Source organism: Microbispora hainanensis (assembly GCF_006874475.1).
In the GTDB taxonomy this organism is placed as follows: Bacteria; Actinomycetota; Actinomycetes; order Streptosporangiales; family Streptosporangiaceae; genus Microbispora; species Microbispora hainanensis.
In genome coordinates this window covers 56639-102297 of the sequence record NZ_VIRM01000034.1, presented here as the reverse complement: position 1 = coordinate 102297, position 45659 = coordinate 56639, and the positions used below count along the sequence as shown (strand labels likewise).

The window sequence follows — 45659 nt, the reverse complement described above, 5'->3', positions numbered from 1 at the left end:
TCCTGACCTGCAAAGACATGGAACCCCAACCATGTGAGGCAGCCCCCGATACGACGTCCCGCCCCGAGACGTGCTCGCAGAGCCTTTCCGGGCCGTCGTCGGGGCTGCGGTCCAGGTGTGCGGTCCAGTGTGCGGTCCACGTGCGCGAGCCGGAAGGGCCACCGACGACGCGGGCTCCGTGAGGGTTGTAGAGGTCGCGGCCGGCATAGGGGCGTTGTGACAGCGGGAAGGGGCGCGCCGGCTACGCGGGCTCCGTGAGCGCTAGAGAGGCCCCGCCCGGCATAGGGGCGTTGTGACGGTCGGAAGGGGCGCGCCGGCTACGCGGGCTCTGTGAAGGCTGAAGGGGGCGCGCCGGGTCACAGGGGACGGTGAAGGCCGGAAGCGTTGTGCCCAAGACCGGAGCCAGCGGAAGTTCCGAGCTTGCGAGGAATTTCGAGGGTGGAGCGGAGCGGGCTTCGCGAGGACCGGAGGTGCCGTCCGGCACGGTGTTCGACCGACCCAAGGTCCGCGAACACCCCGCAGATGCCTTCCGGCCCGGTGACCGAATCGGCCGAGGTTCGTGGATCACCCCTCGCGACGGTCCTCGGCGCGCAGGACCGCAGCTTTGCGGCGTTCGGGTCAGGGGCGGACGGCGAGCACCCGGAAACTGATCCCGCGGGTCGCCCGCGTCACCGACTCGATCGCGAAACCGGCCTGCTGCAGGTAGGGCCGGGGATCGCGGGTGAGGTAGTCGGCCTGGAACCGCACCGACAGCGGCTCCAGCAGCCGCATCCCGGCCCGGATGACCGGGCTGCTCGACGGCCCGTGCTCGGCCAGCACGAACCGCCCGCCCGGCTTGAGCACGCGATACGCCTCGCGGGCGGCGGCCAGCGGATCGGGGATGGTGCACATCGTGAACGTGGACACGACCGTGTCGGCGACGCCGTCGGGCAGGTCCAGGCGCTGCACGTCGCCCTGCCGCAGCTCAACCCGCTCACCGAGGCCGGCCTGAGCCACCCGCCGCCGCGCCAGCTCCAGCATGCGCTCGGACAACTCGATCCCGACGACCGTGGTGCCGGCGTCGTACAGCGGAAGGTTGAGCCCGGTGCCCACCGCGATCTCCACGACGTGACCGCGCGCCTGCCTGACGGCCCACTCGCGGCTGCCCGGCAGCAGGCGGCGCTCCCAGGTCAGCATCTGGTTGTCGTACCGATCCGCCAGCCGGTCGAACACCCGGCGTACGTCGGCATCTGTGAGCGCCCGCATCGACCGACCCTTCCGGAACGGGAGACTCCGCACATGGTGCCACGCCATCGGACGGCGGGCCATAGGCGCGGCGTTGTGTGTGGCCCCGAGCGTGCGGGGCCGTTCGCGCGGGGCCGCGTGTGTGGCGCTGTCTGCGGCCCCTGTGCACGGCCCCTGTGCCCGGCCCCTGTGCACGGCCCCCGTGTGTGCAGCTCTGTGTGTGCAGCCTCGTGCACCATCCCGTGCCGGCCCCCATGCGTGGCCACGCGTGTGCAGCCCTGTGTGTGCGCGACGATGTGTGCGCGACGCTGTCTGCGCCGGCCGGGACTACCTCGAGGAGGTCAACCGGCCGCGGAACTCGGCGTTCGCGCTCTCGATGAGCCGGTTCATGTGCTCGATCTCGGCCGCTTCCGGTTTCCGGCGAAGCCGCACCTGGATCGCGAACTCGCCGTCCTCCACGGCCACGTCGAGGTCCTCAAGGAGGTCTGCCGGCAACCTGGTGATGACGAACTCGCGGAACGCCTCGGCGATCGTGCCCTGGACGTCTCCGCAGCCGCAGGCGCGGCCTTGGACGATGGCGCCGAGGTGGCTGCGCCCGGTGATCGCGTCGGGGTGCGCGACGTCGAGCGTCGACAGCCCGGCCTCCACCACCTGGCGTGCCTCGGCCAGCCGTTCCTCGTGCTGCAGGAACAGGCCGAGCGCGATTCGCGAGCGGCCGAGCATCTCGTGGTCGTGCCCGCGATCGGCCTCGGCCACGGCGTCGCGCAGACGCCGCTCCGCCTCGTCCGTACGGCCCGCGGCCGACAGGGCCAGCCCCCAGTTGCGCAGCACCTGGGCACGCAGCTCGTGACGGCCGATGCGGTCCGCCCGCGCCCACGCGTCCTCGAACGTCCGCAGTGCGCCGGCGGTGTCGCCGGCGTCGTCCTGCGCCATGGCGAGGCCGAGCGCCGCCATGAGCGCGTCCTCCGCCCGGCCCTGCCGGTCGTAGGAGGCGAGCACTTTCTCGATCGCCCGCACCCGGCCCGCTTCGTCGCCGATGTCGTGGCCGGTGTTCGCCAGTTGCGACAGCGCGTTGAGCGTCGCCTGGTGATCGGGTCCGAGCCGTTCCTCCAGGGCGGCGACCAGGGCGGTGAGCACCGCCCTGCCGGTCGCCGGGTCCTGACCGGCCCGGTTCATCACGGTGAGTGCGATCTGCTCGACGATGCCGTCCGGCAGCCGCTCCAGATCCGCGAAGGCGGGTTCGCCGCCGCCGGAGGCCACGATGATCTCCGCCCGTAGCGCGAGCGCTGTGGCGACCCGCTCGTGGCCGTTCCGCCAGAACGTGCCGACCGCCTCTTCCACGACCTGACGCGCCTGGCCGACGTCACCACGCCGGAGCAGGACGTCGGCCAAGGGCTCCAGGGCGTAGGCGTAACCGGGATGCTCACGACCGTAGAAGTCGTGCCGCTCCTGGACATTGCGCCGCAACTCGTCCTCGGCCTCGTCGAGCCGCCCGGCCATCGTCAGCACGGTGCCGAGATTGAGCCGATAGGTGAGGTGGTCCTTGTACGCCTCCCGGTCGCCGGCCGGCGGATAGGAGCAGGCGCTGCGATAGCAGTCCACGGCCCGGTCGAGCTGGCCGGAGCTGAACAGGAGGTTGCCGAGATCGCACTGGGCCGACGCCCATTGCGGGCTCCCGTGGCCGTGCCCGCTCTCGGCCTTCCCCAGCTCCTTCACCAGGAGCTGTTCCGCGTCGATGAGACGGCCCTCTTCCAGAAGGGCGTACGCGATGTCGAGTGGGGACGGCGATCTTGACATGCCCGGGAGTATAGAGACCGGATCCGACAGAAAAGGAACGGCCGGAAAGCGCGGGCTGTCCGGCCGTTCACAGGAGCGTCTCCGGGTCGACGTCGCTACGCGACCGTGAACCGGGTCGCGGTATGCGACGGTAAGACGGGGGTCGCGAGATCAGTAGGCGACGGTGAAACGGGTCCGGAGGTGGCGCGGGTGCTCGGCCTCGTCCAGCAGCGCCACCGCGAGGTCCTCCATTGAGATCCGGGACTCGCCGCCGGCGTCGACCACCAGCTCGTCGGCGCCCAGCCGATAGTGACCGGTCCGCTCACCCGGGACGAGCAGGTCGGCCGGGCTCAGGTAGGCCCAGTCGGCGGTGGTGTCGGCCCGGCAGGCCGCAAGCTGGTCGACGCATGCCGACGCGATCGGCAGCAGGAAGGACGGATAGCCCTCCCGGTCCATGAGGCGACCGCCGCCCTCGATGGTCAGGCTGCCCGCGCCGCCGACGAGCAGCAGGCGCGCGCCGGTCTTGGCGCACGCCGAGAGCAGGGTGGTGGCGACCGTGGCGAGCTGGTGCTCCTCGCCGGGCGCCGGGCAGGTCGCGGTGATCACGACTTCCTGCCCGGTGGTCAGCGCGACGGCGTCGTGCACGTCGGTCGCGTCGCCGACCCGGGCCCGCACCTCGCCGGGCAGCCCGGCGAGCCGCACCGGATTGCGGGACACCCCGGTCACCTCGTGTCCGCGGGACACGGCCTCGGCGACGACGCGCCTGCCCACGTTCCCGGTCGCCCCGAAGACTGTGATGCGCATGCCGCTACTTCCTCTCGATCTCGCGGGTGCCGCGGGCGGTACCCTGTGCGGTGTGCCGGATCATGTGGACCACGTCCTGCAGCAGTGGGCCGACGCCCGCCCTGACCTGGACGTTTCCCCGATGGCGGTCTTCGGACGGCTGTCGCGGCTGACGCAGCTCGTCAACACCGAGCTGCGCCGCACGTTCGCCGAACACGACCTTGACCCCTCGTCGTTCGATGTCCTGGCCACCCTGCGCCGCGGCGGACGGCAGGCCCCGGCGGAGCTGATGCGCTCGGCCATGGTCACCTCGGGGGCGGTGACCCAGCGCCTCGACCGGCTGGAGGCGCGGGGGCTGGTGAGGCGGACGCCCAGCGACGTGGACGGCCGCGGTGTCCACGTGGATCTGACCGACGCCGGCCGCGAACTGATCGACCGGGCGCTGCCCGACCACGTGGACACCGAACGCCGCCTGCTCGCCGGGCTCACCTCCGCCCAGCGGGAGAACCTGGCCGAGATCCTCAGGCAACTGCTGATGTCGCTGGGCGACGAGAGAGCCTCCTAGACCCGCTTGGTGCCGGACACCACCAGCGAGGTCAGGACCACGAGCGCCGCCGCGACCCACAGCACGCCGGTCACGGCGACCACCCCGACGATGAGGCTGGCGAAAAGCGCTCCCAGCGCGATCGCCAGGTTGAACATGCAGGTGTTCAGCCCGGTGGCGGCCTCGACGCCCTGCGGCGCGGCCTTGATGATCCAGGTCTGGACGCTCACCGGCAGGCCGCCGAACGCGAAGCCCCACGCGATCAGCAGGATCGACCCGGTGACCGCGTTGCCGCCGATGAAGGGGAACGCCGCCAGGATGACCGCGAGCGCGACGCTGACCACGACGATGGTGCCGCGGACGTTGCGGCCCGCCCACGCGCCGGCGATGAGGTTGCCGGCCATCCCGGCCACGCCGTACGCCAGCAGCAGCGGGCCGATGAACGCGGCGCCGACGCCGGAGACGTCCTGGAGGATCGGGCTGACGAAGGTGAAGGCGCCGTAGTGCCCGGACACCAGCAGGAAGGTGGCGACGACGCCGACCCGGACGGCGGGCACGCGCAGCTGCTCGGCCAGCGTGCGCAGCCGTACGGGCTCGGTGGCGGGCATCCGCGGCAGCAGCACGCCCAGCGCGATGACCAGCAGCAGCGCGACGGCGGCGACCGCGCCGAACGCGACGCGCCAGCCGGTCAGCTCGCCGACGAGCGTGCCGGCGGGGACGCCGAGGACGTTGGCGGCCATGGCGCCGAAGAAGATCAGCGAGGTGGCCCTGGCGACGTGCGCCTCGGGGACCAGCCGCACGCCGAGGCCCGCGGCGAGCGCCCAGAACCCGCCGATGCTGACGCCCACGAACAGCCGGGCCACCATCAGCACGGCGTACGTGGGGGTCATCGCGGAGACGACGTTGGCCACCAGTGCCAGCAGGATCAGGCCGAGCAGGACCACCCGCCGGTCGAGCCCGCGGATCGCCACGGGGAGCAGCGGCGCGGTGACGGCGGCGACCAGGCCGGACACGGTCACCATCAGGCCGACTTCGCCGTCGGAGACGTTCAGGCCGCCGCCGATGGCCGTGAGCAGGCCCATCGGCAGGTTCTCGACCGTCACCACCAGGAAGGTTCCCAGCGCGACGGCGATCACCGCGAGCCAGTTCTTGACGGGGACGCGATCCGGTTTGCCGGTCCCGGCGGAGACGGACTCGATGACTGTCATCTGGTTCCTCCTGTGCGCGTGGGCCCGGTCCGGGCAGGCGAGAGCGAACGTCGTGCGTCGGTTGCGTCGAACGGTTGCGTCGAACGGTGGTGCCGATCGGCCCCGGCGGCCGTGGATCAGTGGCAGGCAAGTCGCTTAGCACTAAGAGACATTACCTTAGCGCTAAGCGATTGGCCAGACATGCGGCCCGCCGGGTTCGAGACGTGCGGCCCGCCGGGTTCGAGACGTGCGGCCCGCCGGGCGGTGGGACGGGCGCGAGATCCGGCGATGGCGGTGCCCGAAGGTGGGGTAACCGTGCCGGCGAATCGTCCGGGAAATCGGTTGCTTGTGGTGCATTCTCACCACCGCCGTTTCTCGCGTGCGCTCGTCGGGGCATTCCGAAACGGAGGCTAGTTCCGCGTTTCCCGCCGGGTCAACGAGAGTCGTACGCGACTCGGGACACGTCGTTTCTTTATAGGGGTGATAAGGGGTTGCGGGCCGTCTCTGCCGCACCCCGCCCGAGGGGCACCCGAAAAGTCCAGAGGTGTCCCGGATCGTCCTGACGTGCTGTGGGGCCGCTAGGGGTTGTGGGAAAAGCCCGCCACGGCGAATTCTGAATGAGCCTCGCAGGCCGGAGTTATTCGCGCCGCAGCGAATCCAATCTCGTAGGGCCGCACTGTCGCGGGCTGCTCAAAGCCATTGTTCGTGGCCGTTTGCAATTCGTTTCCGACCGAGGCCGCTCAGGCCGGTTCGAAAGGCGGGCAACATGCAGGGACTGATTCAGGTGGCCGGTGTCATCGACCAGGCCGAGGCGGACCTGATCCGCGAGGAGGGCGCGGACTGGCTCGGCTTCGCGTTGCGGCTGCCGGCGAAGAACGAGGACCTGTCCGAGGCGGAGGCCGCGGCGATCGTCAAGGAGATCCAGCCCGAGCACCGGGGCGTCGTGATCACCTACCTGACCGACGCCGAGGAGATCAAGACCTTCTGCGCGGAGCTGGGCGTCACCGCGATCCAGTTGCACGGCGACGTCACGGGTGAGGAACTGCGGAAGCTGCGCCGCATCGCCCCCGAGCTGTTCGTGCTCAAGAGCCTCGTCGTCAAGAACGACAACCTCGACGAGCTGGCCGGGATCGTGGATGAGGCGGCCGAGTGGGTCGACATGTTCATCACCGACACCTTCAACCCGGCGACCGGTGCCAAGGGCGCCACCGGACTCCTGCACGACTGGTCGATCAGCGCGGAGCTGGTCCGGATCTCGCCCAAGCCGCTGATGCTCGCCGGCGGGCTCAACCCGGACAACGTCGCCGCCGCGATCACCGAGGTCCGCCCGGCCGCGGTCGACGCGCACACCGGCCTGGAGGACCCGGTGACCCGCCGCAAGGACCGCCTCAAGGTGCGCACGTTCGTCCGGGAGGCCCGCCGGGCGTTCGCCGCGCTGGAGGCGGGTGAGAAGGCATGACCATCACGGCGACGCAGGCAGCCCACACCGTCAACGGCACGGTGAGCGAGAACGTGCACCTGCTGCCGCAGACCAGGCAGCTGCGGGCGCTGCACACCGTCATCCGCGACCGGCACGCCGACCTGGACCGTTTCGTCACCACCTCGGGCCGGATCATTCGTCAGCTCATCGAGACGGCCCTCGACCTCCTGCCGTACGAGCCGCTGGACGTGCAGACCCCGGTTGGGCGCACCTATCACGGCCTGCGGCCGGCCCGGCCGATCTGCGGGGTGTCCGTCCTGCGGGCCGGGGAGAGCATGGAGCACGAGCTGCGCGTGATGTCGCCGGGCGTGCGGATCGGCAAGATCCTGATCCAGCGCGACAAGGTGACGAAGCTGCCGCGGCTGTACTACTCCGCGCTGCCCGGGGACATCGACCGGCACAGCGTGCTGCTGCTGGACCCGATGCTCGCCACCGGCGGGACCGCGCTGGCCGCGGTCCAGGTGCTGCTCGACCACGGGGTCGCGGAGGACGACATCGTCTTCGTCGCCCTGCTGGCGGCGCCGGAGGGCATCGCCGCCGTCCACGCGCGCCACCCGAACCTGCGGATCGTGACCTCGGCCATCGAGGAACGGCTGAACGAGAACGCCTACATGATCCCCGGCATCGGCGACTTCGGCGACCGCTACTTCGGCACGGACGTCCCACGCTGACCTCCGCCCCTCCCCGAGGGGAGGGGCGTACGTCCCGCCGGCCCGGCGGCAGACCCGACCGGCCTGCGGCGCAGCCCAGCAGCCCAGGCCGGTCACCCCGCGGCGCAGCCCAGACCGGTCACCCAGCGGGGCAGCGCGGGAGACGGGTGACGGCGCAAAGGGCCGCGGTCTCTCAGTAATCCTTGTCCGCCCATCGCAGGGGGAGGAAATGATCACCACTCCAGCCGTTGAAGCGAGACGGGAACCACCGGAGGACGCCTGTCTTCCGGATCTGCTCGACGCTCAGGCCCGGTCGCGCCCGGGCGCCGTCGCGGTCGTCTGCGGAGAGCGGCGGCTGACCTTCCGCGAGCTCGCGGAGGGCGGCGCGGCCCTCGGCGGGCACCTGCGGGAGCTCGGCGTGGAGCTCGACGAATGCGTGGGGCTGTTCGTCGAGCCGTCGATCGACCTGATGGTCGGCGTTTGGGGAATCCTGCGGGCCGGCGGCGCCTACCTGCCGCTGTCCCCCGAATATCCCGAAGAGCGCCTCCGCTACATGATCGAGGACGCCGGTGTGCGGGTCGTCGTCACGCAGGACGAGCTCGTGGACCGGCTGTCCGAGCTCGCGCCCGCGGGGACGCGGATCGTCACCCTCAAGGACGCGGAGACATCGGGACACGACTGTCACCCGGGCCTGCGCCCGGGCAACCTGGCGTACGTCATCTACACGTCCGGCAGCACCGGCAAGCCGAAGGGCGTGATGATCGAGCACCGCAGCATCGTCAGCCAGATGCGGTGGCTGCGGGCCGCGTACGGGATCGACCAGACCAAGGTCATCGTGCAGAAGACGCCGATGAGCTTCGACGCGGCACAGTGGGAGATCCTCGCGCCGATCTGCGGCTCCCTGGTCGTCGTGGGCCCGCCCGGGGTCTACCGGGACGCCGAACGGCTGATCGACGTCATCAGGACGCACGACGTCACCACGTTGCAGTGCGTGCCGACGCTGCTGACGGCGCTGCTCGACACCGAGGAGCTGCAGAGCTGCACCTCGCTCACGCAGGTCTTCACCGGAGGCGAGGTGCTGTCGAAGGGGCTGGCGACGACCTTCCTCGACACCATGCCCGGGTGCGCCCTGATCAACCTGTACGGCCCCACCGAGTGCACGATCAACTCGTCGTCCTACGTCGTGGACCCGGCGACCCTCGACGAGGGCCCGAACGCGATCTCGATCGGCGCGCCGGTCGACCACACCGGCTATCACATCCTCGATCCGGCCGGGGCGCCCGTGGCCGTCGGCGAGATCGGCGAGCTGTTCATCGGAGGCGTCCAGGTCGCCCGCGGCTACCTGCACCGGCCCGAGATGACCGCCGAGCGGTTCGTGGACAACCCGCTCGGCGAGGGCACGCTGTTCAAGACCGGCGACCTCGCGTACTGGAACGCCGACGGCACGGTCCAGTTCGTCGGCCGCGCGGACAACCAGGTCAAGCTACGAGGATTCCGGGTCGAGCTGGACGAGATCAAGCTGGCCATCGAGACCCACGACTGGGTCAAGCACGCCGCGGTCATCGTCAAGAACGACCCGCGCACCGGCTTCCAGAACCTGATCGCCTGCGTCGAGCTGAACCCCAAGGAAGCGGCGCTGATGGACCAGGGCAACCACGGCGCCCACCACCAGTCCAAGGAGAGCCGGCTCCAGGTCAAGGCGCAGCTGTCCAATCCCGGGCTCAGGGACGCCGCGGAGCTCGACGGCAGGCCGGTGGTCGACCTGCCGGGCAAGCAGGCGACCGCGCGGCAACGCGCGCTGGCGTTCGCGCGCAAGACCTACCGGTTCTACGAGGGCGGCGAAGTCGGCCGGGGCGACATCCTGAAACTGCTGGCCAGGAAGGCCGAGGGCACGGGGTCCCGGAGCCTCGACACCGTCGGCCTGGACACCCTCGGCGAGATCCTGCGCTACTTCGGCCAGCACCACAGCGAGGAGCGCCTGCTGCCGAAGTACGCGTACGCCTCGCCGGGCGCGTTGTACGCGACCCAGCTCTACCTGGAGATCGACGGAATCGGCGACCTCCAGCCGGGCTTCTACTACCACCACCCGGTGGACCACCGGCTCGTGCTGGTCGCGCCGGCCGCCGGGGGAGCGCGGCCGCGCGTGAGGCTGCACTTCGTCGGCAAGAAGCGGGCGATCGAGCCGGTCTACAAGAACAACATCCGCGAGGTGCTGGAGATCGAGACCGGCCACATGGTCGGCCTGTTCGAGGAGGTGCTGCCGGAGTATGGCCTGGACATCAGGCCACTGGAGTATGCCCCGGCCACGATCGACCACCTCGACTGCGCCGCCGAGGACTACTACCTCGGCACGTTCGAGCTGGTGCCGTACGGCGGGCCGCGCCGGGACGAGGTCGACCTCTACGTCCAGGCGCATCCCGGGAAGATCGCCGACCTGCGGGCGGGCCAGTACGCCTACGAGAACGGGCGGCTGCGGCTCATCTCCGACGAGCTCATCCTGAAGAAGCAGGTCATCGCGATCAACCAGGCGGTCTACGACCGGTCGAGCCTCGGCATCTCGGTGATCAGCAGGAACAGCGAGGAGTGGCTGCACTACATCGACCTGGGGCGCACGCTGCAGCGGCTGTCGATGAACGACGTGAACCTCGGGTTCATGTCGTCCGGATACAGCTCCAAGTCGGGCTTCGACCTGCCGTCGGCGCGCCGGATCGACGACATCCTCCGCTCCGGCGGCCGGCCCACCGGCCCGTCCTACTTCTTCATCGGCGGCCGGGTGAGCGACGAGCAGCGGCTGAGCGAGGGGATGAAGGAGGACTCGGTCCACATGAGGGGACCGGCGGAGATGATCAGGGACGACCTGATCAACTTCCTGCCGGACTACATGATCCCCAACAAGGTCGTCGTGCTCGACCGGCTGCCGTTCACGGCGAACGGGAAGATCGACGTCAGGGCCCTGGCCGAGTCCGAGGCGACGGACGTGGACAACGCCGACCGGCCGTACGTCGCGCCGCGGACCATGACCGAGCGCCGCATCGCCGAGCTGTGGAAGAAGGCGATGAAGCGGGAGGCCGTCTCGGTGGAGGACGACTTCTTCGCCTCGGGCGGCAACTCGCTCATCGCCGTCGGGCTGATCAACAAGATCAACCGGGAGTTCTGCGGCTCGCTGCCCCTCCAGGTGCTCTTCGAGTGCCCCACCATCGAGAAGCTCGCCCGGCGGCTCGACGGCACCGGGGCGGAGACGTGCTCTCGGCTCGTGCCGCTCCAGCCGGAGGGCTCCGAGCGGCCCGTCTACTGCTGGCCCGGCCTCGGCGGCTACACGATGAACCTGCGCACGCTGGCCGCCAGGATGGGCACCGCCCAGCCCTTCTACGGAATCCAGGCGTATGGGATCAACCCCGAGGAGGTGCCGTACGCGACCATCGGCGAGATGGCGGCCGAGGACGTCAAGGCCATCCGCCGGCTCCAGCCGTCCGGGCCCTACACGCTGTGGGGCTACTCCTTCGGCGCGCGCGTCGCGTTCGAGGCCGCCTACCAGCTCGAACAGGCCGGTGAGCGGGTGGAGCACCTGTTCCTGATCGCGCCGGGCTCGCCGAAGGTCCACACGGCGGGCACGGCCGAGCACGAGCGCGAGGCCGGCTTCGGCAACAAGGCGTACGTGACGATCCTCTTCTCGGTCTTCGCCGGCACGATCACCGGGCCGCTGCTGGAACGCTGCCTGGCCGAGGCCGTGGACGAGGAGAGCTTCGCCGCCTTCATCCACCGCAACTTCCCCGACCTGGACATCGACCTCGTACGCCGGATCATGCGGGTGGTGGGCGAGACCTTCGAGTTCAGCTACACCTTCCGCGAGCTGGCCCGGCGGCGGATCGACGCGCCGATCACCATCTTCAAGGCCAGGGGCGACGACTACTCGTTCCTGGAGAACAGCAGCGGTTATTCGGCGACGCCCCCGGTCGTCGTCGACCTGGAAGCCGACCACTACGGCCTGCTCAAGGAACCGGACATCGACGAGCTGGCCGGAGCCATCAGGGATCGTCTCGGGACCCACAGTAAGGAGATCGTCATGCCGCACGTCAGCATCAAGCACTTCCCCGTCCCCCTCACCGAGCAGCAGCACTCCGACCTGGTCGCCGCGGTGACCAAGGCGATGACGAGCGCCTTCGGCTGCGAGGAGGGCTCGGTGTCGATCATCCTGGAGCCGGTCGCGAAGGAGCTGTGGGACGAGAAGGTCTACATTCCCGAGATCCTCAACCAGAAGCACAAGCTGAACAAGCTGCCGAACTACGGCCCGGCCGCGAACTGAGAGGCGACGATGACCCGGGAGCATGGGCGCGTCCCGCTGGTGTTCAGCGAGGAGGTCGCGGACGCACTCGCAGAAAGACGCCCGGTGGTGGCGCTGGAGTCGAACGTCATCACCCACGGCCTGGCCTATCCGGACAACGCCGCGACCGCGCGCAAGGTCGAGGACGCCGTCCGCGCGGGCGGCGCGATCCCGGCCACGATCTGCGTCGAAGGCGGGCGGATCAAGGTCGGTATGACGGACGAGGACGTCGAGCGGTTCGCCTCGACGCCGGGCATCCCCAAGGTCAGCAGCCGGGACCTGCCGGTGATCCTGGCCCAGGGCGGGCTCGGCGCGCTGACCGTGGCCAGCTCGGTGGTGGCGGCCGAACTGGCCGGCATCCCGTTCTTCTCGTCGGCCGGCATCGGCGGCGTGCACCGGGGCGCGGAGAAGACGATGGACATCTCCTCCGACCTCGTCCAGTTCACCCGGTCGAAGGTGGCCGTCGTCTGCGCCGGTGCCAAGAGCATCCTCGACCTGAACCTGACGATGGAGTTCCTGGAAACCCACTGCGTGCCGGTGGTGTCGTACCGGTCGGACGACTTCCCCGCGTTCTACTGCGTCTCCAGCGGCATCCGCAGCCCCCAGCGGCTGGACGACGAACGGGTGATCGCGCGGGCGGTGGAGAACCACTGGGCGCTGGGCAACCACAGCTCGTTCCTGATCACCACGCCGGTGCGGGAGGAGGACGCGATCGACGCCTCCGAGGTGGACGCCGCCATCGCCGGCGCGATGGCCGCGGCCGAGCGGGACGGCGTGCGCGGCAACGCGATCACCAAATATCTGATGCGCGCCGTGGACGCCGCCACCGAGGGCCGGTCGTCGAAGGCGAACATGGCCGTGCTCGTCAGCACGGCCGAGGTCGGCGGCCGTCTGGCCGCGGCGCACGCGCGGTATCTCGCAGAGACCAGCTGATCGGAGACCGCCTGATCGGAGACCGCCTGATCGGAGACCGCCTGATCCGAGCGCGGAACCGCCCCGGAGCCCGTCCGCTCCGGGGCGGTTCCGCGTGCCGAAGGACAAGTTGCACGGAAAATCAAGGGATAGCGCCGGGACCGTTCTACGCGGTACAAACGCGCCACACATTTTTCAGGCCTTGAATCAAGAAGGCCTCGTGAGAGAGCGCTCTCTCGGCTGCGGTACGCAGCGGAAAGGACGAACCGTATGACGACCCAGACTCATGACTCTGGGACTCCCGGCGCCGATAGTCCCACCAGGCGGCGTTCCGGCCGCCGCTTCATCGGCCGGGCGTTCACGTTCGGTCTCGTGCTGACGACCGCCGTCGTGACGGCGGGAGCGACGGCCGCCACCGCCGCCGCACCGGCCCACGGCCCCGGCGGCCCCGGCAATCACGGAGGAGTGCCCGACCTCGGGCCCGGCGTCACCGTCTTCGACCCGAGCATGCCGGTCGACCAGATCCAGGCGACCCTCGACGCGGCGCACGCGGCGCAGGTCGACAACGAGATGGGCACCGAGCGGCACGCCTACCTCTTCAAGCCCGGCACGTACGGCACCGCCGAGCATCCGCTGCAGATCAAGGTCGGCTACTACACCGAGATCGCCGGTCTCGGCGCCTCGCCCACCGACGTCGTCATCAACGGCAAGGTCGAGGTCTACAACCGCTGCCTGGAGAACAACGGCACCGGCAACTGCCTCGCGCTCGTCAACTTCTGGCGCACGCTGTCGAACCTGTCGATCGACATCAACGCCGCGGGCCAGGACGGCTGCCGTCAGTCGGCGAACTTCTGGGCCGTCTCCCAGGCGGTCTCCATGCGCCGCCTCAACGTCACCGGCGGCTCCCTGTCGCTGATGGACTACTGCACCGCGGGCCCGCAGTACGCCAGCGGCGGCTTCATCGCCGACTCCCGCCTGCCGTCCGTCACGAACGGTTCCCAGCAGCAGTGGCTGACCCGCAACACCGAGGTCGCCGGGTGGTCCAACGCGGTGTGGAACCAGGTCTTCTCGGGCGTCGTCGGCGCGCCGGACGAGTCCGGCTTCCCCGACCCGCCCTACACCACGGTCGAGAACACCCCGGTCAGCCGCGAGAAGCCCTACCTGTTCACCGACGCGCAGGGCAGGCTCAACGTCCGCGTGCCCGCCGCCAGGAAGAACACGCGCGGCATCTCGTGGGCGGACGGCATGACCCCGGGCCGCACGGTGCCGCTGTCGGACTTCTACGTCGCGAAGCCGTCCGACTCGGTGCAGGCCATCAACAGCCAGCTCGCGCGCGGCAAGAACCTGCTGCTCACGCCCGGCGTGTACGACATCGCGAAGAGCATCGAGGTCAAGCGCCCCGACACCGTGGTCCTCGGCCTCGGGCACGCCACCCTCACCGCCTCGCGCGGCGCGACCGCGCTCGACGTGGCCGACGTTCCCGGCGTGATCGTCGCGGGTGTCACCGTCGACGCGGGTCTGCAGAAGTCCCCCGTCCTGCTGCGGGTGGGCAAGGAGCACGGCGGGCCGGGTGGAAGTGGGCCGGGTGGAAGTGGGCCGGGTGGAAGTGGGCATGGTGGCGGCCACCGGACCTCGCCGGACAACCCGACGACCCTGTCCGACGTGTACTTCCGGGTCGGCGGGCCGCACGCCGGCAAGACCGAGACCGCTCTCGAGGTCAACAGCGACAACGTGCTCATCGACCACACCTGGGTGTGGCGCGGGGACCACGGCGTGGAGGGCTTCACCGACACGCAGCGCTGGAACACCAACATCGGCCGCTACGGCGTCGTCGTCAACGGCGACCACGTGACGGCCACCGGCCTGTTCGTCGAGCACTTCCAGCGCTACAACACCGTCTGGAACGGCGAGGACGGCACGACGATCCTCTACCAGAACGAGCTGCCGTACGACCCGCCGACGCAGGCCGACTGGATGAACGGCTCCGTGGAGGGCTACGCCGGCTACAAGGTCGGCGACCGCGTGAAGAGGCACAACCTCTACGGCGCGGGCGTCTACGTCTTCAACCAGAACAACCCGCAGATCCACACCGAGAACGGCTTCGAAGTGCCGCAGACCCCGGGCGTGAAGCTGCACCACATCATGACGGTCAACCTCAGCGCCGGGACGATCGACCACGTCGTCAACGGCGTCGGCGACGCGGCCGACACGACCAAGGTCGGCGCGCCGGTGTTCATCACGGACTACCCGGCCCCGTAGTCACCCGCGTGGGCCGGGGTCCGGGGTCACGTCCCCGGACTCCGGCCCACCGTCGCCGGAACCGCTCAGACGGCCTCGCCCGACTCGCAGCGCCGTTTGAGGCTCTCGGCCTCCGTGCGTACGAACCTTCGGGTGCGGCCGCCGGCCAGCAGGCTCACCAGCGGCGCCAGCGGTCCTGACTGGTCGATCCCGAGCCGGACCGACACCCCGTTCTCGCGGGGGGTGAGCACGTGCGTCCCGGCCGTGGTCACGCCCCCGCCGGTCGCCTGCCAGGTGAAGGAGGCGCCGTCGGTGAACTCGGTCACCTGCCAGACCATCGGGGGAAGCCCCGGCTGCTTGATCCTGAACCGGCCGGCGATGCCGAGCGGGCCGTCGCCGAGGGGCTCGATCGTGGTCATGGTGGGGGTGAACTCGGGCCACCTCGCGACGTCCGTCATGACCCGCCAGACCTGCTCCGCCTCGGCGTCGATGTCGACGCCGGTCTCGAACCGCATGCCCCCGCCACTTCCTCTCGTCCCGATGCCGATCGGCCCGGCGGCTCTGCGAAAGCCGCGGACACCCTCATGATGCCGCAGGGGTCCCCTGCGGCTGATCAACGGGGGAGGTTCCGGCCGCCCGGCCCCGGCGCAGGACGGCGATCGCCGCCACGATGGCGGGCACCAGGATGGCCGCCGCCGCGACGTTGACCGCGCGGAAGCCGCCCGCGGCGAGGATCGGCCCGGCCAGCGCGGCCGCTGCGGCGCCCGCGTAGTTCATCCCGGCGTCCGTGGCGCCCTGCAGCGGCACCCGTACGTCGTCCGCGGCGGTGCCGGCGAGCAGCGCGGACGCGGAGATCAACGACACCGACCAGCCCAGCCCGAGCACGATCAGCGCGAGCGCGGTGAGGGTGCTGCCCTCCCCGGCGGAGGCGGCCACGAAGCCGAGCGCGACGGCCGCCATGAGCAGCAGGATGCCGCCGCACGCCGTGCGGACCGCGCCGATCCGGTCGGCCAGCCAGCCGAAGACCGGGCTCAGGGCGTACATGCCGAGCACGTGCAGGCTGATCACCACGCCCACGAGCTGCAGTGACATGCCGTGGTGCTGCATGTGCAGCGGTGTCATCACCATGACCATGACCATCATCGCGTGCGCCACGGCGATGAGCACGACCGCGAACCGCGCCGCCGGGTCGGCCGCCGCCCAGCGCAGCGCCGCCACCGCACCCACCCGCCGGGCGCTCGCGACCCCCTGACCGTCGGCTTGCGCGGAGGCCGGCGCGGCCGGGGCAGAGGCTGACGACACGGACGGCGCGGCGGGCCGGCGGAGGAACACGGCCACCACCGCGCCCGCCAGGGCGAAGGACACGACCGAGAACACGTACGGACCGGCGAGGCCGGGCAGCCCGAGCCACCGGCCGAACCGGTCGGCCACCTCGCTGAGGTTGGGGCCGGCCACGGACCCGATCGTCGTCGCCCAGATGACGATCGACATCGTCCTGGCCCGGGCGCCGGGCGCCGCGCCGTCCGCGGCGGCGTACCGGGACTGCAGGTTCACCGCCTGCCCGACGCCGAACAGCGCCAGCCCGGCCAGCAGCAGGACGAGTTGTGCGACGACGGCGGCCATGACGATCAGCACGCCGCCGAGCACGGCGATGGCATATCCAAGGGCGAGCGAACGGCGCCGTCCGTGCCGGGCCGCGACGCCGGCCAGCGGCACCGCGGCGACCGCCGCGCCGAGCACACCCGCGGCCTGGCCGAGCCCCGCGACGGACGTGCCGCCGAGCCGCTCAAGGAGCAGCCCGCCGACCGCGATGCCGGAGGCGACCGCGACCCCGCCGAGGAGGTTGCCGGTGACGAGGGCGCCGATGCCCCTGCTGCGTTCCCCACTTGGCACGGACCCCACCGCCGAGACCACCTTCCCCAGAAGCCGGTCCGGGGTTATCCGGAAAACGGCACTCGATCATATGTCCGGCATGCCGTGATGCGTCTCCCTATTTATGCCGGGGCATGCGCCCTTGATACAAGGGATGTACGGGCGTGCGGAGGGGGATCCGATGCCTGGAGATCGGTGGCAGTTCTGGGTGGACCGCGGCGGGACGTTCACCGACGTCGTCGCCCGTCGTCCGGACGGGCGGCTGGTGACGCGCAAGCTCCTGTCGGAGAACCCGGCGCGCTACGACGACGCGGCCGTGGCGGGCATCCGCGCCCTGCTGGACGTCCCGGAGGGGGAGCCGATCCCGGTCGAGCGGATCGAGTCGGTGCGGATGGGCACCACGGTCGCCACCAACGCCCTGCTGGAACGCCGCGGCGAGCGTACGGCGCTGGTCGTCACCAAGGGGTTCGGCGACGCGCTGCGCATCGGCTACCAGAACCGCCCGCACATCTTCGAGCGGCGGATCGTGCTGCCGGAGATGCTGTACGAGCGTGTGGCCGAGGTGGACGAGCGGATCACCGCCGACGGCGAGGTGCTCCGGCCGCCCGACCTCGAAGCGCTCGCGCCGGAGCTGCGGCGGCTGCGCGAGGAGGGCGTGCGGGCGGTCGCGGTGGTCTGCCTGCACAGCCACCTCCACCCGGCGCACGAACGCGCGATCGGGAGCCTGGCCAGGCGCACGGGCTTCGCCCAGGTGTCCTGCTCCAGCGAGGTCAGCCCGCTGATGAAGCTGGTGCCCCGCGGCGACACCACCGTGGCCGACGCCTACCTGTCTCCCGTCCTGCGCCGGTATGTCGAGTCGGTGGCCCGGCAACTGCCCGGCGTACGGCTGATGTTCATGCAGTCGAACGGCGGGCTGGCCGAGGCCGGGCACTTCCGCGGCAAGGACGCCATCCTGTCCGGCCCGGCCGGGGGCGTCGTGGGCATGGCGGGCATGTCCCGGCTGGCCGGGTTCGACAAGGTGATCGGCTTCGACATGGGCGGCACCTCGACCGACGTGTCCCACTACGCGGGCGCGTACGAGCGGGTCGTCCAGACCCAGGTGGCCGGCGTACGGCTGTCCGCGCCGATGATCGCCGTCCACACGGTGGCGGCGGGCGGCGGGTCGGTCCTGCGGTTCGACGGCGGGCGCTACCGGGTCGGCCCGGACTCCGCGGGGGCCGACCCCGGCCCGGCCTGCTACCGCAACGGCGGCCCGCTGTGCCTCACCGACGCCAACGTCATGCTCGGCCGCATTCAGCCCGGCCACTTCCCCGAGGTCTTCGGCCCGGACGGCGACCTGCCGCTGGACGTGGACGAGGTGCGGCGGCGGTTCGCCGAGATGGCCGCCGGCATCCGCGCCCGGACCGGCGACGCGCGTGATCCCGAGCAGGTCGCCGAGGGCTACCTGCGGGTCGCGGTCGCGAACATCGCCAACGCGATCAAGCAGATATCCGTGCGGAAGGGCCGTGACGTCACCGAATATGCCCTCACGACGTTCGGCGGCGCCGGAGGGCAGCACGCCTGCGCGGTGGCCGACGCGCTCGGCGTCCGCACGGTGCTGGTGCCGCCGATGGCGGGCGTGCTGTCCGCCCTGGGCATCGGGCTGGCAGACACGACCGTGCTGCGGGAGCAGTCGGTCGAGGCCCGGCTGGACCCCGCCACGACGCGTCGCCTGACCGGTCTCGCCGACACCCTGGAGGCGGCGGCCCGGCGAGAACTGTCGGATGAAGGGGTGCCGGACGCGCGCATCCGGGTGAGCCGGCGGGTGCGGCTGCGCTACGACGGCACCGACACGCCTTTGCAGGTGGACCTGGCAGAGACGGACGCGATGGTGGCCGCGTTCGAGGCCGCCCACCTGCGGACCTACTCCTTCCTCATGGACCGGCCGCTGGTCGCGGAGGCGGTCTCCGTCGAGGCGGTGGGCCTGACCGAGCGGCCCGGCCTCTCGGACCTCGCACCCGGATCCGGCGCCGGGGGGCCCAGAGCGGCGGCCGAGGGGATGCATACGGTGCGGATGTACACAGTGCGGATGTACACCGGCGGCACGTGGCGCGACGTGCCGCTCTACCGGCGGGAACGGCTTCGCCCCGGCGACACGCTGACCGGCCCGGCCATCGTGGCCGAGGCCGACGCGACCACCGTCGTCGACGACGGCTGGCGGGCCGGCGTGACGCCGTACGGGCATCTGCTCGTGGAACGGGAGCGGGCCCGCCCACGTGCCACGGGCGTGGGCACCGAGGCCGACCCCGTGATGCTGGAGGTCTTCAACAACCTCTTCATGTCCGTCGCCGAGCAGATGGGCGCCCGGCTGGAGGCCACCGCGCAGTCGGTGAACATCCGGGAGCGGCTCGACTTCTCCTGCGCGCTGTTCGACGCGGGCGGCGATCTCGTCGCCAACGCGCCGCACATCCCGGTGCACCTGGGGTCGATGGGCGCGAGCGTGAAGGAGGTGATCCGCCGCCGGGGGGACGGGATCCGGCCCGGCGACGTGTACGCGATCAACGATCCCTACCACGGCGGCACCCACCTGCCGGACATCACGGTCGTCACCCCCGTCTTCGACGACGCGGGCCGGGAGATCCTGTTCTTCGTGGCCTCCCGCGGTCACCACGCGGAGATCGGCGGGCTGACGCCCGGCTCGATGCCCGCCACGAGCAGGAGCGTGCACGAGGAGGGCGTGCTGTTCGACTGCCGGCTGCTGGCCGACCGCGGCGGCCTGCGCGAGGAGGAGACGCGGCGGCTGCTCACCGAGGGGCCCTGCCCGTCCAGGGACCCCGCGACCAACCTGGCCGACCTGCGCGCGCAGATCGCCGCGAACGCCAAGGGCGTCGAGGAGGTCGGCGCGATGATCGGCCACTTCGGCCTCGACGTCGTGCGGGCCTACATGCGGCACGTGCAGGACAACGCCGAAAGCGCGGTCCGCGCGGTCGTCGACGCCCTCAGCGAGGGGAGCTACCGCTACGAGACGGACTCCGGCGCCGTGATCGCGGTGCGCGTCTCGGTGGACCGCGCCCGCCGCGCCGCGACGATCGACTTCACCGGCACCTCGCCCCAGCTCGACTCCAACCTCAACGCGCCGTCCGCCGTGGTCACCGCCGCAGTGCTGTACGTCTTCCGCACCCTGGTGGCCGACGAGATCCCGCTCAACGACGGGTGCCTGCGGCCCCTGCGGATCGTCGTGCCCGAGGGGTCGATGCTGGCCCCCGCGTACCCCGCCGCCGTCGTCGCGGGCAACGTCGAGACCTCGCAGGCGATCACCGGCGCGATCTACGCGGCGCTGGGCGTCCAGGCCGAGGGGTCGGGGACGATGAACAACGTCAGCTTCGGCGACGAACGGCGCCAGTACTACGAGACCGTCGCCTCGGGGTCCGGGGCGGGAGACGGGTTCGACGGGGCGTCGGTGGTGCAGACCCACATGACGAACTCCCGGCTGACCGACCCCGAGGTGCTGGAATGGCGCTTCCCCGTGCTGCTGGAGGAGTTCGCCGTACGGCGCGGCAGCGGCGGCGCCGGACGGTGGCGCGGCGGGGACGGGGCCGTGCGCCGCATCCGGTTCCGCGAGCCGATGACGGTCAGCGTGCTGTCCGGCCACCGCCGCGTGCCGCCGTACGGCATGGCCGGCGGCGCGCCCGGAGCCCTGGGCGTCAACCGGGTGCGGCGCGCGAACGGAGACGTGGTCCGCCTGGCGGGATGCGATTCGGCGCGGGTGGAGCCGGGTGACGTGCTGGAGATCGAGACCCCCGGCGGCGGAGGATACGGCCCCCCGGACGGCGGCCCCTCCTGACGGGGCTCTCGGCGGGCGGGCTCGGCGGGCGGGCTCGGTGGGCGGGCTCGGCGGGCGGGCTTGGCGGGCTCCGCCCTCCTCGGCCTTCGCGGCGAGGAGGGCGGGCTTCCAGCGGTTTCGCCGTTACCACACCGGGCGGCTTGTTTTTGGCGATGAGCCGCGGGGTTTCGCACCTGACACGGCAGGCGCTTGTTCAGGAGTCTCTCACTCTGGCCTCTAGACCGGGTGCAAGACGACTTCATGATCGCGCCAAGAAAGCGCCGGTCACAGCGTCGAGCAGACCGTGCCGTTCAGGCGGAAGACCGTGGGGGAGGGGTAGGCCCCGTCGTTGGCGCCGACGAACCCGAGGGTGACGGACCCGCCCGCCGGGATCGTCCGCGCCTGCTCGCCGGGAACGACCCGCACGTCCTGTCCCTCGGACGTCCACGTGCCGCCCTGCCCACTGCTGACGCGCTCCCCGGCGACCGGGAACCGGAACGTCAGCGCCCAGTCGGTGAGGTCCGCGGTGCCCCGGTTGGTGACGGTCACCTCGGCGGTGAAGCCCCGCCCCCAGCCCTGCGTCACCCGGTAGCGGACCGCGCAGGTGCCGTCCGGCGGTGTGGGGGCGGTGAAGGTCACCGGCGCGGACGGCCGCGACAGCCGCCCCGACCGCTCCCTGGCCAGCACGTTGACCGTGTAGGAGGCGCCGGGCTCCAGGCCGCGCAGCGTCAGCGAGGTGCCCCGGGTCGTGCCCAGCAGGACGGTGTCGGTGCCCGTCTGCCGGTACACCTCGTACCGGTCCGCCCTGGGCCCGGCTGACGGCCAGCTCACGGTGACAGCACCGGGGACGCCGCCCGCGTCGCGGCGTGCCGTCGGGGTGCCCGGGGCCGGCGCGGGCTTCGGGCCCTTCGCCGCCCGCACGGTCATCGTCGTGACCGAGTAGGGCGGGAGCGCCCGCGTGTACGGGTCGCCCTGCTCGGCCCTGGCGAGCCCGGTGGCCCCCCTCGTGAAGGTGTACGTCACCGGGCTCCGGCCGGAGGGGGTGAACCCGGTGTAGCGGAGCCGTACGGGATAGGAGGTGGACGGATCCTTGTTGATCATCACGACGGCCAGGTCGCCGTCGGCCTGCCGTACGGCGTGCACGGCCACCTTCGGCTGACTGGAGCCGGCCCTGACCAGGTCGTCCCCCGGCCCGGCGGCCGTGTGGAGGATCTCGATGCCGTGATAGGCGGGGAACGGCGTGTTGAGCGGCGGCTCGCACGCGCCGTCGGCGCACTGGCCGAGCGACAGGAAGCCGATGTCCTGATAGTCGGTCTCGCCGTCGATCATGGAGACCTTTTCCAGTGCGTTGTGGGTGTCGAACCAGTCCACGGTGAAGACGCCGTTCTCCAGCGCGGTCAGGTAGGTGTCGGCGGCGAACAGCCCGGCCGCGTGGGTGTTGCGCCCGATGTTGGAGGCGACCTCGGTCAGCGCGAGCGGCACGTCGCGCCCGGCCAGGGCGGCGACGTCGGCCCGCACCTGGGCCAGCATCTCGGCGAGCCCCGGCGGAGAGGCCAGCAGCCCGACGACGTCACCCGTGGTGTCCGGGATGCTCGTGCCGGGATACCAGTGCACGGTGAAGAAGTCGATCTCGGGCGCCACCACCGGGATGACCGTGTGGTTCCAACCGGCCGCGTCACCGGCGGCGACGACGCCGTCCGGCCAGCTCCCGGGGATCGTGAGCACCGCCCCGATCTCGATCGTGGGGTCGACGGCCTTCATCGCGCGGACGAACTCCAGCGTGTTGCGGGCGTACGCCGCGGGGCTCTTGTCCGGGTGGTCGTCAGCCTCCCAGGTGGCACCGTAATAGCCGTTGCCGTAGAGCTCGTTGCCGATCTCCCAGAGCTTCACGCCGTACTTCTTGGTCACGTTGGCGTACCGGACCCAGCCGGCGGCCTCCTCGGGCGTGCCGGTGCCATAGTTGGCGATCACGATGGCCTGCGCGCCGGCCTTCCTGACCGTGCCCATGAACGTGTCGAACTCCGTGCCCGGCGCCACGTATCCGCCCGGCGCCGTGTGCGTCCCCCAGTGGTAGAGGTCGGCGTACGACCCGCCGGGATAGCGCACTGCGGCGATGCGCGCCCGCTTGTACAGCCGCGCCACCTCCGGGTCGTTCATGTGCGGGTCCCAGACGGCGGCGTTGGCGCCGTACGCCGCCTCGTGGAGGGTGCCGAGCCCGGCGTGCGCGTTGACCGTGATCTCGACGGCGTCGCCTCGCGGGGGCGCCGGACTCCGGGCGGGGTCCGCCGCCCCGAGCAGGGAGGCGGCCAGGGCGGCGGCGAGCGGGAGGGCCAGGGCTCTTCGCATCGATCACTCCGGGGTCGAAGGGGGACCGGTTCGTGGAGCAGGCCCCGACGATCACCCGTGGTGATCTCCCGGTCAAGCGCCCGGGACGTCGCCCCTGATCAGTGCGCGTGGGTCTTTCATCGGCGGTCTCCTGTCGTGCCCTCGGGCAGCGTGTCGGCGAGGTACGCGGCGAGGTCGGGCCGGTCGGGGGCGAGCACATGCCGCACCCACGCGTCGCGTTCGTGCAGGATCGGCGACAGCTCCCAGACACAGCCGATGAGCGGGCGTTCCAGCCGGACGAAGTGCGTGGAGTCCCGGTCGGGGCAGCCCAGCACCGGCTGACCGGCCACCGCGATGCCGCAGTGCAGGGCGTTGTCCCAGGTCCAGGTGTAGGTGTTGAGGTAGGCCCCGTCGTCCCCGCCCCTGTGGAGCACGACGAAGGCGGCCGGGGGCGTGCCGTCCGGCTCCGGGAGCAACTCGGGCAGGACGGCGTACGCCGCCTTCTCGACCTCGGGGGCGATGCCGGCCGGGTCGGCGGTGACGTGGTAGCGCTTGACGTGATAGCCGCTCACCTCGATCGGGGGCGGCACGACGAGCAGTTTCTCCATGAAGGCCATGCCGGGAACGGTAGGTCCGCTTCACTGACACCCTTCGTCAGTGGAGTCGTGCGATGGTGAGGGCGTGCGCGCGTCCCGGCTGCTGTCGATCCTCCTGCTGTTGCAGTCGCGCGGCCGGATGACGGCCCGGCAGCTCGCCGACGAGCTGGAGGTCAGCGTCCGCACGATCTACCGCGACGTCGAGTCGCTGCACGCCGCGGGCATCCCCTTGTACGGCGAGGCCGGGCACGAGGGCGGCTATCGGCTGATGGACGGCTTCCGCACCAGGCTCACCGGCCTGACCGAGCGGGAGGCCGCTGCGCTGTTCCTGTCCGGGTTGCCGGGGCCGGCCGCCGACCTCGGCCTCGGCGCGCTGCTGGCGGCGGCGGAGCTGAAGATCGAGGCCGCGCTCCCGGCCGGTCTGCGGGAGGAGGCGCGTCGGGTGCGGGAGCACTTCCTCCTCGACGCGCCCGGCTGGTATTACGACGGCGACCGGTCGCCATACCTGCGGGAGGTCGCCGAGGCCGTCTGGAACACCCGGGTCGTCCACGTCCGCTACCGCCGGTGGGCCGAGCCCTGCGAGGTCGAGCGAAGGCTGGAGCCGTACGGGCTGGTCCTGAAGGCGGGGAAGTGGTATCTCGTGGCGCGGTGCGACGGCGCGCTGCGCACCTACCGGGTCGGCCAGATCCTCGCGCTCACGGTGACCGACGAGACGTTCGAGCGCCCAACCGGCTTCGACCTGGAGCGTCACTGGCGCGAGCATCTGGCCGGCTTCCGCTCCCGGCTGCTGCGCGGGCACGCGGTGATCCGGCTGTCGCCACGGGGGCGGGAGCGGCTCGGGGAGATCATGAGCTCGGCCGTCGCCGGGGCGGTGGACGAGACGGCAAGCCCACCGGACGAGCGGGGCTGGGTCACCGCCACCGTGCCCGTCGAGTCGGTGACGCACGCGCGGACGGAGTTCCTGAAGCTCGGGGCCGAGGTGGAGGTCCTGGAGCCGGCCGAGCTGCGGCGCGAGATGGCGGCGACCGCCCACGCGCTTGCGGCCCTCTATCCGCCGGCTCCGCCGCCTGCAGTGCCGCCGCCTGCAGTGCCGGCCGTGTTCGCCGCCACCGTAGCGGGCGTCAATGAAAAATCGGCTCGCAATTCCGGCGAATCCGATAAAAGGTGATACCAACTCGGCGAGAGCCCTGACAGCGTGCGGTCCGAGTTCTATCCTTGACGGCGTCACTGACTAGATTCTCGCGGATTGCGGGAGAAGAAGTGCCCAAGACCACGCGTACGCCGCGAAGGGAGAAAGCGCGAAGCGAGGGCGCGCGAGTGGACGGGCTTCGTGATCCGGATGTCGAGACCTTCGTCGGCGCGATGGGGACGCGCATTCGCGCGGACGCCGAGACGGTCGGAGTCGGCCTCCGGACCCTGGAGATCCAGGTAAGACTGCACCTGCCCCGGTTGAGCAGGCCGGCCATCGCCGGCTGGTCTCCGGACAAGGTGTACGAGGAGATACGGCTGCAGGCCGTCGTCCGGGCGGCGCAGGTGCGCCAGTCGGCGGAGGACGCCGCCCACCAGGCCCACGCCTCCGTCCTCCTCAACGTGCGCAAGGCGCACCGCGACCTGAGCCTGTCGTTCGGCGACGGCTATCACACCCGCCTGCGCTTCGCCGAGGTCAGACCGAGCGCCGGCCACCTGGTCCAGTCGAGACTGCACTACCTCCACAGCGAGAGGGCAGACACCGCCGCGCAGTTCGGGCTCTTCCTGCCGGGCGCGACGATGCCGATCACGTACGTCGCCTTCTCGCGATGCGACCGCCAGTATGTCCTGGACGCGCTCACGGGGCACGGGCTGGACGTTGATCCGGACCGGATAATGGTCCTGACAAGAATGCACGGGCTGGCGGGAATTCCGGCGAACCTCATGAGCCTGACTATCGCCCACGCGGTCCGGGAGATCAGGGCACGAAACGCCGGGGATTATGTCATCACGGCATACAACCCGATGCTCGGTTTCTGCGGCACCTCATTCATCGCGTCGGGATTCCGGCCGATCGCCCTGTCGCCCGTGGCGTATCGCTACGACGACAAAGGCCTTTTCCAGACCCGCCGCATGTCCGGGGAGTCGCTGCCGCAGCTCCTGGACACCCCGGACAACGTGCTCATGGCCCTCGGCGTCACCCCGGCGGCGAAGCGGAACGTCGCGGGGGTCGGGGGCCTGATCAGGGTGTCGAGCCGCACCCACTCCGGCGGCGACCATGTGAGACCCCTCAAGGCGGACTTCGCCTCGCTCGAGTGGAAGGACCGCCTGCTCGGCTACCGCCGGATGCTGGAGTCCTGCTGGTCGGACCGCACGGTCCACCCGCGCTATCAGGAGTCGCCGGCCGCCGCGGGCGACCCCCGAGGCCAGTGCGGGGTCACCTCCGTCTGGCTCGCCCGCAGGCTCCGCGCCGACCTGCTGCTCGAACCCGTCTACTGCTACGGGCGGCTGCGCATCGGCCGCGACGACGCCGAAGACGTGAGCCACCACTGCTGGGTCGAGATCGGCCCGGCCCACGACCCCCGGCGGTTCGTCGTCGACCTGACCGCCGACCAGTCGGACGGCGTACGCGAGCCGATCATCCTGGGCGAGCACCGGGCGCTGACCGATCGGGGGCTGCGGTATGAGACCGCGGCGCGCCTGCGCCTCGACGAGCTGCCGAGAGACCGGGTGTGGCGGCGTTTCCTCGCGCTCGCCGACCGCCTGCGCGACCTGGACGAGCTCCGGAGGCGGCCATGACCCGGGACACGACCGCGCCCATAACCGGGCCCATGACCGGCCACATGACCGCGTCCATGAGCGGGCCCATGAGCGGGCCCATGAGCGGGGTCCGGCCCTCGGTGCTGCTGCTGTCGTCCGACAGCAGGCGGCGATACGCGGAGGACGTCCTGAGGGCGCTGGCCCTGCCCCGACGGGCGATCATCCAGTTCCGCTACGAGACCGACTACGTGGCGGGCGCCCTGCAACAGGCGATCGCGAACGGCTCAGCCGTCGGCCGGCGGTGCCTCGTGGCGTTCCTGGCCGACCGGGAGTCGCCCGAGACCGAGCCGTTCGTCGTGCCCGTGCGCTTCGCCACGGTGGTGGCGACCGCGTGCGTGGCCGACATGGCTACCTTCCGGCTCCGGGTGGACGACTACGCGAACCTGGAGGACTTCCCGCTGACCGAGGCGGACATCAGGGCCAAGGGCGGCTGGTTCGTGGACAGGCTCGCGGAGGCCAACGGCGGGCGCTGGTATCCCGCTACCACCCGCTTCCCCGACCTCCACCTGCACGAAACGCCGGGCGACGACCCCGGCGCGTGGCTCGGGGTGGCCCGGCGGCTGGCCCGGCATCCCACGTACAGGTCCTCCTACTTCGTCCGCACCGAGGAACCGCTGCTGGGCAGGGGCAGGACGGGCACCCTCGACGCCGAGGGGCGGCTGCACCTGAGCGACGGCGACTCGGTGCGGATGCGGGTCAGCTTCTACTCCGACGGCTACACGCCGGCTCCGAAACGGCTGGTCTGCGCGACCGACGGCACCTTCCTGAAGATCGCGTCCGACGACTCGTACGACGTGGCGTCGCGATACGACACGGTGGAGTTCTGGCTGCGGCCCGAGATGCTGGGCTTCGACGCGCTCGCGCGGGTCGGGATCACGCTGGCCGCCGACACCAGGGCGGGCCCAGAGCAGGGAGGCGGCTCACTGACGACGAGCGCGGGATTTCCTGTGGTCGTGCGCCGCTCGCGGTCGCGTCTCCTCACGCGGGTGTCGGCCGGCGCGGCCGGGGCCGTTCTCGTCGCCCTGCCCGCCGTGCTCGGGCCGGGCGTCGAGCTGCCGCTGAGGGTGCTGTGCGCCGTCTGCGGGGCGGTCCTGCTCGCCGTCGCGAACATCGTCATCTCCCACGCCAGGTGACACCCCGCCGGAGAACAGGTGCGGGCGCCGTGCGAACTCCCGGCACAGCTCGTCGAACAACGGCAGCAGTGCCGGGCAGCTCATGCGGATCTTCCGCCTGGCCGTGATCTCCGTGCGCTTGTACGCCGCCCAGGTGGGCCGCAGCGGGTGGTGGTCGGCCAGCAGCACGTTGACGTGGGGGAGCAGCTTGTCGAGGGCGTAGACGAACCTGCTCTCCGCATCGTGCTGCGCCTTGTAGCGGTACAGGTCCTCCACGAGCCAGGGGAACGTCCCGCCGAAGTCGCGGGCGATGATCTCCCTCGCCTCCTCCTCGCGTACGGCCTTCTTCTCGCGTTCCGCCGGGTCGGCGTAGACCGAGACGTCCCCAGCGTGGACCTCGGGCAGGTCGTGGACCAGCGCATACCTGGCGATCCGGCCCGGATCCAGGGCGGGGTCGATCAGCGGGGCGAGGCAGACCGCGGCCAGGCCCAGGGTGAAGGAGTGCTCCGCGTCGTTCTCCCGCCGGGTGACGTCCTGCGGCACCACCGAAGACCGTTCGATCGCGCACGGCGGAAATGCCAGATCGCGCATGAGAGCCATCAGCGTGTTCGCGCCGACCGGGGAGCCGGTGTTTTTCGCGTTGTCCCTCGCCATCGGGCCGCCCTCGCATTGTTCGCCCGCACGCGGCCACGGCGTTTCGCGCACGGCCTGATTTCCCAGCGTAGCCGACCATTCATCGGCGCCGTGGGAAGTGTTTCCCGGGGAATGGCCGCGGGAGCCGAATGCGTGTTCGGTAATCGGCATTTCCGCATTTCAGGCCGCGTAGTCCCGGACCGTTGGCGAGGGCGTGACCGGTCGTCCGCGCGTGGAATTCGGACCGGGAACGCCGGGCCGTACGCGCCGGCGGATGCGGTCCGGCCGGGGGCCGCTCGGCGCCGGCCTGTTCCCGCCGGCCGCCCCGAGTCGGGGTGTGATAGCGGAATTCGCCCCTGACCAGCGTATTCGCCGAGTGGGCATGATCATATGTCGAGATAAATCCACATTTCTTGTAAAGGGCGGCGCCGAAGTGATCTAAGGTGGGGCGCGCGAGCCGCCGGTGCCCCGTGTGCCCGGTGTTTCACCGCCGACCGTGCCGCTCCTGGGGGAAAGGTGCCAGAGCCGAGATCGCTGACCGACGGGCTCCGATGGTCGAGGCGGGCCGTGCTGCTGGCCGGGGGGCTTCTGGTCGCCGGCTGCGGCTCACCGCCTCGGCCCACGATCGAGAGTGAGGACTACGAGGCCTCCGGATCGAACGGCAAACGCCTGCGAGAGATCCTCGACCGCCGGGCCACCGCCCTGATGAAACGGGACGAGAAGGGCTACCTGGCCGACCTCGACCCCTCCAACACGACGCTGATCCGGCGCGAGAAGGCGCTGTTCGGCAACCTGCGCCAGTTCGAGCTCGAAGAGGTCCGCTTCATCGACGAGCGGGCCGTCAAGAGGACGGAGAAGAACGGTGATCTCCGGTTCGCGCCGCTGATCAGGATCACCAAGCTCACCGCCGACGCAGGGCCGGGTGACATCGCGCCGGCCGAGACGTTCTCGTACCGGCTGCGGGAGAAGGGCGGCTCGTTCGTCGTCGCGGACATCGCCGGGGCGACCCGGAACAACCGGGAGAAGCTCGGTCTCGACGGCCCGCTCGCCAACGCGCCCTGGAACACCGACGCGCTGCACGTCCAGAAGGTGGGCGGCAAGGTGTGGCTCGTCGGCGACAAGAGCGTGAACGACCTCGACCGCTACGCCGCGGTCACCGAGCGGGAGCTGGCCCTGGTCGAGCGGCTGTGGGGCAGACGCCTCAGCTACCCCGGCCACGTGCTGTTCTTCACCCGCGACCCGGCCAACTTCCGGCAGTGGTTCGACCTCGGCACAGGGGGCGACTTCAACCCCGACAACCTCGGCTACCAGATCAGGACGCTGGGCGTGAAGAAGGACGGGCATACGTTCGCGGGCGAGTTCGCCGCCTCCCGCATCGTGGTCAACCTGCGCAGCCACCAGTCGCACGACGCGCCGCCGAACCTGACGATCCGCCACGAACTGGCCCACGCGGTCTCGGCGCGCCTCACCATGACGATGAGCTTCAACGACTTCGGGCCGCCCCTGTGGGCGGTCGAGGGCTTCGCCCGCTGGACCGAGACCATCGGGAGCCCGGCACAGGCCGCCCTCATCCGCGACGTCGTCGCGAACGGCGTGCGGGCCGGCACGTTCCGCGGCACCGTGCCCGACTCGCGGACGTTCTACGGCAGAAACATCGACTTCAACTACTGCCTCGGCTCGACGGTCTTCAGCCTCGCCGAACGGCTCAAGGGCCGCGACGCCGCCGTGGAGCTGTACGCCTCGATCATCCAGCACCCGGACTCGCTCGACATGCCCTTCGTCGAGCTGCCGGTCTTCGAGGGGATCAGCAAGCGGGTCCTCGGGATGTCGGCGGGCGCCTTCCGCAGCCGATGGGTGAGCTTCGTGCGGAACGGTGGGTGAGATGACCCTGCCGCCCGCTTCCCCGCCTCCCGGCCCGTACCCCGGCCCTCCGCACCCCGGTCCTGCCCGCCCCGGCTCCTCACATCCCGGCCCCCCGCACTCCGGCACAGCGGAGGCGCCACGCAAGCCCAGGCGCCTCCTGGCGGTGGTGGCCGGTCTGGTCGCGTTCGTCCTGGCCGGAACCGGCACGTTCGTCCTGGCGCGCAATCACCGTCTCACCCAGGTCACCGAGTCGTGCGGCGGCGACACATGCATCCCCGGCCTCAAGGCGATGACGGTCGTGGAGACGATGCGGGGCCAGGGCTACGCGTGCACGACCGACAGCGACGACTGGCACTGCGAGCTCGACATCGGCGCGACGTACTTCGACGTGTGGTTCCGGGTGTACGACGACCTCATCCACCAGATGTCGATGCGTGTCAGACGGGCCGACGAGGCGACGATGGCCGGCACGGGTCTGGCCTATCTGTCCTGGTTCGCGATCATGCCCTACCGCGACGACCCGGCCACATCGAAGGACATCAGAGACTGGCTGAGCCAGCAGATCGCGAAGCGCAAGGACACCAGGGCGAAGATCCTCGACTACGAATACGTGCTGCAGAACCCCGAGTCGAACGCCACCGAGCTCACCATCGAGGCGACGTCGTGACAGCTCAACCGCCCGGGCCGTACTCTCCGGACGGCAGATACCAGTGGGACGGCGCCGCCTGGCAACCTGTCCGGAATCCGCCGCCCGCCGCCGCCCCACAGCCCGGCCCGCCGCACTCGTACGGGCAGTCGCAGCCTGGCCGGCCCCAGCCGTACGGCATGCCGCAGGAAGGGACCCCTGCCGGGCCGCCCCCGGGCCCGTACGGGCAGGCTCCGGGCACGGGGGGCCGGGGGATCGGCCTGGTGATCGGCCTCGTGACCGCCGGGCTGCTGCTGGGCGGCGGCGTCGGCGCGGCCGCCGGCCTCGGCAGCGCCTCGCCGAAGGGCAGCGCCAGGCCGCCCGCGTTCTCCGCCGACTTCCCCGGCGGCGACCGCCGCTACCTGCCCGGCGTGACCGTCGCCATGATTTCCGACGACTGGCTGAAGAAGTCCAACAAGTGGAAGTGCGCGAAGAAGCCCGACAAGGACGAGACCTCCAGCGGCGCCGCACACCGGGTGGAGTGCGAGCCGCCGGACGACCGCGGCGACATGTCCGTGTACATCGAGTATGACAAGGAGGACAGCGTCCGGCAGGTGGCCGCGACGTGCTGGCTCGGCCTGCACACGGTCGCCTGCACCAGCCTCTTCTCCACCATGGCCGACACGCTGCTGATCCCGCGCAAGTCCCTGCGCAAGCAGGCGGCCGGCTGGGCGAAGAAGAACGCCGACAGTGAGCGTTCGACGACCATCGGCGGCGTCCGCCTGGAATTCGACCTGAGCCCCCACGGCATGACGGCCACTCCCGGAATCTGACCCCACCCGTCGGCAATCTCCGCGCGCGTCGGCCACCGCCACCGGCCGGGGCCGGCGCGGAGGGCGGGGGCCCGCTCGAACCCCGCCGTTCCACGGCTCACATGTTGATCATGTGCCCGGCCAGGCCGTGGATCGCCTCCTTCACCGCCTCGCCCAGCGTCGGGTGGGCGTGGACGTTGCGCGCCACCTCGTGCACGGTGAGGTCCCACAGCTGGGCCAGGGTCAGCTCGGGCAGCAGCTCGGTCACCTCGGGCCCGATGAGGTGGGCGCCGAGGATCTCGCCGTACTTCGCGTCGCTGAGGACCTTGACGAAGCCGGTCGGGTCGCCCAGGCCGTGCGCCTTGCCGTTGGCCGTGAACGGGAACTTGACCACCTTCACGTCGAAGCCCTGCTCGCGCGCCTGGGCCTCGGTGTAGCCGAAGCTCGCGATCTGCGGCTGGCAGTAGGTCGCCCTGGGGATCATCACGTAGTCGAGCTCCATCGTCTCGGCCCCCGCGATGGTCTCGGCGGCGATGATGCCCATCGACTCGGCGGCGTGCGCCAGCATGAGCTTCGCGGTGACGTCCCCGATGGCGAAGATGTTCGGCACGTTCGTGCGGCAGCGGCCGTCCACGGCGATCGCGCCCCGCTCGGTCAGCCGTACGCCGGTGTTCTCCAGGCCGTATCCCTCGACGCGCGGCTGGAAGCCGATGGCCTGCAGCACCTTGTCGGCCTCCAGCACGGACGTCTCGCCGTTCTTCGAGACCGTGACCCGCACCTTGTCGCCGCTGTCGTCGATCGACTCGACCCGGGTGGAGGTCAGCACGTCGATGCCGAGCCGCCGGTAGCGCCGCGCCAGCTCCGCCGACACCTCCTGGTCCTCCAGGGGCACCATCCGGTCGAGGAACTCGACGATCGTGACCTTCACGCCGTAGTTGTGCAGCACGTACGCGAACTCGACGCCGATCGCGCCGGCGCCCGCGATGATCACGCTCTCCGGCAGCGTCTCACTGAGGATCTGCTCCTCGTACGTCACCACGCGCTCGGACAGGGACGTCCCCGGCAGCAGGCGGGTCGTCGCCCCGGCGGCGATGATGCAGTGGCCGAACGTCACCGTGCGCACGGAGCCGTCCGCGCCGCGCACCTCCATGGAGTTCGGCCCGGTGAAGGTGCCCCGGCCGTCATACTCCGTGATGCCGTTCTTCTTCATCAGATAGTGGACGCCCTTGACGCGCCCGTCCGCGACCTGGCGGCTGCGGCGGAAGGCCGCGCCGTAGTCGAGCGTGATCGGGCCGTCCGTCTGGATGCCGAACGTCTTGGTCTCGTTCATAAGGATGTGGGCGAGTTCGGCGTTACGCAGCAGCGCCTTGGAGGGGATGCATCCGACGTTGAGGCAGACCCCACCCCAGTAGCGCTCCTCGACGACCGCTGTGCTGAGCCCGAGCTGGGCCGAACGGACCGCGGCGGTGTAGCCGCCGGGCCCGGCGCCGAGGACGACGACATCGTAATGATCGGTCATGCACCGGACCCTACGCCGCCGCGTCCCCCCGCAGGAGAAGGGGGTGCCCACCAGGTGCCGAGCCGGAGGATGGACCGCACCGCGGCGGGTAGGGGCCCTACGCCGAAGGGGGAGGAGTGACGGACCATGACCGAGTTCGAGCGGTCCCGCAGGATGCCCGCAGGGGCCGACCAGGTGTTCCGCCAGGCGTGCGACGTCGGCAAACTCGATCTCTGGATGCCCCGTGAGCTGCACGTACACGCCGAGGACCCGCCCGCGGTCACCGTCCACGAGGACGAGACGGGACAGGACGAACGCGCCCTGCTGCGGGCCGAGCAGGACCAGCTGCGGATGGAGTGGGGCACCCGCGACGTGGACCGGTACGCCGGATGGCTGCAGGTCGCCGGCATCGGCGACGACAGCAGCGACGTGACGGTCCACCTGTCCTTCTTCGACGAGCGGCACACGCCCCCGGCCGAGGCGGTGGAGCAGGCCCTGGACGACAGTCTCGAACGGCTGGCCGAGCAGGTGCGCTAGGCGGCCTGATTGGGCGGCCCGCGCGGCCTGCTCGGGCTACTTCGCGTTCCCGCCGTGGTCCGGGCCGTCCGCCTCCGCGGAACGACCCGGGTGACCCGGCCCGGTGGACGGCAAGGGCGGCGTGGACGGCAGAGGCGGGGTGGGCGGCAGGGGCGCAGTGGGCAGGGGCGGGGGGAACGCGGAGGCCCGGGCGCCGGCCAGGCCGAGAACCTGGCGCATCCACGCCTCCAGGCTCGTCGGGTCCGGCGGGATCAAAGAGTCCTGCCCGTTCTGCCCGCCCTGCCCGCCCTGACCGTTCTGCCTGCCCTGCCCGTTCTGCCCGCCCTGCTCGCCGCGCCCCCGCCCGGGAGCCGCCGTGGTCACGCCGTCATCCCAGGAGAGCGGGGGCCAGCAGCCGCAGGTGCTCTATCTGCGTGCCGACCGAATCGGCCAGGGGCTGTACGCACACGTGGTCGGCCCCCGCGTCGTGGTGGGCGCGCACCCGCTCGGCGATCGTCTCCGGTTCGCCCCAGACCACGATCGCGTCGATGAGCCGGTCGCTGCCCCCGCCCGCGAAGTCGTCGTCGGAGAAGCCCAGCTCGCGCAGGTTCTTCGTGTAGTTGGGCAGGGAGAGGTAGAAGGCGGCGTATTCGCGGGCGATCTCCCGGGCGCGCCCGGCGTCGGTCTCGACCACCACGGCCTGCTCCGGAGCGAGGACCGGGTCCTGGCCGAGGATCTCGCGCGCCTTCGCGGTGTGCTCGGGCGGCACGAAGTACGTGTGCGCCCCCTGGGCGTGCTGCGCCGCCAGTTCGAGCATCCGGCGGCGCAGCGCCGCCAGCACCCGGGGCGGCCTCTCCGCCAGCGGCAACACGCCGAACGACGCCTGGTCCATCCCGTCGAGGTAGTCCCGCATGAGCCGCAGCGGCGCGGAGTATTCGTGGCCGCGAGGGGCGACCAGCGGCTTGTGGCTCACACCGAGGCCGAGCACGAACCGGTATCCCCACGCCTCGGCCAAGGTCGCGGCGCCGTTGGCCGCGGCCACCGCGTCCCGGCCGTAGATGTTCGCGATGCCCGTCGCCACGTGCAGCCGCTCGGTGGCCGACAGCAGGAGCGCCGAGTTCGTGAACGCCTCCCGCCCGTCCGGGGCCTCGCCCACCCAGAGCGCCGGGTATCCGAGCCGCTCGATCTCCGCCGCGGCCGTTCTGGCCTCGTCCGCGGTCGCCGTTCTCGACAGTGAGAACAGCCACACTCCCGTACGGCCGAGGCGGCGCCTCAGCTCCGACGGTTCCACGGTGGGCGGTTGCGTACGCTCGGCCATCCGGACGCTCCTTGTCTGTCACACGAGATCGGGCGAAGGGGGGCGGTTCGCCGGGGACGCCGCCCCCGCCGGGCCGGACGGCCGCGCCGGCGGGCGTCGCAGCCTCAGCATGTCATCGCACGGGCCGGTGGCCTCGGCACCCCCCCGCTATCGGTTCACGTGTCGGCGCGCACTGCCCTGCCCGTACGGATTACTCCGATTTTCCCCGGATCCAGATGTTCATCCCCATCGGTGGCGGAATCGCCCTGAGGGCGGTGAGAGCCCCGTGAGCGGGAACCCACGAAACGGCAAAGGCCTGTCCTGGATCTTCGCGTCCGGGCGGCGGGGCCGCCGTCGCCGCGTGTCTCCTGGGAGCCGACTCGCTCACTCTTCAGGAGGCCGAACATGAGGAAACTGCTGTATGCCGGCGCGGTCGCGATCAGCCTGCTGGCCGCCGGATGCGGCGGTGCCGGCGACGACGCCAGCCGCGTCGCCAACGACCAGCTCAACGAGTCGCAGACGCCCGAGCCCTCCGAGAACCAATCGGAGACGACGCCGTCCGCCACCGATCACTCGGCGTCGCCGACCTCTCCCGTCCAGGCGTCCCCCACGGGGCCCGCGCGTATCGACGCGGCGTCCACCTCGCTCGGCACCGTGCTGGTCGGCGTGGAGGGCCGCACGGTGTATCTGTTCACGAAGGACAAGGGCGGCACCTCGGCCTGCACCCAGGCGTGCGCGGCCGCGTGGCCGCCCGTGCTCACCGTCGGCCCGCCCCAGGCCGGCACGGGCGTGCACGCGAACCTGCTCGGGACTCTCCATCGGGAGGACGGCAGCACGCAGGTGACCTACAACAAGCACCCGCTCTACTACTACTCCAAGGACCAGAAGGCCGGCGACGTGCTCGGCAACGGCGTGAAGGACTTCGGCGGCGAGTGGTACGCCGTCACCCCCGAGGGCAAGAAGGTCAAGCGCTAGTTCACGGGCATGGCCATGCTGTGCGGCAGCCGGGCGAGCAGGGCCGACACCCGCTCGCGCTCGTCCGGCGACGGCAGCGGCTCCGGTCCCCGTACGCCGCCCGGGCAAGCCGGGGGCCGGCCCGCGCGGGGCCCACTGGTCTGCCACCACGCCGTCTTCCCGGCGTTTCCCCGATCCGCCTTCCCCTGCAGGAGGGCGGATTTCCCATGCCTCTCGCAGGTCCGGCGGCCGGCCCTCCCGGCGGTCCCCGGGATCACCTGGCTACCACCGCTCCGAGCCCATTAGTCTTAGGGGCACTCCGCCCTGTGTCCGCGGCCGCTTCCTCGTTCGAAAGTTGGCTCGCGATGGCATCGGACGCGTCGTCCGTTCTCGAGAACGTCCTCACCGGCACACCGCCAGGCCCGTCGCGGTCCCGCACATGGATCGTCCCGGCGAGCCGATGGTCGTCGTTCTTCAGGTCCTGGCGGAGATCAGGACTGATCGATCCCTCTCGGGGCAGTTGTGATGGCCGAATCGGCGCCTCTTCCCCAGGCCACGGCGGTGCGAGGTGAGGTTCACGAGAGGATGCGGAATGACCCATATCGATCCTGAGGCTCTTGTCACCAGCCTGCGACGTCTGCAGAAGGACAGGACGGCGACCGGGATCGTGCACCACCTTGAGCGCATCGTCCAGGTGGTCGACCGGCTTTTCGGATACTCCGGCGCGGGCCTGATGTTCGCCGAGGAGGACCGCACGCTTCGCTACCTCTTCGCCACGGACGAGCGTGGCCGCAGCCTGGAACGTGCCCAGGCCGTGACGGGCCAGGGCCCGTGCGTGGCGGCGTACGCGGGCGACACCGCGGTGACGACGGCCGACGTGCGGTCAGACCGGCGGTGGCCGGACCTGCGTGACCTGCTGCACCCCGAGGTGCGCGGGGTGGCGGGAGTGCCGATCCGGCTCGGCGGCGTGCCCGTGGGCACCCTCAACGTCTACCAGGACGCGCCGCACGAGTGGCAGGAGAGCGACACCCAGGCACTCCACGCGTACGCGCACGTGATCGAGCAGGTCCTCGTGGCGTCGATAGAGGCGGACGAGAAGGCGGTGCTGGCCGACCAGCTCCAATACGCCCTGGACTACCGCGTCGTGATCGAGCGGGCCGTCGGCTATCTCATGGGCAAACACGACCTGACGGCCTCGCAGGCGTTCACCGGGCTGCGCAAGCAGGCCAGGGACAGCAGACGGAAGGTGTCCGAGCTCGCGGCGGAGCTGCTGGGCGAGCAGGGCCAGAGGAATGTTGCGAATCCAGACCACGCCGTCTGAGGCCGGCGTCCGCGTCGCCGTGCACGGCGACCTCGACCTGTCCGGGGTGCCGGAGCTCCGCGCCCGCCTCCGGCAGGTGCTGGGGACCCGCGAACCCGGGCACGTCGAGGTCGACCTGGCCGGGGTCGGCTTCCTCGACTGCGCGGGCGCGCGGAGCCTCCTGTGGGCCGACGCGCGCGTGCGGGAGCAGGGCGGCCGGGTGACCTTCGTCCGTCCCGCCCCGCCGGTGCTGCGGTTACTGCGGCTGCTGGGCTTCGACTCCGCGCTGACCATCCGTACGGCGTCGCACGTGCCGCTGTCGCAGCCCGCGGCCGAGGCCCGTCCCCGGCCCGGCTGACGGGCCCGACTTACTGGGCGTACGGCGCCGGGCCCTGCGGGCCGAGGTGCGCGGCGACCGGGCGATAGTCTTGCCGTGATGTATCGACTCGTGTTCACGCAGGTCCTGAGCCGCCTCGACGCGGAGGCCGTCCACCATCTCACGATCAGGCTGCTCCGCCTGCTCGGGAAGTTTCCGCCACTCGTGCGGCTGCTGCACCGCCTGCTCGCGCCGAGGGCGGAGTCGCTGCGCGTCCAGGCGTTCGGCGTCCACTTCGCCTCGCCGTTCGGGCTCGCCGCCGGTTTCGACAAGGACGCCGGGTGCGCCGAGCCGCTGTCGGCGCTCGGATTCGGGTACGTCGAGGTGGGCACGATCACCGCGCACGCCCAGCCGGGCAACCCCCGGCCGCGGCTGTTCCGCCTGATCGAGAGCCGGGCGATCATCAACCGGATGGGCTTCAACAACGCCGGGGCGGCGGCCGCCGCCAAGCGGCTGCGCAGGGTGCGCCACATCCCGGCCGTGGTCGGCGTCAACATCGGCAAGACGAAGGTCGTGCCCGAGTCCGAGGCCGTGCGCGACTACGTGGACAGCGCCCGCAGGCTCGCGCCGCTCGCCGACTATCTCGTGGTCAACGTGAGCTCGCCCAACACCCCGGGCCTGCGCGACCTGCAGGCCGTCGACCGCCTGCGCCCGCTGCTGTCGGCGGTGAAGGAGACGGCCGGGCGCACCCCGCTGCTCGTGAAGATCGCGCCGGACCTGGCGGACGAGGACGTGGACGCCGTGGCCGAGCTCGCCACCGAGCTGGGGCTGGCGGGCGTCATCGCGACCAACACCACGATCAGCCGCGAGGGCGTCGCGAGCACCGAGGCGGGCGGCCTGTCCGGACAGCCGCTCAAGGCCCGCTCACTGGAGGTGCTGCGCCGCCTGCGCCAGAAGGCCGGCGACCGGCTCACCCTCGTCTCGGTCGGCGGCGTGGAGGACGTCGACGACGTCTGGGAGCGGCTGCTGGCCGGCGCCACCCTCGTGCAGGGATACACCGGCCTGATCTACGAAGGTCCCCTGTGGCCGTCGCGGATCAACCGTCAGCTCGCCCGCCGGCTGCGGCGGCACGGCTACGGCTCGGTCCGCGAGATCGTCGGCCGCACCGCATAAGTCCCCTTTCCCCGGAAACGGAGAGCGCCATGAGCGTCAAGACCTACACCGTCCAGGGCATGACCTGCGGCCACTGCGTGAGCTCGGTCAAGGAGGAGGTCGGCGAGATCCCCGGTGTCACCGGCGTCGAGGTCGACCTCGACAGCGGCCGGCTCGACGTCTCCGGCGACGTCGCCGACGACGCGGTGCGCAAGGCCGTCGAGGAAGCCGGTTACACCCTCGTGTGAGCGCTCTGCCGCGCCCATGCCGCTGATCGATAAGGTGACCGGCATGGGCGTTCTGGTCGACTACTTCACCGCCGACTCCGAGCGATCCGCCCGGCGTGCCCTGTCCGCCGGACCGGGGGCGGCCGGCCTGCCGTACGTGGACTGCAAGGGATGGCTCGACGAGCTCGACACGCTGGTCGCCGAGCTCAGCGGGCGCGACCTCAGCGAGTTCGGCGACACCCAGATGATCGCGGGGGACGACGAGGGGCCGGCCCTGGAGCGCATGGCGTCCGACACCGTCGAGGCGCTCGCCGCCGTGGACGACGCGCGGCTGCGCGAGTACGCCGAGGAGGAACTGCTCGACGAGTTCGAGGTCGAGCGCGTCACGGAGCTGCGCGACCTGGCCAGCACCGCCGTACGGCTCAACCAGGAGATGTACGCGTGGATGAGCCTGTGAGCGCCTCGAACAGCTCCTGACGGAGGGCGGGCGGCAGTCTGCGGCCCATGTCCAGAGAGCTCACCACCGCGTGGTCGTCGTTGTGCTCCACGGCGTTGCCGGCGAGGAACTCCAGGCTGAAGCGGGCCTTCTCCCGGTGTTTCGGGTCCGGCCACGCCTCCACGAGCGGCAGCACCGCCCGCACCCGCGCGCTCACGCGGTCGAGGAGCGCGTAGCCGGGCGGGCCGGGCCAGCGCTGCGCGTGCAGGTCGATGTGCCTGAAGGCGACGTCCTCCAGCTCGGCGGCGGTGAAGTCGTTGCCGGTGAACACGTTGCGCTCCCTGCCCAGCGCGGCCTGCTCCTTGGGAGGACGGCCCCAGAAGTTGACGTCGCGGAGCCGCCCGGAGAAGACGCAGCCGACGAACTCGGCCTCCGTCGTGAACGTCTGCTGCCTCAGCCGGGACCGGTCGAACACGCACCTCTCGAACCGCACGTTGCCGAACGAGGTGAGCGGCGCGAAGCGCGTACGCCGGAACACGCAGTCGCGGAAGACCGACTGCGGCCAGCTGATGCGGTTCCACATCCCTCCGGCGGCGGTGGCGCCCATCGACAGATGCTCGAAGGCCGCGCCGGAGAAGTCGCATCCCTCGAACTCGCCCGCATGAGAGCTGAAGTCGGCGAACACCGTTCCGGAGAAGTCCACGTTGACCAGCCGTGCCCGATCGAAGATCACGCTCCGCACTCCGGGCGGCAGCTCGAACCGCTGGTCGCGCAGCTCGCCGCGGGCGACCCAGTCTCGCCGCCACTCCTCCCGGCTCGGCCGCAGGCTGAACCGCTCGGACCTGCTCACGCGGCCCGCCCGCCCAGGCCATGGCCCGGGGAGAGGCGAATCACGATCATGCGCTCCGAAAGTACGAGATCATGCATGAGCGGAGTCTCGCAGCCCGCCCCGACAAAGCTAAGCGAGCGACCCCTCATGAGCGCCATCTACGACCAGGCCGACGGCGAGCGGATCGCCGTGGCCGACAGCGGTGATTCCGTGAGCATCATCAACCGCTCCGGGAGGATCGTCGTCGCGAAGAAGGACGTGCGCAGGCTCGCCGAGCGGGTCCTCGCCGCGGCGGGCCGGATGGCCGTCGTCCTGTTCCCGCCGGCCCTGCGGAAGGACACGCTGTCGGTCTCCGGCCCGTCCGGGCGGTGGAAGGTCCGCGTCTCACCGAAGAACGGCGCTCGCGTCCTCGTCGAGGTCGATCCGCAGGGTCTTGGGCCGGCCGAGGCCTACGAGCTCGCCGCCGCCGTCGCGGTGGCCGGGCGCCACATCGGCGACGCGGAACAGGCAGACCTGCGCCTGACCGCGAGGATCCGCGACGTGATCGACACCTACCAGGGCCTCGACCCGGAGAAGCTCGCGGCCGCCATCGTCGCCGAGGTCCTCGACGGAGCCTGAGCGGGAAGCGCCCGGCGCGTCTCATCACGACGCGCCCGCCATGTCCCCCGCACGCCTGGTGACCCCGCGCCCCCGCGTCCCACACGCCTGACGGGGAGCGTCCGCACCGCCACGCCACCGCGTCGCGGCACGCCCGATGATGCCGCGCGTCTTCACCGGCGCTTGCGGTCCGCTCGGCCGCCCGGTGCCGCGGGAAAAAGCCGGTTGTCCCGCGCGACGGAGCCTGTGGAGGATGCCGGTCATGCGAGACGGGCACGTGCGCGGGCTGGAGCTGTCGCGGCGGTTCTATTTGGAGGCGGTGGCACCGCTGCTGGCGCGGCACTTCGGCGGCCTCACGCACACGGCGGCGCTCCTCGGTGCGGGCTCGGAGGTGCTCGGGTACGACACCGAGCGATCCACCGACCACGACTGGGGCCCCCGGCTGCAGCTGTTCCTGAGCCCCGAGGACGCCGCCGCGTACGGCGAGGCCGTGGACGCCATGCTCGCCGGGAGCCTGCCGCCGCGGTTTCTCGGCTATCCCACGAACTTCGGCGCGACGGGGGCCGGCCGGACCCGGCACATGGAGACGACGGACGGCCCGATCCGGCACGGAGTGGTGGTGGCCGATCCGACCGCATGGCTCACCGGGCATCTCGGATTCGATCCGATCGCGGGCGTCGGCCTGTCCGACTGGCTGGCGACGCCCACACAGACGCTCGCGGAGATCACGGCGGGGGAGGTCTTCCATGACGGCCTGGGTCTGCTCCAGCCGGTCCGGCGGCGCCTCGCCTGGTATCCCGGCGACGTCTGGCGCTACGTCCTCGCCTGCCAGTGGCGGCGGATATGCCAGGAGGAGGCGTTCGTGGGCCGTGCCGGCGAGGTCGGTGACGAGCTGGGCTCGGCCGTCACCTGTGCCCGTCTGGTGCGCGACCTCATCCGGCTCGCCCTGCTCATGCACCGCCGCTACCCTCCGTACGGCAAGTGGCTGGGCAGCGCCTTCGCCGCCCTGCCGTGCGGCCCGGATCTGGCGCCCGTGCTCAGGGCGGCCGTGTCGGCCACCGGCTGGCAGGAACGCGAGCGCCACCTCGCCACCGCCTACGAGGCCCTCGCGGCCCTGCACAACGACCTCGGCCTCACCCCGCCTGTCGATCCGCGCACCCGGCCCTATCACAGCCGCCCCTTCCGGGTGCTGCACGCCGAGCGCTTCACCGAGGCGCTGCTGCAGACCATCGCCGATCCGGAGGTGCGGCGCCTGCCCCTCACGGGTGCCGTGGACCAGTACGCCGACAGCACCGACATGCTGGGCGACCGCTCCCGGGTGCGCCGCGTCGCCGGCGCGGCGCGGCCCTAGAGACCGGGCCCGGGCCTTCGAAGACCGGCCGGGGCCTCAGAGGCTGGGCCGGGTGGAGTCGGCCGACAGGCTGAGCTCGTGCAGGTGGCGCATCACGTCGTGCACGACGACGGCGCCGGGGCGATGGCGCCGCCATCCGGTGCCGCCCCGCTGCCAGGGCCGGGGCCCGGACAGCGGGCGATACTCCACGCCGAACGCGTCGAGCCGGGCCAGATGGGCCTCCAGGCGGGGGAAGAAGTCCTCGGGCCCGGCCGGGCCGCCGGTCCACGCGACCTCGGCCGCCGCGCAGCCCCGGGGCCAGGCGCGGTAGTCGAGCGTCCGGCCGTCCGGGATGCGCTCGCTCCAGAGCTGGAACTGGGTGCCGATCACCCGGGTGCCCTCCTCCTCCGGCCACTCGGACGGCGCGGGCGCGAAGGCCGCCACATCGGCCACGGTGATCGCGTCTCCCAGCCCGACCGGCTCCTCGGGCGAGGCCGCCTCGGCGTAGTCGAAGTACATGGGGAAGACCGGCGTCGCCACCACGTCATGTCCGGCCGCCGCGGCCCGGCGGGCGACGTGCTCGCCGCGCCAGGGCATCACGACCGTGTCGGGCCGCAGCCTGCCGCTGACGAACGCCTCGTCCCACACCACCGTACGGCTGCCGCGCTCGGCCAGCGCGTCGGCGAGCCGCCGCAGGAACCACGCGTGCAGGTCACCGGCGCTCTCCAGGCCCAGCGACGCCTGGTAGGCCGAGATCTCGGCCGACGCCGCCCAGTCGTCGAGCACGCACTCGTCGCCGCCGATGTGGAAGTAGGGCACGTCGCCCAGGGCGTCGGTGATCTCGGCGAACACGGTGGTCAGGAAGTCGACGGTCGCCGGAAGCGGGGACAGGATCGCCGGCGAGATGCCCCACCGGTCCAGCACCTCGTAGCGCTCCTGCGGGCGGGACGCCAGCGCGGGATAGGCGGCCAGCACGGCGGAGGCGTGCCCCGGCACATCGATCTCCGGCACGACGGTCACCGCCCGAGCCCGGGCGTACGCCGCGATCTCCGCGAGGTCGGCGACCGTGTAGTGCCCGCCGTGGGGGACGCCGTCGAAGGCGAGCGCCTCCCCCTTGTGGCTGGTGATCGTCCGCGGGCGGTGCGAGCCCACCTCGTGCAGCAGCGGGAACGCCCTGCTCTCCACCCGCCAGCCCTGGTCGTCGGCCAGATGGAGATGCAGCCGGTTGAGCTTGTGCAGCGCCATCAGGTCGATCATCCGCAGCACCTCCCGCTTGGGCAGGAAGTTGCGGGCCACGTCGAGGTGCGCGCCGCGCCAGGAGAACCGCGGGGCGTCCTCCACCCGGCCGCAGGGGACCGTCCAGGACGTCCCGGGCACGACGGCCGACCGGAACGCCTCGGCCGGAAGGAGCTGGCGCAGCGTCTGCGCGGCGTAGAAGGCGCCCGCCCGGTCTCCCGCCGCGATGCGCACACCGTCGCCCGTGATCGTCAGCACGTACGCCTCAGGACCGAGCCGGGGGTCCTCCTCCACCCGCACGGCCGCCGTCGCGGCGTCGCCGGGCCGGAGGTCGAGCACGGGGAGCGCGAGCCGTACGGCGTCGGTGAGCGGGGCCGGGCCCGACACGGCGGAGCCGGGCGCGATTCCGGCCGACTCGGGGCCCGTCTCGACAAGCCTCGGCAGGGGGAGGAGATGCTTCATTCCGCCGATGATGCCAAACCCCGCCGACAGTCCCGCCACCCGGTCCACAGCCGCTCAGAGCCCGGCCCGGAGCCGGCCCAGAGCGCGGCCCAGGACCCGTCCAGCACCCGCTCAGAGCCGCCGAGGCGCGTCAGCGGGCGGACGTGAGGTAGTTCTCCAGGCCCTTCGCCAGCGCACGCGCCATCTTCGCGCGGAACGCGGGGTTCTTGAACTTGGCGGCGTCCGTGGCGTTGCGCATGTTGCCGCACTCGATGAAGATCTTCGGCACCGTCGACAGGTTGAGGCCGCCGAGGTCGCTGCGGTAGTTCAGCGCCTGCCTGCCGATGTAGTTCGAGTACGGCAGGCCCGTGCCGCGGTGGAAGGCGTCCCGCACGTCCGCGCCGAGCCGTGCCGAGTCCTTCACGACCGGATCGACGGGGCCGCCGATCTTCTTCGGCATGATGACGTGGAACCCGCGGAGGTTCGCCCCCGCGCCGTCGCCGTGGATGGAGATGGCCGCGTCCGCCTTGGCCTTGTTGCCGATGGCGGCCCGCTGGTTGATGCAGGGGCCCCACGGGGTGCTGCTCGTACGAGTGAGCTTGACCGTGGCCCCCTGGGCCCGCAGCAGCTTGGCCAGCCTGGTGGACACGTCCAGGGTGAAGGCCGCCTCGGTGTAGCCGTCGTTCGTCGACGTGCCGGTCGTGTCGCAGGCCTTCTTCTGGTTGGCGATGTCGACCAGCTGGTTGATCTCCCTGGTGTGGCGGAAGTTGCCGCCGTTGTGGCCCGGGTCGATCACCACGACCTTGCCGGCCAGGGGCCGTGCCTCCGCCTCGGAGGCGGCCGCCGTACGCGTGGTCGGAGCGGCCGTCTCGGCGGAGGCCGTGTCCGCCGCCTGGTCCTGGGTCGCGGCCGGCCGGCCGAGCTGGGACGAGGCGCCGGAGGCCGGGGCCCCGCTGCCGGAAACCCCGCTGCCGGAAACCCCACTGCCGGAAACGTCGGCGCCGGAGACCCCAGCGCCGCCGCAGGCGGCGGCTCCGACCCCGCACAGGGCCAGGGCTGCGGCGGCGAGTGGTCGTCTGATCACGGTCGAAGTCCCTTCCCGGAGGTATGGTCACCCCAACCTAACCGGAACGGAGTCGTGATCAGACCGTTATGCCGGAAACCTGGCCACCCACGCCGGCTCGGGGATCTCCTGCCGATGCAGGAGAGCGGCCAGCTCACGGGCGTCCTCGGCGTCGAGGCCCAGCACCACGCGCGGCCGTCCCCAGGGGTGGTCGATCGAGTGGGCGACATAGCTCGCCACCGACTCGGCCACGTCCTCGCTGCCGAGCCCCCGGCTCTCCCTCCAGTGCGCCCAGGCCCGCTCCAGTTCGCCGGCGGCCCGTTGAGCGCAGGAGACCAACTCAGGATCACGCATGAATCCCCCCGATTTTCCGGTCGCCGGCCTGCGGGCAGCCCTTCCGCGACCCGCCGGGGGCCGGCGCCACGGCTGAAGTCAACACCGGCCGCGAGGGGACACGTCGGTGATTGACCTAGCCTTGGCCACCGCTTGGAGCGGGCCCGGTGCTGCGCCGTACGACGAGCTGCGGGGTCACCTGCCGCAGCCGGGCGGTCTTGCCGGGCTCGGTGATGCGGTCGCTCAGCAGCGCCGCCGCCGAGCGGCCCATAGCCCGCCGGGGCTGGTCGACGCTGGTCAGCGAGATGTGGGTGACGGCCGCGAGGTGGGTGTTGTCGTAGCCGACGACGGACACGTCCTCGGGCACCCGTAACCCCAGCTCGCTCGCCGCGCTCAGCACGCCCATGGCCACGATGTCGTTCGCCGCGAAGATCGCGGTCGGCCGGGGGTCGCGCTTCAGCAGCGCCAGCGCCGCGCGCCGGCCGCCCTCCTCGCTGAAGTCACCGTGCTCGACCATGATGTACGGCGCCAGCGCGTGCCGGCGCATGGCCACCAGGTAGCCCTCGCAGCGGCAACGGGCGGCCGACGACGG

38 protein-coding genes (1 of these 38 cut by a window edge) are annotated in these 45659 nt (G+C 71.4%); 21 read left to right on the top strand and 17 right to left on the bottom strand.

Annotated elements, in window-relative coordinates:
* Positions 1 to 618 precede the first annotated feature (618 nt).
* The 3 genes from FLX08_RS25465 to FLX08_RS25455 form a co-directional block, all read right to left on the bottom strand.
* Positions 619 to 1245, bottom strand: coding sequence for a class I SAM-dependent methyltransferase (locus tag FLX08_RS25465; RefSeq protein WP_142622097.1), 627 nt, complete (start codon positions 1243 to 1245; stop codon positions 619 to 621).
* 306 nt (positions 1246 to 1551) lie between these two features.
* On the bottom strand, positions 1552 to 3021 hold the full coding sequence (locus FLX08_RS25460; protein ID WP_142622095.1) for a tetratricopeptide repeat protein: 1470 nt from the start codon (positions 3019 to 3021) through the stop codon (positions 1552 to 1554).
* 150 nt (positions 3022 to 3171) lie between these two features.
* On the bottom strand, positions 3172 to 3804 hold the full coding sequence (locus tag FLX08_RS25455; protein WP_142622093.1) for an NAD(P)-dependent oxidoreductase: 633 nt from the start codon (positions 3802 to 3804) through the stop codon (positions 3172 to 3174).
* Between the two features lie 52 nt (positions 3805 to 3856).
* Between FLX08_RS25455 and FLX08_RS25450 the strand changes: the two genes are divergently transcribed.
* Positions 3857 to 4348 (top strand): MarR family winged helix-turn-helix transcriptional regulator, encoded by a 492-nt coding sequence (locus FLX08_RS25450; RefSeq protein ID WP_142622091.1) that lies wholly within the window; start codon positions 3857 to 3859, stop codon positions 4346 to 4348.
* Here the strand turns inward: FLX08_RS25450 and FLX08_RS25445 are convergent.
* Positions 4345 to 5535, bottom strand: a complete 1191-nt coding sequence (locus tag FLX08_RS25445) for an MFS transporter (protein ID WP_142622089.1) — start codon at positions 5533 to 5535, stop codon at positions 4345 to 4347. The two genes, FLX08_RS25450 and FLX08_RS25445, sit on opposite strands and share 4 nt — an antisense overlap.
* Positions 5536 to 6280: 745 nt before the next feature.
* On the opposite strand from FLX08_RS25445, the gene FLX08_RS25440 reads away from it, so the two are divergent.
* From FLX08_RS25440 to FLX08_RS25420, 5 genes are all read left to right on the top strand, one after another.
* Complete coding sequence (locus tag FLX08_RS25440; RefSeq protein ID WP_142622087.1) at positions 6281 to 6973, top strand: phosphoribosylanthranilate isomerase; 693 nt, start codon at positions 6281 to 6283, stop codon at positions 6971 to 6973.
* Positions 6970 to 7665: a uracil phosphoribosyltransferase gene (gene upp, locus FLX08_RS25435; RefSeq protein ID WP_208761651.1), complete on the top strand. Its 696-nt coding sequence runs from the start codon at positions 6970 to 6972 to the stop codon at positions 7663 to 7665. The genes FLX08_RS25440 and upp overlap by 4 nt, the downstream gene beginning before the upstream one ends.
* Positions 7666 to 7873: 208 nt before the next feature.
* A complete protein-coding gene (locus FLX08_RS25430) occupies positions 7874 to 11947 on the top strand; it encodes an amino acid adenylation domain-containing protein (protein WP_142622085.1) in 4074 nt (1357 codons plus the stop codon).
* Positions 11948 to 11956: 9 nt separating this feature from the next.
* A complete protein-coding gene (locus tag FLX08_RS25425) occupies positions 11957 to 12898 on the top strand; it encodes a pseudouridine-5'-phosphate glycosidase (protein WP_142622083.1) in 942 nt (313 codons plus the stop codon).
* A 249-nt stretch (positions 12899 to 13147) separates the two neighbouring features.
* On the top strand, positions 13148 to 15136 hold the full coding sequence (locus FLX08_RS25420; RefSeq protein WP_244312878.1) for a glycoside hydrolase family 55 protein: 1989 nt from the start codon (positions 13148 to 13150) through the stop codon (positions 15134 to 15136).
* Between the two features lie 65 nt (positions 15137 to 15201).
* On the opposite strand, the gene FLX08_RS25415 is transcribed toward FLX08_RS25420, so the two are convergent.
* Positions 15202 to 15630 carry an SRPBCC family protein gene (locus FLX08_RS25415; protein ID WP_142622081.1) on the bottom strand — a complete coding sequence of 143 codons (429 nt, stop codon included), beginning with the start codon at positions 15628 to 15630 and terminating at the stop codon, positions 15202 to 15204.
* A 67-nt stretch (positions 15631 to 15697) separates the two neighbouring features.
* The gene (locus FLX08_RS25410; protein ID WP_142622106.1) at positions 15698 to 17008 is read right to left on the bottom strand and encodes an MFS transporter; all 1311 of its coding nucleotides are present in this window, start codon (positions 17006 to 17008) and stop codon (positions 15698 to 15700) included.
* Between the two features lie 160 nt (positions 17009 to 17168).
* Between FLX08_RS25410 and FLX08_RS25405 the strand changes: the two genes are divergently transcribed.
* The gene (locus tag FLX08_RS25405; RefSeq protein ID WP_142622079.1) at positions 17169 to 20810 is read left to right on the top strand and encodes a hydantoinase B/oxoprolinase family protein; all 3642 of its coding nucleotides are present in this window, start codon (positions 17169 to 17171) and stop codon (positions 20808 to 20810) included.
* Positions 20811 to 21074: 264 nt separating this feature from the next.
* Here FLX08_RS25405 and FLX08_RS25400 read toward each other — a convergent pair whose 3' ends face one another.
* Both FLX08_RS25400 and FLX08_RS25395 read right to left on the bottom strand, forming a co-directional pair.
* On the bottom strand, positions 21075 to 23135 hold the full coding sequence (locus FLX08_RS25400; RefSeq protein ID WP_142622077.1) for a cellulose binding domain-containing protein: 2061 nt from the start codon (positions 23133 to 23135) through the stop codon (positions 21075 to 21077).
* 116 nt (positions 23136 to 23251) lie between these two features.
* Positions 23252 to 23731: a hypothetical protein gene (locus tag FLX08_RS25395; RefSeq protein ID WP_142622075.1), complete on the bottom strand. Its 480-nt coding sequence runs from the start codon at positions 23729 to 23731 to the stop codon at positions 23252 to 23254.
* 64 nt (positions 23732 to 23795) lie between these two features.
* Between FLX08_RS25395 and FLX08_RS25390 the strand changes: the two genes are divergently transcribed.
* Positions 23796 to 24878, top strand: a complete 1083-nt coding sequence (locus FLX08_RS25390; RefSeq protein ID WP_142622073.1) for a helix-turn-helix transcriptional regulator — start codon at positions 23796 to 23798, stop codon at positions 24876 to 24878.
* Positions 24879 to 25027: 149 nt separating this feature from the next.
* Positions 25028 to 26476: a hypothetical protein gene (locus FLX08_RS25385; RefSeq protein WP_142622071.1), complete on the top strand. Its 1449-nt coding sequence runs from the start codon at positions 25028 to 25030 to the stop codon at positions 26474 to 26476.
* Positions 26477 to 27417: 941 nt separating this feature from the next.
* Here FLX08_RS25385 and FLX08_RS25380 read toward each other — a convergent pair.
* Positions 27418 to 28263, bottom strand: a complete 846-nt coding sequence (locus FLX08_RS25380) for an HD domain-containing protein (RefSeq protein ID WP_167530563.1) — start codon at positions 28261 to 28263, stop codon at positions 27418 to 27420.
* A gap of 495 nt (positions 28264 to 28758) precedes the next feature.
* Here FLX08_RS25380 and FLX08_RS25375 point away from each other — a divergent pair, with 495 nt between their 5' ends.
* From FLX08_RS25375 to FLX08_RS25365, 3 genes are all read left to right on the top strand, one after another.
* On the top strand, positions 28759 to 30123 hold the full coding sequence (locus FLX08_RS25375) for a hypothetical protein (protein ID WP_142622067.1): 1365 nt from the start codon (positions 28759 to 28761) through the stop codon (positions 30121 to 30123).
* A 148-nt stretch (positions 30124 to 30271) separates the two neighbouring features.
* Entirely contained in the window at positions 30272 to 30772 is a 501-nt protein-coding gene (locus FLX08_RS25370; protein WP_142622065.1) for a hypothetical protein, read from the top strand.
* Entirely contained in the window at positions 30769 to 31563 is a 795-nt protein-coding gene (locus FLX08_RS25365; RefSeq protein WP_142622063.1) for a hypothetical protein, read from the top strand. Before FLX08_RS25370 ends, FLX08_RS25365 begins: the two co-directional genes overlap by 4 nt.
* A gap of 97 nt (positions 31564 to 31660) precedes the next feature.
* Here the strand turns inward: FLX08_RS25365 and lpdA are convergent, their stop codons facing one another.
* Positions 31661 to 33061, bottom strand: a complete 1401-nt coding sequence (gene lpdA / locus FLX08_RS25360) for a dihydrolipoyl dehydrogenase (protein ID WP_142622061.1) — start codon at positions 33059 to 33061, stop codon at positions 31661 to 31663.
* 126 nt (positions 33062 to 33187) lie between these two features.
* Here lpdA and FLX08_RS25355 point away from each other — a divergent pair, with 126 nt between their 5' ends.
* Positions 33188 to 33577, top strand: a complete 390-nt coding sequence (locus FLX08_RS25355) for an SRPBCC family protein (protein WP_142622059.1) — start codon at positions 33188 to 33190, stop codon at positions 33575 to 33577.
* A 36-nt stretch (positions 33578 to 33613) separates the two neighbouring features.
* On the opposite strand, the gene FLX08_RS25350 is transcribed toward FLX08_RS25355, so the two are convergent.
* Positions 33614 to 33940 carry a hypothetical protein gene (locus tag FLX08_RS25350; protein ID WP_142622057.1) on the bottom strand — a complete coding sequence of 109 codons (327 nt, stop codon included), beginning with the start codon at positions 33938 to 33940 and terminating at the stop codon, positions 33614 to 33616.
* 4 nt (positions 33941 to 33944) lie between these two features.
* A complete protein-coding gene (locus FLX08_RS25345) occupies positions 33945 to 34874 on the bottom strand; it encodes a TIGR03620 family F420-dependent LLM class oxidoreductase (RefSeq protein WP_142622055.1) in 930 nt (309 codons plus the stop codon).
* 384 nt (positions 34875 to 35258) lie between these two features.
* Between FLX08_RS25345 and FLX08_RS41500 the strand changes: the two genes are divergently transcribed.
* The 6 genes from FLX08_RS41500 to FLX08_RS25315 all read left to right on the top strand — a co-directional run bounded on the left by FLX08_RS41500 (position 35259) and on the right by FLX08_RS25315 (position 39259).
* The gene (locus FLX08_RS41500; RefSeq protein WP_208761650.1) at positions 35259 to 35828 is read left to right on the top strand and encodes a COG4315 family predicted lipoprotein; all 570 of its coding nucleotides are present in this window, start codon (positions 35259 to 35261) and stop codon (positions 35826 to 35828) included.
* 571 nt (positions 35829 to 36399) lie between these two features.
* Positions 36400 to 37128: a GAF and ANTAR domain-containing protein gene (locus FLX08_RS25335; RefSeq protein WP_142622053.1), complete on the top strand. Its 729-nt coding sequence runs from the start codon at positions 36400 to 36402 to the stop codon at positions 37126 to 37128.
* Positions 37100 to 37465, top strand: a complete 366-nt coding sequence (locus FLX08_RS25330; protein ID WP_142622051.1) for an STAS domain-containing protein — start codon at positions 37100 to 37102, stop codon at positions 37463 to 37465. The genes FLX08_RS25335 and FLX08_RS25330 overlap by 29 nt, the downstream gene beginning before the upstream one ends.
* A 78-nt stretch (positions 37466 to 37543) precedes the next feature.
* On the top strand, positions 37544 to 38596 hold the full coding sequence (locus FLX08_RS25325; RefSeq protein WP_208761649.1) for a quinone-dependent dihydroorotate dehydrogenase: 1053 nt from the start codon (positions 37544 to 37546) through the stop codon (positions 38594 to 38596).
* A 29-nt stretch (positions 38597 to 38625) separates the two neighbouring features.
* Entirely contained in the window at positions 38626 to 38823 is a 198-nt protein-coding gene (locus tag FLX08_RS25320; RefSeq protein ID WP_142561071.1) for a heavy-metal-associated domain-containing protein, read from the top strand.
* 16 nt (positions 38824 to 38839) lie between these two features.
* Positions 38840 to 39259: a hypothetical protein gene (locus tag FLX08_RS25315; RefSeq protein WP_142622047.1), complete on the top strand. Its 420-nt coding sequence runs from the start codon at positions 38840 to 38842 to the stop codon at positions 39257 to 39259.
* On the opposite strand, the gene FLX08_RS25310 is transcribed toward FLX08_RS25315, so the two are convergent.
* A complete protein-coding gene (locus tag FLX08_RS25310) occupies positions 39225 to 40088 on the bottom strand; it encodes a pentapeptide repeat-containing protein (protein ID WP_142622045.1) in 864 nt (287 codons plus the stop codon). The genes FLX08_RS25315 and FLX08_RS25310 overlap by 35 nt on opposite strands.
* A 126-nt stretch (positions 40089 to 40214) precedes the next feature.
* Here FLX08_RS25310 and FLX08_RS25305 point away from each other — a divergent pair, with 126 nt between their 5' ends.
* Both FLX08_RS25305 and FLX08_RS25300 read left to right on the top strand, forming a co-directional pair.
* Positions 40215 to 40685 carry a hypothetical protein gene (locus tag FLX08_RS25305; RefSeq protein WP_142622043.1) on the top strand — a complete coding sequence of 157 codons (471 nt, stop codon included), beginning with the start codon at positions 40215 to 40217 and terminating at the stop codon, positions 40683 to 40685.
* Positions 40686 to 40926: 241 nt separating this feature from the next.
* The gene (locus tag FLX08_RS25300; protein ID WP_142622041.1) at positions 40927 to 42015 is read left to right on the top strand and encodes a DUF4037 domain-containing protein; all 1089 of its coding nucleotides are present in this window, start codon (positions 40927 to 40929) and stop codon (positions 42013 to 42015) included.
* A gap of 36 nt (positions 42016 to 42051) precedes the next feature.
* On the opposite strand, the gene FLX08_RS25295 is transcribed toward FLX08_RS25300, so the two are convergent.
* From FLX08_RS25295 to FLX08_RS25280, 4 genes are all read right to left on the bottom strand, one after another.
* Positions 42052 to 43692, bottom strand: coding sequence for a beta-N-acetylhexosaminidase (locus FLX08_RS25295; RefSeq protein WP_142622039.1), 1641 nt, complete (start codon positions 43690 to 43692; stop codon positions 42052 to 42054).
* Positions 43693 to 43822: 130 nt separating this feature from the next.
* Complete coding sequence (locus FLX08_RS25290) at positions 43823 to 44755, bottom strand: N-acetylmuramoyl-L-alanine amidase (protein ID WP_142622037.1); 933 nt, start codon at positions 44753 to 44755, stop codon at positions 43823 to 43825.
* A 66-nt stretch (positions 44756 to 44821) separates the two neighbouring features.
* Positions 44822 to 45088 (bottom strand): hypothetical protein, encoded by a 267-nt coding sequence (locus tag FLX08_RS25285; RefSeq protein WP_142622035.1) that lies wholly within the window; start codon positions 45086 to 45088, stop codon positions 44822 to 44824.
* A gap of 115 nt (positions 45089 to 45203) precedes the next feature.
* Positions 45204 to 45659: the final stretch of a LacI family DNA-binding transcriptional regulator gene (locus FLX08_RS25280; protein WP_142622033.1), read on the bottom strand. It continues 648 nt past the right edge of the window; the window shows 456 of its 1104 coding nt (coding positions 649–1104); the start codon falls outside the window, past its right edge; the stop codon is at positions 45204 to 45206.

Bases quoted from the DNA above. Each gene is read 5' to 3' on its own strand.
- FLX08_RS25295 (WP_142622039.1), bottom strand. From the start codon at position 43,692: ATGAAGCATCTCCTCCCCCTGCCGAGGCTTGTCGAGACGGGCCCCGAG.
- FLX08_RS25465 (WP_142622097.1), bottom strand. From the start codon at position 1,245: ATGCGGGCGCTCACAGATGCCGACGTACGCCGGGTGTTCGACCGGCTG.
- FLX08_RS25455 (WP_142622093.1), bottom strand. From the start codon at position 3,804: ATGCGCATCACAGTCTTCGGGGCGACCGGGAACGTGGGCAGGCGCGTC.
- FLX08_RS25460 (WP_142622095.1), bottom strand. From the start codon at position 3,021: ATGTCAAGATCGCCGTCCCCACTCGACATCGCGTACGCCCTTCTGGAA.
- FLX08_RS25400 (WP_142622077.1), bottom strand. From the start codon at position 23,135: ATGCGAAGAGCCCTGGCCCTCCCGCTCGCCGCCGCCCTGGCCGCCTCC.
- FLX08_RS25320 (WP_142561071.1), top strand. From the start codon at position 38,626: ATGAGCGTCAAGACCTACACCGTCCAGGGCATGACCTGCGGCCACTGC.
- FLX08_RS25345 (WP_142622055.1), bottom strand. From the start codon at position 34,874: ATGGCCGAGCGTACGCAACCGCCCACCGTGGAACCGTCGGAGCTGAGG.
- FLX08_RS25405 (WP_142622079.1), top strand. From the start codon at position 17,169: ATGCCTGGAGATCGGTGGCAGTTCTGGGTGGACCGCGGCGGGACGTTC.
- FLX08_RS25335 (WP_142622053.1), top strand. From the start codon at position 36,400: ATGACCCATATCGATCCTGAGGCTCTTGTCACCAGCCTGCGACGTCTG.
- FLX08_RS25330 (WP_142622051.1), top strand. From the start codon at position 37,100: ATGTTGCGAATCCAGACCACGCCGTCTGAGGCCGGCGTCCGCGTCGCC.
- FLX08_RS25300 (WP_142622041.1), top strand. From the start codon at position 40,927: ATGCGAGACGGGCACGTGCGCGGGCTGGAGCTGTCGCGGCGGTTCTAT.
- FLX08_RS25305 (WP_142622043.1), top strand. From the start codon at position 40,215: ATGAGCGCCATCTACGACCAGGCCGACGGCGAGCGGATCGCCGTGGCC.
- FLX08_RS25440 (WP_142622087.1), top strand. From the start codon at position 6,281: ATGCAGGGACTGATTCAGGTGGCCGGTGTCATCGACCAGGCCGAGGCG.
- FLX08_RS25395 (WP_142622075.1), bottom strand. From the start codon at position 23,731: ATGGCCTTCATGGAGAAACTGCTCGTCGTGCCGCCCCCGATCGAGGTG.
- FLX08_RS41500 (WP_208761650.1), top strand. From the start codon at position 35,259: ATGAGGAAACTGCTGTATGCCGGCGCGGTCGCGATCAGCCTGCTGGCC.
- FLX08_RS25315 (WP_142622047.1), top strand. From the start codon at position 38,840: ATGCCGCTGATCGATAAGGTGACCGGCATGGGCGTTCTGGTCGACTAC.
- lpdA (WP_142622061.1), bottom strand. From the start codon at position 33,061: ATGACCGATCATTACGATGTCGTCGTCCTCGGCGCCGGGCCCGGCGGC.
- FLX08_RS25415 (WP_142622081.1), bottom strand. From the start codon at position 15,630: ATGCGGTTCGAGACCGGCGTCGACATCGACGCCGAGGCGGAGCAGGTC.
- FLX08_RS25380 (WP_167530563.1), bottom strand. From the start codon at position 28,263: ATGGCGAGGGACAACGCGAAAAACACCGGCTCCCCGGTCGGCGCGAAC.
- FLX08_RS25425 (WP_142622083.1), top strand. From the start codon at position 11,957: ATGACCCGGGAGCATGGGCGCGTCCCGCTGGTGTTCAGCGAGGAGGTC.
- FLX08_RS25355 (WP_142622059.1), top strand. From the start codon at position 33,188: ATGACCGAGTTCGAGCGGTCCCGCAGGATGCCCGCAGGGGCCGACCAG.
- FLX08_RS25325 (WP_208761649.1), top strand. From the start codon at position 37,544: ATGTATCGACTCGTGTTCACGCAGGTCCTGAGCCGCCTCGACGCGGAG.
- FLX08_RS25430 (WP_142622085.1), top strand. From the start codon at position 7,874: ATGATCACCACTCCAGCCGTTGAAGCGAGACGGGAACCACCGGAGGAC.
- FLX08_RS25420 (WP_244312878.1), top strand. From the start codon at position 13,148: ATGACGACCCAGACTCATGACTCTGGGACTCCCGGCGCCGATAGTCCC.
- FLX08_RS25285 (WP_142622035.1), bottom strand. From the start codon at position 45,088: ATGCGTGATCCTGAGTTGGTCTCCTGCGCTCAACGGGCCGCCGGCGAA.
- FLX08_RS25445 (WP_142622089.1), bottom strand. From the start codon at position 5,535: ATGACAGTCATCGAGTCCGTCTCCGCCGGGACCGGCAAACCGGATCGC.
- upp (WP_208761651.1), top strand. From the start codon at position 6,970: ATGACCATCACGGCGACGCAGGCAGCCCACACCGTCAACGGCACGGTG.